Origin of the sequence: Parvibaculum sp. (assembly GCF_039973015.1) — a bacterium.
In the GTDB taxonomy this organism is placed as follows: Bacteria; Pseudomonadota; Alphaproteobacteria; order Parvibaculales; family Parvibaculaceae; genus Parvibaculum.
In genome coordinates, this window is sequence record NZ_JBDWLT010000005.1 from 113,993 (window position 1) to 154,506 (window position 40,514).

The 40,514-nt window shown below is 60.0% G+C and carries 36 protein-coding genes (1 of these 36 cut by a window edge); 14 read left to right on the forward strand and 22 right to left on the reverse strand.

The genetic code is table 11. From position 1 onward, the window contains the following. On the forward strand, positions 1–346 hold the 3' portion of the coding sequence (locus ABJO61_RS04035) for a DUF4168 domain-containing protein (RefSeq protein WP_348325716.1). It extends 59 nt beyond the left edge of the window; only the last 346 of its 405 coding nucleotides appear in the window; its start codon lies off the left edge, out of view; its stop codon occupies positions 344–346. Between the two features lie 96 nt (positions 347–442). On the opposite strand, the gene ABJO61_RS04040 is transcribed toward ABJO61_RS04035, so the two are convergent. Further along, positions 443–976: a PAS domain-containing protein gene (locus tag ABJO61_RS04040; protein WP_348325718.1), complete on the reverse strand. Its 534-nt coding sequence runs from the start codon at positions 974–976 to the stop codon at positions 443–445. Positions 977–1,011: 35 nt separating this feature from the next. Then, complete coding sequence (gene tpiA / locus ABJO61_RS04045; RefSeq protein WP_348325719.1) at positions 1,012–1,770, reverse strand: triose-phosphate isomerase; 759 nt, start codon at positions 1,768–1,770, stop codon at positions 1,012–1,014. Positions 1,771–2,411: 641 nt separating this feature from the next. On the opposite strand from tpiA, the gene ABJO61_RS04050 reads away from it, so the two are divergent. The 3 genes from ABJO61_RS04050 (at position 2,412) to trpE (ending at position 6,338) form a co-directional block, all read left to right on the forward strand. Further along, complete coding sequence (locus ABJO61_RS04050) at positions 2,412–2,753, forward strand: hypothetical protein (protein ID WP_348325721.1); 342 nt, start codon at positions 2,412–2,414, stop codon at positions 2,751–2,753. A 178-nt stretch (positions 2,754–2,931) separates the two neighbouring features. Further along, positions 2,932–4,830, forward strand: coding sequence for a SurA N-terminal domain-containing protein (locus tag ABJO61_RS04055; RefSeq protein WP_348325723.1), 1,899 nt, complete (start codon positions 2,932–2,934; stop codon positions 4,828–4,830). Next, the gene (trpE, locus tag ABJO61_RS04060) at positions 4,827–6,338 is read left to right on the forward strand and encodes an anthranilate synthase component I (RefSeq protein WP_348325725.1); all 1,512 of its coding nucleotides are present in this window, start codon (positions 4,827–4,829) and stop codon (positions 6,336–6,338) included. The genes ABJO61_RS04055 and trpE overlap by 4 nt, the downstream gene beginning before the upstream one ends. A gap of 6 nt (positions 6,339–6,344) precedes the next feature. Here the strand turns inward: trpE and ABJO61_RS04065 are convergent, their stop codons facing one another. Continuing rightward, positions 6,345–8,585, reverse strand: coding sequence for a S8 family peptidase (locus ABJO61_RS04065; RefSeq protein ID WP_348325727.1), 2,241 nt, complete (start codon positions 8,583–8,585; stop codon positions 6,345–6,347). Positions 8,586–8,929: 344 nt separating this feature from the next. On the opposite strand from ABJO61_RS04065, the gene ABJO61_RS04070 reads away from it, so the two are divergent. The 8 genes from ABJO61_RS04070 to lexA all read left to right on the forward strand — a co-directional run bounded on the left by ABJO61_RS04070 (position 8,930) and on the right by lexA (position 15,469). After that, positions 8,930–9,523: an aminodeoxychorismate/anthranilate synthase component II gene (locus ABJO61_RS04070; protein WP_348325729.1), complete on the forward strand. Its 594-nt coding sequence runs from the start codon at positions 8,930–8,932 to the stop codon at positions 9,521–9,523. A 17-nt stretch (positions 9,524–9,540) separates the two neighbouring features. Continuing rightward, complete coding sequence (gene trpD, locus ABJO61_RS04075; RefSeq protein ID WP_348325731.1) at positions 9,541–10,566, forward strand: anthranilate phosphoribosyltransferase; 1,026 nt, start codon at positions 9,541–9,543, stop codon at positions 10,564–10,566. Then, the gene (trpC, locus tag ABJO61_RS04080; RefSeq protein ID WP_348325733.1) at positions 10,559–11,356 is read left to right on the forward strand and encodes an indole-3-glycerol phosphate synthase TrpC; all 798 of its coding nucleotides are present in this window, start codon (positions 10,559–10,561) and stop codon (positions 11,354–11,356) included. The genes trpD and trpC overlap by 8 nt, the downstream gene beginning before the upstream one ends. A gap of 156 nt (positions 11,357–11,512) precedes the next feature. Beyond that, entirely contained in the window at positions 11,513–12,022 is a 510-nt protein-coding gene (locus tag ABJO61_RS04085) for a GNAT family N-acetyltransferase (protein WP_348325735.1), read from the forward strand. Between the two features lie 36 nt (positions 12,023–12,058). Further along, positions 12,059–12,907, forward strand: coding sequence for a 3-deoxy-8-phosphooctulonate synthase (gene kdsA, locus ABJO61_RS04090; RefSeq protein ID WP_348325737.1), 849 nt, complete (start codon positions 12,059–12,061; stop codon positions 12,905–12,907). A 34-nt stretch (positions 12,908–12,941) separates the two neighbouring features. Beyond that, positions 12,942–13,424, forward strand: a complete 483-nt coding sequence (moaC, locus tag ABJO61_RS04095; protein ID WP_348325739.1) for a cyclic pyranopterin monophosphate synthase MoaC — start codon at positions 12,942–12,944, stop codon at positions 13,422–13,424. 2 nt (positions 13,425–13,426) lie between these two features. Beyond that, entirely contained in the window at positions 13,427–14,638 is a 1,212-nt protein-coding gene (glp, locus tag ABJO61_RS04100; protein WP_348325741.1) for a gephyrin-like molybdotransferase Glp, read from the forward strand. A gap of 114 nt (positions 14,639–14,752) precedes the next feature. Beyond that, positions 14,753–15,469, forward strand: coding sequence for a transcriptional repressor LexA (gene lexA / locus ABJO61_RS04105; protein WP_348325743.1), 717 nt, complete (start codon positions 14,753–14,755; stop codon positions 15,467–15,469). On the opposite strand, the gene ABJO61_RS04110 is transcribed toward lexA, so the two are convergent. Continuing rightward, positions 15,463–17,682 (reverse strand): ComEC/Rec2 family competence protein, encoded by a 2,220-nt coding sequence (locus tag ABJO61_RS04110; RefSeq protein ID WP_348325784.1) that lies wholly within the window; start codon positions 17,680–17,682, stop codon positions 15,463–15,465. The two genes, lexA and ABJO61_RS04110, sit on opposite strands and share 7 nt — an antisense overlap. 189 nt (positions 17,683–17,871) lie before the next feature. On the opposite strand from ABJO61_RS04110, the gene gltX reads away from it, so the two are divergent. Next, on the forward strand, positions 17,872–19,284 hold the full coding sequence (gene gltX / locus ABJO61_RS04115; RefSeq protein ID WP_348325745.1) for a glutamate--tRNA ligase: 1,413 nt from the start codon (positions 17,872–17,874) through the stop codon (positions 19,282–19,284). A 105-nt stretch (positions 19,285–19,389) separates the two neighbouring features. After that, positions 19,390–20,706, forward strand: coding sequence for a citrate synthase (gene gltA / locus ABJO61_RS04120; RefSeq protein WP_348325747.1), 1,317 nt, complete (start codon positions 19,390–19,392; stop codon positions 20,704–20,706). A gap of 55 nt (positions 20,707–20,761) precedes the next feature. On the opposite strand, the gene lpxB is transcribed toward gltA, so the two are convergent. The 18 genes from lpxB to ABJO61_RS04210 all read right to left on the reverse strand — a co-directional run bounded on the left by lpxB (position 20,762) and on the right by ABJO61_RS04210 (position 40,243). Next, positions 20,762–21,928, reverse strand: coding sequence for a lipid-A-disaccharide synthase (gene lpxB / locus ABJO61_RS04125; protein WP_348325749.1), 1,167 nt, complete (start codon positions 21,926–21,928; stop codon positions 20,762–20,764). After that, positions 21,925–22,863, reverse strand: coding sequence for a UDP-2,3-diacylglucosamine diphosphatase LpxI (lpxI, locus tag ABJO61_RS04130; protein WP_348325751.1), 939 nt, complete (start codon positions 22,861–22,863; stop codon positions 21,925–21,927). Before lpxI ends, lpxB begins: the two co-directional genes overlap by 4 nt. Next, on the reverse strand, positions 22,811–23,611 hold the full coding sequence (lpxA, locus tag ABJO61_RS04135) for an acyl-ACP--UDP-N-acetylglucosamine O-acyltransferase (protein ID WP_348325753.1): 801 nt from the start codon (positions 23,609–23,611) through the stop codon (positions 22,811–22,813). Before lpxA ends, lpxI begins: the two co-directional genes overlap by 53 nt. Continuing rightward, on the reverse strand, positions 23,608–24,084 hold the full coding sequence (fabZ, locus tag ABJO61_RS04140; protein WP_348325755.1) for a 3-hydroxyacyl-ACP dehydratase FabZ: 477 nt from the start codon (positions 24,082–24,084) through the stop codon (positions 23,608–23,610). Before fabZ ends, lpxA begins: the two co-directional genes overlap by 4 nt. A 34-nt stretch (positions 24,085–24,118) precedes the next feature. Continuing rightward, the gene (gene lpxD / locus ABJO61_RS04145) at positions 24,119–25,180 is read right to left on the reverse strand and encodes a UDP-3-O-(3-hydroxymyristoyl)glucosamine N-acyltransferase (protein WP_348325757.1); all 1,062 of its coding nucleotides are present in this window, start codon (positions 25,178–25,180) and stop codon (positions 24,119–24,121) included. A 47-nt stretch (positions 25,181–25,227) separates the two neighbouring features. Continuing rightward, positions 25,228–25,830 carry an OmpH family outer membrane protein gene (locus ABJO61_RS04150; RefSeq protein WP_348325759.1) on the reverse strand — a complete coding sequence of 201 codons (603 nt, stop codon included), beginning with the start codon at positions 25,828–25,830 and terminating at the stop codon, positions 25,228–25,230. A gap of 52 nt (positions 25,831–25,882) precedes the next feature. Beyond that, positions 25,883–28,225, reverse strand: a complete 2,343-nt coding sequence (gene bamA / locus ABJO61_RS04155; RefSeq protein WP_348325761.1) for an outer membrane protein assembly factor BamA — start codon at positions 28,223–28,225, stop codon at positions 25,883–25,885. Between the two features lie 89 nt (positions 28,226–28,314). Next, a complete protein-coding gene (gene rseP / locus ABJO61_RS04160) occupies positions 28,315–29,484 on the reverse strand; it encodes an RIP metalloprotease RseP (protein WP_348325786.1) in 1,170 nt (389 codons plus the stop codon). Between the two features lie 128 nt (positions 29,485–29,612). Then, entirely contained in the window at positions 29,613–30,836 is a 1,224-nt protein-coding gene (locus tag ABJO61_RS04165) for a 1-deoxy-D-xylulose-5-phosphate reductoisomerase (RefSeq protein WP_348325763.1), read from the reverse strand. Beyond that, a complete protein-coding gene (locus ABJO61_RS04170) occupies positions 30,827–31,690 on the reverse strand; it encodes a phosphatidate cytidylyltransferase (protein WP_348325765.1) in 864 nt (287 codons plus the stop codon). Before ABJO61_RS04170 ends, ABJO61_RS04165 begins: the two co-directional genes overlap by 10 nt. Before the next feature lie 6 nt (positions 31,691–31,696). Then, positions 31,697–32,452: an isoprenyl transferase gene (locus ABJO61_RS04175; RefSeq protein WP_348325766.1), complete on the reverse strand. Its 756-nt coding sequence runs from the start codon at positions 32,450–32,452 to the stop codon at positions 31,697–31,699. Between the two features lie 53 nt (positions 32,453–32,505). Next, the gene (gene frr / locus ABJO61_RS04180) at positions 32,506–33,069 is read right to left on the reverse strand and encodes a ribosome recycling factor (RefSeq protein WP_348325768.1); all 564 of its coding nucleotides are present in this window, start codon (positions 33,067–33,069) and stop codon (positions 32,506–32,508) included. Between the two features lie 26 nt (positions 33,070–33,095). Next, positions 33,096–33,821 carry a UMP kinase gene (gene pyrH / locus ABJO61_RS04185; RefSeq protein ID WP_348325770.1) on the reverse strand — a complete coding sequence of 242 codons (726 nt, stop codon included), beginning with the start codon at positions 33,819–33,821 and terminating at the stop codon, positions 33,096–33,098. A 128-nt stretch (positions 33,822–33,949) separates the two neighbouring features. Continuing rightward, positions 33,950–34,873: a translation elongation factor Ts gene (gene tsf / locus ABJO61_RS04190; protein WP_348325772.1), complete on the reverse strand. Its 924-nt coding sequence runs from the start codon at positions 34,871–34,873 to the stop codon at positions 33,950–33,952. A 96-nt stretch (positions 34,874–34,969) separates the two neighbouring features. Continuing rightward, a complete protein-coding gene (gene rpsB, locus ABJO61_RS04195; RefSeq protein WP_348325776.1) occupies positions 34,970–35,737 on the reverse strand; it encodes a 30S ribosomal protein S2 in 768 nt (255 codons plus the stop codon). Between the two features lie 232 nt (positions 35,738–35,969). Next, a complete protein-coding gene (gene dnaE / locus ABJO61_RS04200) occupies positions 35,970–39,389 on the reverse strand; it encodes a DNA polymerase III subunit alpha (RefSeq protein WP_348325778.1) in 3,420 nt (1,139 codons plus the stop codon). A 106-nt stretch (positions 39,390–39,495) separates the two neighbouring features. After that, the gene (locus ABJO61_RS04205) at positions 39,496–39,630 is read right to left on the reverse strand and encodes a hypothetical protein (protein ID WP_293331077.1); all 135 of its coding nucleotides are present in this window, start codon (positions 39,628–39,630) and stop codon (positions 39,496–39,498) included. A gap of 157 nt (positions 39,631–39,787) precedes the next feature. Then, positions 39,788–40,243, reverse strand: coding sequence for a DUF411 domain-containing protein (locus ABJO61_RS04210; protein ID WP_348325780.1), 456 nt, complete (start codon positions 40,241–40,243; stop codon positions 39,788–39,790). Between the last annotated feature and the right edge of the window lie 271 nt (positions 40,244–40,514).

Genomic DNA, 40,514 nt, shown 5'->3' on the forward strand with positions numbered 1-40,514 from the left:
CTCGTTCGTCGCGGTGGCAGCGCCCGCCATGGCGGGCGATCGGGTCGCGCAGGCAGGGCAACCCGCAGGCAGCTTTTCCGATGAGCAGTTGCAGGCTTATGCGAACGCGGCCATCCAGGTGCAGCAGATCAACAGGGCCATGGAACAGGCATCGCAGAACAAGTCGGACCCGGACGAGATGCAGCGCATGCAGCAGCAGGCCTATGCTGACCTCGAGCGCGTGATCAAAAGCAATGGTCTGACCATCGAGGAATACAACGCCATCGGTCAGGCCGCGCGGACCGATGAGGAAGTGCGCAACAAGGTCACCGCCTACTTCGAGCAGATGCAGCAGCCTGCCCGGTAGGCCGTCATCGCGCTGACCATCAGTCACGAGAGGCGCCGTGTCTCCGTCCGGCGCTTGCGGCTCCCGGCATTCCCTCCGCCGGGGGCCGCATCACCATCAAGACGCCGGCAGACCCGCGCCGATATCGATCCAGCTGCCCTCGCCAATCTCGAGAATCTTGAATTCCTTTTCGCGGTGCATTCCGGCAGTGCGGTCCACGCTGATAAGCGCAAGCACGATCCATGTGCCCGCCTTTTCGTTCACCAGCGGCAGATCGAGCGCTTCGCATTTGAGCGTGTAGCCGGTCGCGGCTTGCACGGTGACCGGGAAAACCCCGCCACAGGGCACGGAGATCAGCGGTTCGCTTGCCGCGAGGAAGCCCGCCATCGCTCCCTTTTCCAGAAGGTCAAGGTATTCCTTCTTCGTGGGATCGAAACCGAGAATTTCGACAAGTTTGGAACCGGCATAGCGGAACGTCGCCGCTTCAAGGCTCTTATACTCGACCATCACCGTCATTGGCATGAGCTGCCGGATTGCAAGCGGATCAAAGTGCTTGCGATCCGGCACAAGTCCCTTTTCCCTCGGAAGGCTCTGCCAGTAATCGAAAAATTTGCGGCTGTCGTCGGTACGAAAAGCTGTGGCGGTGTTCATTATTGCCTGTTGCTTTCTGCCCCCCGGCCCGTCTGTTACGCGTAGGCGGAGATGATACCCCAGAAGTCGTCCGCCTTCAGGCTCGCGCCGCCGACCAGCGCGCCGTTCACATTCGGCACCGCCATCAGCTCGCTGGCGTTGGAGGGCTTCACCGAGCCGCCATAAAGAATACGCATCTTCGCGCCTTCCGCGCCGAAGCGGCTTTCCAGCGCCTTGCGGATCGCGGCATGGACCTTCGCTACATCGTCCGGCGTCGGGGTGCGGCCGGTGCCGATTGCCCAGACGGGCTCATAGGCGACCACTGTCGTCTTTGCAGTCGCGCCATCGGGCAGCGAGCCCTTGAGCTGTGTGCGAATGATCTTGAGCGTCTGGCCCGCATCGCGCTCGGCTTCCGTCTCGCCGACACAGACAATCGCTACGAGCCCGGCGCGGTGCGCGGCTTCCGCCTTGGCGCGCACGATCTTGTCCGTCTCGCCGTGATCGGCGCGGCGTTCGGAGTGACCCACAATCACATAGGCCGCACCCGCATCCTTCAGCATCTCCGCCGAGATGTCGCCCGTATGTGCGCCGCTCTCCTTCGCGTGGCAGTCCTGGCCGCCAATGGCAATCTTCTTGCCCTTGGCGGCTTCCTTCAGCGTCGTGACAAGCGTTGCGGGCGGGCAGATCAGCACGTCGCAGGCAGGCTTCGTCTTTCCGGCCAGTTTCCGCGCCAGCGCGGTCACTTCCTTCTTCGAGGCCCTCACCCCGTTCATCTTCCAGTTGCCTGCTACCAGCGCCTTTACGCGTGCCGCCATCTTCTTCTCGCTCCGCTCATGATCTGCTCCAACTGCGTCCGTTTAGCAGAACCCCCCGCCCCCGCCAACAAGGGCAGGACAATGGGTCAATTACACCTGAGTGAAATAGAACACAGTCAGTTCAAACTTTTTCATTTCAATGACTATTCCATTGGCAAGTATACGGTCCGGGTGTAGCTTGCGCGCCATGGCAAACCTTCGTCAGCAAACGGTCGAAAAGACCTTCGGTTGGAACTACTCGCCTTCGGGGCCGGGTCGCTTGCGCGCGTGCTGAATTAAGCCTGCCATCGACACTTGAGAGCCCCATCCACCAGATCGGGGCTCTTGTGTTTTAGGAACTCCGGTCACTGAGCCACCCTCGTGTTCCGGGAGTCCATCATGTTCATCGAATACTTTGCATTGCCGCCCGGCAGCGGCAATGGGCATTCTGCCCTTATCGCCGTCCCCGCATGGGAAATCCGCGGCCCGCCTGATTTCATGCCGCCGATCGCCTGACCGTCACCGACGCCCGCCTTCCGGCATGGCGCTCTTTCGCGAAATGTGAACGAGCGAACGGGAAAGTCATACCGCTCGCCGGTGATGTAAATACTCAATGAATACTTTGCCTTTCTCCGCCGCGCGGAGAGAGAAGGAGACCGCTCATGCTTGCCGCCGCCGCGTCCTGGACCGCCCGCAACGCCCGCTCCTCGGGTGTCGCCGCCGCTCTGGCCGTCTTCACCGTCACCGCGCTCCAGACCCAGGCGCCCGCTGACTTTCTCGATGTGCTGGCAATATTGCTGCCCGCACTTCAGGCCGCCCTGCCCGCCGCTCTCTTTGCCATTGTCCATGACGAAGAGCCGCACATGCTCGGCCCGGTCTTCGCCCTGCTCCTCTGGGGCGTCACGGCCTTTGCCGCCATGTGGTTCCTCGTCGCGATCACGCGTGCCGGGATCGACGCCTATGTCCGGTTTGGCGTTCCGCCCGTCTTTCAGGTCATGCCCTGAGGGCGGGCGGCCCGGCTCCGGGCCCTTGGACTGGCTTTTTCCAAGGGAAATCAAGCCGAAAGCCGCTCCGATCCGCTTGCGGGGGCAAGGGCGCGCACCTATCATGCCGCCCTCTCGCGGGAGGGGGTGAGCGGCATGCCGGACGCCCGACAACGCAATCCATGAAGAAAGACGCCCTATGCTCGATTCAATGCGCAGCGCCGCCTCTGGTATTCTCGGGAAGGTCATCATCGGCGTGCTGGTGATCGCCTTCGCGGTCTGGGGAATCGCCGACATTTTCACGGGCTTTGCGGGCGACACCGTCGCAACGGTCGGGGATGAGGAAATCGATTCGGCCACCTATGACCGTGAATTCCGCATCGAGATGGATCGCGTCACCCAGCGCCTCGGTACGCAGCTCACGCCGGAACAGGCTCGCGCCTTCGGCCTCGACCGTTCGGCGCTGTCCCGCCTTATCAGCATCGCCGCGCTTGATGGCGCCGCAAAAGATATGGGGCTCGCCGTCGGCGATGACGCGGTCGGGCTCGATATCATGACCGACCAGAACCTTCAGGGCGCCTTCGGCCGTTTCGACCGCGAGCTTTTCCGCCAGACGCTTCGCGCCAACGGCATCAGCGAGGAGCGTTTCGTCGAGCAACGCCGCAAGGGCATGGTGCGTGAGCAGCTTGTCGATGCCATTTCCGCTGGCGTCGCCGCGCCGGAGTCGATTGTCGGCGTCGTCGCGCGCTATCAGGAAGAGACGCGCACCGCCGGTTACATCATCCTGCCGCCCTCGCTTGCCGGCGAGATCGATGACCCGGATGAAGAGACGCTTCAGGCCTTCCATGAAGCAGGCGCCTCCGCCTTTACCCTGCCGGAGACCCGCGACATCAGCTTCATGGTGCTGGAGCCCGAAGACATCACGCAGACCATGACCATTTCCGACGAAGACCTGCGCGCGGCCTATGAACAGCGGCGCGGCGACTACGATGTGCCCGAGCGGCGCGACATCCAGCAGGTCACATTCGCTTCCGAGGAAGCCGCAAACGACGCGCTCGAAAAGCTGCGCGGCGGCACTGCCACGGAAGAGATCGTCGCCGAACTCGGCCTCACCATGAAAGACGTGGAACTCGGCATGATTTCCCGCGCGGAGCTTCTGTCGCCCGCCCTCGCCGATGCCGCCTTCTCCGCCGAAAGCGGCGCGTGGAGCGAGCCTGTCAGCGGCCCGCTCGGCTGGTCCATTTTTCATGTCGGCGAAATCTCGCCCGCCAAACCCAGCACCTATGAAAGTGTGAGGGCAGATCTGCGCCGCACGATGGAACTCGAACTGGCGCAGGAACAAATCTACGACATCCAGAACAATATCGAGGATGCCCGCGCGGGCGGCGAGTCGCTGGCCGATATCGCGGCCCGCTACAGCCTGACCCTGCGCGAGATCGATGGCGTCACCGATGACGGCAAGACGCGCAAGGGCGATCCGGTCGAATTGCCGGAAGAGCTGCCGGACCTGCTCGAAACCGCCTATGCCAGCGGCATCGGCGAACAGATCCCGCCGCTTGCGACCGCGGGCCAGGGTTATTACTGGGTCCAGGTCGATGCGATCACGCCCGCCGAGGTCCAGCCGCTCGAAGAGGTGCGCGAGCGCGTCCTCTCGATCTGGAAGGAGAGAAAGCGCACCGCCGAGCTTCAGGCGCTGGCAGACAAGCTGGTGGAGCGCGGCAATGCCGGCGAAAGCTTCGAGAAGATCGCAGGCGAATATGACCGCAGCGTTCTCACCATGCCGGGCATAGGCCGCAACGCACAAAACGACACCTTCTCGCGCACCGCCGTCGCCAGCCTCTTCGCGACGCCGGAAGGCGGCTTCACCTCCGGTCCGGTCGGGGTTGGCGACAGCCTGCTTCTGATGCAGGTAAAGGAAATTCGTGAGCCCGATCTCAAGCAAGGTTCGGAGAAATATGCAGAGATCGAAAAGAACGTCCGCGATTCGATCGAGGCCGACATGCTTCAGATTATCGTGACGGGCTATCAAAAGGAGCTGGGCGTCGAAGTGAATGCGGGCCTCCTGGCCCAGATCACCGGAGCGAGCACCACGCAATGATCCTGCCGGAGTTCGATTCCTTCGAGGCCGCCTACAACGCCGGCACGGCGCAGGTCGTCTATACGCGCCTCGTTGCCGACCTCGACACGCCTGTCTCCGCCATGCTCAAGATCGCGGAAGACAAGCCGAACAGCTTCCTTCTCGAATCCGTCGAGGGCGGCGACAGCCGCAATCGCTATTCGATCATTGGTCTCAAGCCGGACGCCATCTGGCGCACGACGGGCGATGCGGCGGAGATCAATCGCAAGGCGCGTTTCGACGATGGCGCTTTCGAGCCCTGTGCCGGTGGTGCGCTGAAAAGTCTGCGCGCCTTCATCGAGGAAAGCCGGATCGAGCTGCCGGAAGAACTGCCGCCGATGGCAGCCGGTGTCTTCGGCTATATGAGCTATGACATGGTGCGCCTCATGGAGCACCTCCCGGACCAGAACCCGGATGCACTCGGCCTGCCCGACGGCATCTTTCTCCGTCCCACCATCATCGCCGTCTTCGATTCCGTGAAGGACGAGGTAACGCTCGTCACGCCCGTGCGTCCCGAGCCCGGCGTCAGTGCCCGCGCGGCCTATGCGCGCGCCAGCGAGCGCCTGTCTGATGTGATTGCGGATTTCGACCGTGCCCTGCCGCATGGGCACCGTGAAGCAGACATCGCCGCGCTTGAAGAGCCGCGCTCCAATACGCCGCGCGACACCTATTACGGCATGGTCGAACGCGCGAAGGAATATATCGCAGCGGGCGATATATTTCAGGTCGTGCTCTCGCAGCGTTTCGAGACGCCATTCGAGTTGCCGCCCTTCTCGCTCTACCGCGCGCTCCGGCGGATCAACCCCTCGCCTTTCCTCTATTTCCTGAACTTCGACAATTTCTCCATTGTCGGATCGAGTCCTGAAATTCTCGTTCGTGTGCGGAACAATCGCGTCACGATCCGCCCCGTCGCCGGAACACGCCATCGCGGAAAAAACAAGGCCGAGGACGAGGCGATCTCCGAGGAGCTTCTCGCCGATCCGAAGGAACGCGCGGAGCATCTGATGTTGCTCGACCTCGGGCGCAACGATGTCGGCCGCGTCTCGAAGATCGGATCGGTCGAGGCAACGGAGCGTTTCGCGCTCCAGTTCACCTCGCATCTCATTCACATCGTATCGAATGTCGAGGGCGACCTCGATCCATCCTATGACGCCATATCCGCCCTTGTCGCAGGCTTCCCCGCGGGCACCGTTTCAGGCGCGCCCAAGGTCCGGGCGATGGAGATCATCGACGAGCTCGAACTTGAAAAGCGCGGCCCCTATGCCGGTTGCGTCGGTTATTTCTCCGCGGCTGGCGAGATGGACACCTGCATCGTGCTGCGCACGGCCATCGTGAAGGACGGCAAGATGTATGTGCAGGCCGGTGGCGGCGTCGTGGCGGATTCGAGCCCCCAGGGCGAGCATCAGGAAAGCATCAACAAGGCGAAAGCGCTTTTCCGCGCCGCCGAGGAAGCCGTCCGCTACGCCTCGCAGGCAGGCAAGCGGCAATAGGCTCCCCTAGAAAGCGAACGAGAAGCCCGCGCCGATGGACGCTCCCGTCTCGCCCGCGCCGTTCACATTCGTGTCGACGAGATCGAGCGTGATGCCGAACGTGCCGTAGCCGGTCTCCGCAAGATAGGTCACGCCTGCTTCGAGGGGCATTGCACTGCCATCGAAACTTGCACTCCGTTTCTCATAGTTCACGCTGCCGTCGAATTCGCGACCGACCGGCACACGCAGCGACATGGTGCCACTGGTGATCTGGAGCGGCTTCACCAGCGAAAAACGTAGCAGGCTGCTCTCGTGAAAGAGGTTCTCTGCATCGAGCATCAGCCCGTAATGGTCGCCGCCCCAATTATCCGCGGGCTCGAATAGAGAGCTTTCCGTGCCTGCGCTGTCGATTGTCGCTCGCGTATAAAAGGCGGCAAGCGACCAGGTGCCACCGAGCGCGCCTGTGAGGTTCACGCCCTGGAATTGCGTCAGCGCTTCCTCGCCGAGAGACAGCGCCCCGTCCGACACCATGCCCGCCACCGAGCCGCGCTCGCGCAGCACCGCATAGGAGCCCCCTGCCGTCCAGTTTTCGTTCAGGCGATAGGAAAGACCGACTGCGGCAAACGTCGCATCGCCCCGGCTTTCGGCGAGGGGATCGGTAATCGCAAGGCCGGAAAGGCCGGTATCGAATTCCTCTTGCGTCATCGCGAAGGCGTGACCGCTCAGGCGGTCGGTGAGTTTCGTGCCTGCGCCTATCGAAACGGCCTCACCGAAGAGGCCGCTCGCTTCGCCAAGCGAGGAGAACATGATTTGCGAAAAACGCTGCGGGGCCGCTGCCCTGTTCGCGGAAGGCACGTCCGACAAAAAGAGCGCCGGGGCGCCGATGCCGATGCTGATTTCGGTGCCGCCCGTCACCATGCGAAGCGCAGACGAGGTTTCGCCGTCGAGCCCGGTCGCGTTCCAGGCCAGCATCGCCGTGTCGCCATTGTCGAGATCGACTGTCTTTCGCTGGGAGACGAGCCCGAGAATATCGAGCCCGCGTTGGGAGAGAGCAGGCTCGTGCTCGGCCACAAAAGCAGCCGTATTCGCCTCGAAGGGCCTTCCATAAGCATCGAAGACAACAAGGCCGGAAAGGAGCGAGCGGCTGGAAACGCTCATGCTCGAATAGCCCCAGTCCCTGAAGACTGTCTCGCGCGTCGTTGTCTGGCCGGTCTTCGCCGTGACCGTATCCGACGTCAGGATAACCGTTCCGCCGACGGGACCAAGCGCCGCCGGCACATTCAGAAGTCCCCAGCCATAAACCGTATCGGCACCGGGCTTGCCGAGATCGATGGCGGATTCCTTGATGATCGAAGCCAGTTGCGTCGGGGTCAGCGGCGTATTCTTGTCCGCCGCGTTCTGGGCGACAAGCGCAACCGCGCCCGTAACATGCGGCGCGGCCATCGACGTACCGGAACCGTGGGCGAGACTCTGGCCAGGATAATCGGAAAGAATGCCGGCCCCCGGCGCGACGATGAAATAATTTCGGAGCTTGCTGTCGAACTCGCAATCATTCGACTTGCCGAAACAGGCATTGCCCGCCTGGTTCGAAAAACTGGAAATCTGGTTGTTCTCATCCACACTTCCGACGATCAGGATATGCCCGAGATTTTCGGGCGCCGCGTGGCGATAGCTCTCTCGCTTCAGGCGGACGCCGTCATTGCCTGCGGCGCGCACAATCACCGCCTCATCCGTATAATTGTCGAGAAAATAAACCTCCTTCGGCATGAAGACGTCGCCGGCGCGCTGCGGGCCATAGCTCATGTTGATGGCCACGATATTCGCGCCAAGCGCGTTCATCAGCCGCACATGTCCGAGCGCCTTGCGGCCGCCATCATCGGCAACCCAGTCGTCACCATCGAAAAAGGAGTAGCCATAGACACGGACACCCGGCGCGACACCCGCAATGCCCACACCATTGGCCGACGCACCTGCGATCCCCGCTACATGCGTACCGTGGGGATCGGGCTCCCAGTAGGCCCCCGGATAAGGATAGAAGGCCTTCGTCTTGGCGCTCAGGTCCACATGCTCGATATCGATTTCACCATCGAAAACCGCAATCGCGAAACCGCTGCCATCCAGCGTCTCATGCAGCGTTTCGGTGACACCGATCCGTTCGAGGTTGAACTGGTCATCGGACGAATATTCATATCCGGCGGCATGGCCCGGGGCAGCCGCAATGAGAGCAACCGTCACAGCCAGCGCAAACAATGGAGTATGCGTGTTCATCCAGGGCCCCTCCGCTCCTTCCCTGCCGGAATCGCCTTTGCGAGACAGTTGCCGTCTCCAACCGGGGTACTACCTGCATGGTTCTGGAAAGGTTAATGAACGCAGGTTTCAGCCAACCCCGATCACACACATTAACATTCCAGGAAGCAACCCCAATCATTATTCATAACGCTTTGATCTTGAAGGGTTTCCTTCCCCCGCCGTCTGTGCGCCGCGTCGCCCCGCGATCCCCTTGAAACCGCCGGGAAAGACCGTTCCGCCGAGCCTTGCCCCGGCATGGGCTGCGCGCCTATATAGAAGCCACACGGCAGCTTCACCGGCTGGCGTTCTTCAGGGTTCCGGTCATGCTGCTGCTCATCGATAACTACGACAGCTTCACCTACAATCTCGTCCATTTTCTGGGCGAGCTGGGGGCGGAGGCGCGCGTCCACCGGAACGACAAGATCACGGTCAACGAGGCACTCTCGACACGGCCTCGGGCAATCGTCCTTTCGCCGGGCCCCTGCGACCCGGACAAGGCCGGTATCTGCCTCGATCTCATAAAGGCCGCTGCCGCGCATCGCATTCCCCTTCTCGGCGTCTGCCTCGGCCATCAGGCCATCGGTCAGTCTTTCGGCGGCAAGGTGGTGCGGGCGCCCTCGCTGATGCACGGCAAGATGAGCGCCATCCATCATGGCGGCAAAGGCCTCTTCCAGTATCTGCCGAGCCCGATCGAGGCGACGCGCTACCACTCGCTCATCGTCGAGCGAGAAAGTCTGCCGGACTGCCTTGAAATCACAGCCTGGACCAATGACGGCATCATCATGGGCGCGCAGCACAAGGAGCTGCCGATCCACGGCGTTCAGTTTCATCCAGAAAGCATCGCCTCCGAGCACGGGCATGACATCTTGCGCAATTTCCTGCAGCTTGCGGGCATGAACACGCGCGAACTGGCTTGAGGGGACGAACGGGGGCAATGACTGACTTCAAGACCATCATCGCGCGGCTCGCCGAGGGCCAGCCGCTCGACGTAGCCACTGCGCGCGACGCCTTCGAGACGGTCATGTCCGGCGAGGCGACGCCTGCGCAGATTGCAGCCTTCCTGATGGGGCTTCGTGTGCGCGGTGAGACCGTTGAGGAAATCACCGCTGGCGCCACCGTCATGCGCGAGCGCGCGCTCCGTGTCACCGCACCTGCGGATGCCATCGACATTGTCGGCACAGGCGGCGACGGCATTGGCACCTGGAATATCTCGACCGCGACCGCCATCGTCGTCGCGGCGGCGGGTGTTCCGGTCGCAAAACACGGTAATCGCAAGGCCTCCTCTCTTTCGGGCACTGCAGATGCCTTGCAGGAACTCGGCGTCAATCTCGACATCGATCCAGCCACCATCGCAAAGTGCATCGAGAAGGCCGGCATCGGTTTCATGTTCGCGCAGGCGCATCACGCTGCCATGAAGCATGTCGCGCCGGTGCGCGGCGATCTCGGCATCAAGACCGTCTTCAACATGCTCGGACCGCTTTCCAACCCCGCTCTCGTGAAGCGGCAATTGCTCGGCGTCTTCGCCGCTTCCTGGGTCGAGCCCTTCGCCGAGGTGCTCCGCAATCTGGGCTCGACAAGTGCATGGGTCGTTCACGGCTCGGATGGCATGGACGAAATCACGACGACGGGTCCGACCGCCGTCGCCGAATTGAAGGATGGCAAGATCCGCATCTTCGAGGTAACGCCGGAAGAAGCAGGTCTCCGCCGTGTCTCCATCGATGAATTGAAAGGTGGCGACCCGGCCGAGAACGCAGCGGCCATCCGTCGCCTCTTCGATGGCGAACCGGGCGCATACCGCGATATCGTGCTGCTCAACACCGCCGCCGCTCTGATCGTCTCCGGCAAGGCGGCGAGCCTGAAGGAAGGCGTCGGAGCCGCGGCCAGGATCGTCGATAGCGGGGCCGCAAGGGAAACGCTTGCGAAACTCGTTGCCGCCTCGAACGGAAAGTCCGATGGCTGACATTCTCGAAAAGATTGGCGCCTACAAGCTCGACGAGATCGCCGAGGCAAAGCGTGCGCATCCGCTTTCTTCCGTGGAAGATGCAGCGCATTCCGCATCGCCCGTTCGCGGTTTTGCCTCTGCGCTCCGCGCTCGCACCGATGCGGGGGCTTACGCCCTCATTGCCGAGATCAAGAAGGCAAGCCCCTCAAAGGGCCTCATCCGGGCTGATTTCGATCCGCCTGCCCTCGCCCGCGCCTATGAAGCAGGTGGCGCCGCGTGTCTTTCCGTTTTGACGGACGGCCCTTCATTCCAGGGCGCGCCGGATTATCTTGCAACCGCTCGCGCCGCAACCGCGCTTCCCGTCATCCGCAAGGACTTCATGTACGATACCTATCAGGTGGCGGAAGCGCGCGCGATGGGAGCGGATGCCATTCTCATCATCATGGCGGCCGTTTCGGACGCGCAGGCGAAGGAACTCGAAGAAGCGGCGTTCGGCTGGAAGATGGATGTGCTGGTCGAAGTTCACAACGAGGAAGAGCTGACCCGTGCCCTCGCCCTCAAAAGCCCGCTCCTCGGCATCAACAACCGCAACCTCAAGACCTTCGAGACGACGCTCGCCACAACGGAGCGGCTTGCTCCTCTTGTTCCCGGCGACCGTCTCATCGTGGGTGAGAGCGGAATCTTCACGCATGACGATCTTGTTCGCCTTTCCAAAGTTGGTGTGCGGACATTCCTGGTGGGTGAGAGCTTGATGAGGAAGGAAAATGTGGAGGCAGCAACACGCATGTTGCTGGCGGGTTCCGCCTGAACGCAGGTGCATAACCGGCTGGCACCGGAAACCGGGGGTTAAATTCTCACGGAAGACGCTGCCCGCTCCACCCTTGTCCCCGCCTATGGGGACAAAGCCCCGGAATGTTACGTTTTGATGACGTTTCGATGACAGTCGGCCGTCAGGAAGCCCGAAATGACCTATGATATCCGCACCTCAAGGCCACAGGATTTTGCTCTTTTCGGCGAAATCGAGAATGCCGCCGGTGCCCTTTTTGCCGATGCCGGGATGCCTGAAATCGCCGCACACGAGCCCACCGACCTTGAATTCATAGAAGCCGCCGCACGCACCGGTGCCGTCCTTGTCGCGACCGCAGACGACACCCCTACCGGCTTCATTCTTTCGGCCCCGCTCGATCGGGCGATGCACATTTTTGAATTATCCGTACACCCCCTACATGGACGAAACGGTCTCGGCCGCAGGCTTGTCGAGGCTGTCTGCGCGCATGCCGCGAATGATGGCTTTCCTGCCGTTACACTTTCGACCTTTCGCGACCTCCCATGGAACGGACCATTCTACCGTTCCTGCGGATTCCGCGAGCTCGAACGCCATGAGTGGACGCCCGCCCTTCTTCTCGCCCATTATCGCGAGGAAGATCTTGGCTTGCCGCTCAACCGCCGATGCTTCATGCGCAAAGACCTGTAAGATACAGACCGCCAACAAGGAAAGTGACGTTAGATCATGACCGTTCTCAAGCTTCCCAAATGGAACATGGCAATCGGCGATGGCGAGCCGCTTCTCTGCATCGCTGGCCTCAATGTTCTTGAGGATCTCGATCTCACGGTCGCAACGGCGGAGCACCTGAAGGCGGTGCTCGACGAGTTGAAACTTCCGTTCATCTTCAAGGCAAGCTTCGACAAGGCAAACCGCTCCTCGATCAAAAGCTATCGCGGGCCGGGTCTGAAAGATGGCCTTGCGATGCTGGCTGAAGTGAAGCAGCGCTTCAACGTCCCGATTTGCACAGACATCCATGAAGTTGATCAGGCTGAGGCAATCGCCGAAGTTGCCGATCTCGTACAAATACCGGCTTTCCTTTGCCGCCAGACGGATCTGGTCGTGGCCGCAGCGCGTGCCACACACAAGGCGAGAGGCCTTCTTCATGTGAAGAAAGGCCAGTTCCTCGCACCCTGGGATTGCCGCAACATCGTCTCGAAAATCAAGGAAGCCTGCGGCGAAGACATCACGATCCTCTGCGAGCGCGGCAACTCCTTTGGCTATAATAACCTTGTTGTCGACATGCTGGCCTTCGATGAAATGAAGAAGCTTGGCGCGCCCGTGACTATCGATGCGACCCACGCCGTGCAACTTCCGGGCGCCGACCCGCGTACGCAAGGCGCTTCCACCGGCGGCCGCCGCGAAGGCGTTCCCGTCATCGCAAAAGCTGCTGTGGCGTCCGGTGCAAACGGGGTCTTCCTGGAGTTTCATCCGGACCCGGACAAGGCGCTTTGCGACGGCCCGAGCTGCCTCCCGCTCGACGGCGCGTCAAAACTCTTCGCGAGCCTCAAGGCCATTCACTCGGCAGCAAACTGACGGACGAAACGGCAGCCCACGAAAGGCTTTTCAATTGGCCGGAAAGAAACTGACGCATCTCGACGACAAGGGCGCGGCCCGCATGGTGGACGTGGCAGAGAAGCCCGTCACCTCGCGCAGTGCGACCGCGAAGGGCCGCATCACGATGAAGGCCGCAACGCTGAACCTCATTCTCGGCGACGGCCTGAAGAAAGGGAATGCCCTTGAGGTTGCAAGGCTCGCGGGCATCATGGCGGCAAAGAAAACATCCGATCTCATTCCGCTTTGCCACCCTCTCGCCATATCCAGGGTCGAGGTTGAACTTCGCCCTGACAAGAAGAGCAATTCCGTTGAAGTCGAGGCCACGGTGAAAGTTTCCGGGCAGACCGGTGTCGAAATGGAAGCGCTCACGGCCGTCAGCGTCACCTGTCTCACACTCTACGACATGGCAAAGGCAGTCGACCGCGGGATGAAAATCGGCGACATCAGGCTGACCCGGAAATCGGGAGGCAAGTCAGGCGACTACGAGGCGAGATAAAGATGGCAAAGCAGCCTCTCCTTCCCGTCGAGGATGCGCGGACGCGGATTCTGGCGGCACTGCATACAACACCTGTTGAGTCTGTTTCACTCGCAGAAGCCCTTGGGCGTGTGCTTGCTGAAGAAGCCATTGCACGGCGCACTCAGCCGCCCGCCGATCTTTCGGCAATGGACGGCTATGCCGTGCGCGTTGAAGATGTTGCTTCCGTTCCCGTCCAGCTCAAGGTCGTCGGCGAAGCGCCCGCAGGCAGCTCTTATCCCAAACATCTCGCCAAGGGTGAGGCCGTTCGTATCTTCACCGGTGCTGCATTGCCGCGCGGTGCCGACGCGATCGTCATTCAGGAAGATACAGAGCGTGACGGCAATACCGTCACCATCAGGGAGGCCGTGAAAGCCGGGCGGCATGTTCGGCCATGCGGTCTCGATTTTCGTACCGGCGATGCAGGCATGCCCGCAGGCCGCAGACTTTCACCTGCCGATATCGCATTCGCTGCCGCAATGAACCTCGCAACGCTGAATGTTCACAAGCGCCCCGTCATTGCTTTCTTTTCGACCGGTGACGAACTCGTGCCTCCGGGAACGGAGCCGGGAGCGAACCAGATTATTTCCGCAAATAATGACGGGCTGGCCGCTCTCATCATCGAAGCAGGCGGCATTCCGCTCGACCTCGGCATTGCACCCGATCGCGTCGGCGCCATTCGGGAAGCTGCAGAGCGCGCAGGCGCGGCCGACATGCTCGTCACTCTTGGTGGCGCCTCCGTCGGCGATCACGATCTCGTGCAGGAAGCGTTGAGCCCGCTCGGTCTCGATATCGACTTCTGGAAGATCGCAATGCGTCCTGGCAAGCCGCTCATGTATGGCTCGCTCGACGGCAAACCGATGCTCGGCCTGCCGGGCAATCCGGTTTCCGCTCTCGTCTGCGCGACACTTTTCCTGAAGCCTGCCATTCAGCGCATGCAAGGTGGCGACAGCGCCCTTCACACTGGCATCGCGCGGCTGGGGCGGGACATGCCCGCCAACGACGCTCGCGAGAATTATGTTCGCGCCGGGCTCGACCATGTTCATGACGAACTGCCCGTTGCCACACCATTCGAAGTGCAGGACAGCTCCATGCTTTCCATCCTGGCCGATGCGGGTTGCCTGATCGTTCGCGCACCTGGCGCAGAGGCAGCCAGGGCCGGCACCATCGTTTCGGTTTTGCCCCTCAGGATGTGACTTATCCACAAATGCGCTTGACACATACAGGAGAACTAAACTAGAACGGCTGCGAACGTTTTTGTTTTGTTCCGAGGGCCGACGGTCCCGAAACGAACGGAGGGGCAAGGACCAATGCTGACGCGCAAGCAACACGAACTGCTGATGTTTATCCATGAGCGGATCAAGGAAGGCGGCGTTTCCCCCAGCTTTGACGAGATGAAGGAGGCTTTGGACCTCCGCTCGAAATCCGGCATACACCGTCTCATTACAGCGCTTGAAGAGCGCGGATTCATCCGCCGCCTGCCGCACCGGGCCCGCGCCCTCGAAATTCTCAAGCTTCCCGAATCGGCCTCGCCAAGCCTCGCCATAGCACGCGGCGGAAAAGGCTTCTCACCGAGCGTTATCGAAGGCGGGGCACAGATGAAGCCCGCGAGCCGCGATCTCGCGCCTGCGCGCGAACCCAGCGACAGTATGACGCTCTCCGTCATGGGCCGCATCGCAGCAGGCACCCCCATTGAGGCGCTGCAGGAAGAAAGTCACCAGGTCAGTGTTCCGCTCAGCCTGCTCGGCTCGGGCGAACACTATGCGCTTGAGGTGAAGGGCGACTCGATGATCGAAGCCGGTATCCTCGATGGTGACACAGTGCTCATACAGCGTTGCGACACCGCGACCAGTGGTGAGATCGTTGTTGCGCTCGTCGATGGATATGAGGCGACACTGAAGCGGCTTCGCAAGAAGGGCGACTCGATTGCGCTCGAAGCCGCGAACCCCGCCTATGAGACTCGCATTTTCGGCCCGGATCGCGTCAGGGTACAGGGAAAGCTTGTCGGGCTTCTTCGGCGTTACTGATTCTTCAAGCTCCTCTGGACCCACGGCCGCACGCCGCGCACCTGTTTCGCAGTGACTGTCTGCAGCTGGCCTCCCTCGCCCAGAGTGATCGCAGTTGCGCCATTGCGCCAGAAAAAGAAATAATCAAGCAACAGCCGTGCGGCGCATTCCTTTCTTATTTGGCGAGGAACGGAAACCGCCGCGATAACAATCTCACTTCGCTCGCAATCTTCGACAACGGCTCCCAAAGTTTCTGGAAAGGCAACAGATGGGCGCTCCCGCTCGCTATAGGCGCATCCCCGCCCGTCGCATTTCATGAAGTCGGATCGCGCAGCTTCCCGCGCCGTTCTTGCGTCCCCCTCGTAACGCAACCATTGTCCTGCCGTGTAGGATGGACGGGATGCCGTAAACACGAGGTGTCCGTCAGCGCCACGAACCGCGAAGAGCGCCGCATCGCGGTCCACCAGAATATCCGGCTTCGGTCCGCTCCCCCAAAGCCCCAGTCCAACAACAATCGGCAAGATTCCCGCATAGCGCCAGCTTGCGCGCCAAAGCGTGAGCCACAATGCACCCAGCACCGTGATCACCAGCGCCGAGAGCGGTGCCGCGGGGACCATACGATCCGCGCCATTCCAGGCTGCAACTTCATGGGCGATCGCGAGCATACCATCGACGCCCTTTCCCATCGCCCATAGCGCAGGGCCATCCAACCCCAGCGGCATAAGTAAAAGCGAGACGAGTGCCATTGGCATAACCACAATGCCGACGAGCGGCATAGCGGCCATATTGCCGGCGAGGCCGTAAATCGCGATCCGGTTGAAATGAAAGGCGGCAATAACGCCGGTTGCAGTGCCTGCAACGATGCTCGTCAATGCAATGCCGAGTATGTAGGCAAAGGCCCGCGATATGAGCGCCTCGACACCTGCTGCGCGCGGCCTCGATGTCCATCGGCGTACCGGCTCACTTTCGTAAAAGGCAATCAGCGCGATCACCGCCGAGAAGGACATCTGGAAGCTTGCGCCGATAAGACTTTCCGGACGCCACAGCAGGATGACGGTAGCCGCAAGCATTACATTCCGCATACTGAGTGCAGGCCTGTCCAGCAGCACAGCGAGAAACATGAGACAGATCATGATCCAGGCGCGCTGCGTTGCCACCGCTGCTCCCGATATCACCAAGTAAAAGGTCGCCCCGAGAATGGCGACGGCCGCGGCCCATTTCTTGATCGGGTAGCGGAGTGCGAGCCCCGGAACAAGGACCAGGCACATCCGGACCGCCCAAAAGAGCGACCCTGCAAAGAGCACCATATGGAGCCCGGAAATCGAGAGCACATGGTAGATGCCTGCGGCCCGCAAATCGACCGAAACAGGATCAGGGATACTTGCTCGTTCTCCTGTAATGAGGGCGGCAGCAACCGCACCGCCGGTGCCACCGATTTTGGAACGGATACGGTCGCCGATACTCATGCGGAGAATGGTCAGGGACTCCCCCATGCCAGTGGGAGGCACCGTCTCCTCTGGTGCTGTGTAGGCAAACCCAACGGCGCCGAGTGAAGAGAACCAGGATTGCCTTGCGAAATCAAAACCATAGGGCAACACAGGCTCAGGCGGGGGCATGAGCCGGGCGCGCAGGTTCACTTCCGCGCCGGGCCTCAGAGTTGCATCGCGCAGCCTGATATTCACTTTCACCCGGGCCGGCAAATCCGCCGGCGACAGACGCCCGAACGCGGAAGGCGCAAGGATGGCCGACAAGGCGCCTGTTTCAGTTGTCTCGACGGACAAGACCTTCGCTGAGAGATTGCCTGCCATCGGTCGCTCGAGAACGGGGGCCGCAACGACATGACTTCGATAAGTCGTTGCCGCGAAGCCAATGACTACGCAAAGAACAGCCGCAGAGAAGGGAGCAAATATTGAGCTGTGCCGGGTCCGCCAAAGGGCCCAGGCCGCCGGCATCACAGGCATTAGCGCCAGCCAGAGAGGCGGCTCGGCAGGCAGGCCGAAATAGAGCGCCACCCCGATGCCAAGGAAGACCGGTATCCATAAAAAAAGACGGTCACTATCAGCAACATAAGCGTCGCTGAGCCAGACACCGCAGGCAGCCCCAGTTTCGCGTATGCGTTCCGTGAGCTTCCCTAGCGCTGGTCGCCGCCGTCCATCTGTCGCAATCGCCACAAAGGCCCCCCAAGCCAGATTTCCGAAGCTCCTCCATATCGTGAGGACTTCGCCTAACCCCATCACATCAAACGGCTTTTCGAGCGCTCGGCCCTTTGCATTTCGGGCTTACGCTGCGTTGCCGCAATGTGCTAGAAATCCCTGCCCCGCAGCTGACCCATAAAGCATCATTGCCATAATCCGGGTCAAAGCTTGCCAACATTTATTCGAGTTGCCTACCCGCGCGGCTGCGGCGCCGGATCGCAGGAGATCATGACGGAACACACGACAGTCATCACCCGTTTCGCGCCGTCACCGACGGGCTATCTCCATATCGGAGGAGCCCGGACGGCGCTGTTCAGCTGGCTGTTTGCCCGGCATCACGGCGGCCGCTTCTTGCTGCGTATCGAAGATACCGATCGCGAACGCTCAACCGAGAGCGCCATTGCGGCTATTTTCGAAGGGCTCAAATGGCTAGGCCTCGAATGGGACGAGGAGCCGGTCTATCAGGCTTCCAGGATGGCGCGTCATGTAGAGGTCGTTGAGCAGCTGCTTCGCGACGGTCATGCCTATCATTGTTACGCCAGCCAAGCCGAGCTTGAGGAGATGCGGGAGAAAGCGCGCGCCGAAGGCCGCCCGGTCCGCTACGATGGCCGGTGGCGCGACCGCGATCCCGCCGAAGCGCCTGCCGATGTGAAGCCGGTCGTGCGCTTCCGGTCCCCGAATGAAGGGGAAACGGTCGTCCGCGATCATGTCATGGGCGAGGTTCGTTTTCCAAACGAGCAGCTCGATGACCTGATCATCCTGCGCAGCGATGGTACACCGACTTATAATCTTTCAGTTGTCGTAGACGACCACGATATGGGCATCACCCATATCGTGCGGGGAGACGACCATTTGACCAATGCAGGGCGCCAGAGCCAGATCTACGCTGTGCTCGGCTGGGACATTCCGGAATTCGCCCACGTGCCTCTGATCCATGGACCTGACGGTGCCAAGCTCTCCAAGCGTCATGGCGCACTCGGGGCCGAGGTTTATCGCGACATGGGGTATCTGCCGGAAGCGATGCGCAACTATCTGGTGCGCCTCGGCTGGAGCCATGGCGACGATGAGATATTCTCTACCGCGCAGGCCATCGAATGGTTCAACCTCGATAGTATCGGGCGTTCTCCCGCTCGTTTCGATTTTTCGAAACTCGAAAGCCTGAACGGACACTACATCCGTGAAGCCGATGACGAACGGCTCGTCGACGACACGATTTCCCTGATGACACGACTTGAAGGCTGGGAGGCGGACGAGATTTTCCGCTCAAAACTGCTCGCGTTGATGCCGGCCCTGAAGGAACGTGCGAAGACCCTCGTCGAACTTGGTCGAGGCGCCGCTTTCCTCCTCGCCCGCCGGCCTCTCGTTTGCGACGACAAAGCCACCCAGCTCCTGACCGATGAGTCCCGCGCCCTCCTCTCACGGCTGGCTCTTCGCCTTGAAGCTCAAAACGACTGGACCCTGGAAGAGGTTGAAGCAGCTGTTCGTGCATTCGCGGAGGAAGAAAACCTGAAGCTCGGCAAGGTGGCCCAGCCGCTCCGCGCCGCAGTCACGGGAAGCACCGTTTCACCGCCCATTTTCGATGTGCTGGCTACTCTCGGCCGCGAAGAGTCTCTTGGCAGAATCAAGGATCAGGCTGCATGACAGGCCGTGTGCCCGTGCTGCTGCGAAACAGAATGATGTTTAACGAACTGCCCGGCTTTGTTGCTTTCGAGCGGCTGACCGGCCAAACAGGACAGGTAGGCAGGCATGACTAAATATGGAACCAAAGCCGGCGCGAAGTCGAACGCGACCCTCTCGGTGGACGGCAACAGCTACGAATTGCCAGTCTATAGCGGCTCTCTCGGCCCTAGTGTGGTCGACATCTCCGCGCTCTATGGCAAGAGCGGCGTGTTTACCTACGATCCAGGCTTCACCTCGACAGCCAGCTGTGAATCCGACATCACCTATATTGACGGTGAAGAAGGAACACTTCTCTATCGTGGCTATCCGATCGACCAACTCGCCGAGAACGGCAACTTCATCGAGAGCTGCTATCTTCTGCTGAATGGCGAATTGCCGACTTCCGAACAGTATCGCGAGTTCGAACGCGCTATCACCATGCACACGATGGTGCATGAACAGATGCAATTCTTCCTGCGTGGCTTCCGCCGCGATGCTCATCCCATGGCCATCATGTGCGGCATGGTCGGAGCGCTGTCAGCCTTCTATCATGACTCCACGGACATCAACGATCCGCTTCAGCGCATGATCGCAAGCCGTCGCCTGATTGCAAAAATTCCGACGATTGCGGCAATGGCCTACAAATACTCAGTCGGGCAGCCCGTCGTCTATCCGAAGAACAGCCTCGATTATGCCGAGAACTTCCTGCATATGTGCTTCTCGGTTCCAGCCGAAGAATACAAGGTCGATCCGATCCTTGCCCGCGCGATGGACCGGATTTTCATCCTTCACGCCGACCACGAGCAAAACGCTTCGACCTCCACAGTCCGCCTCGCCGGTTCATCTGGTGCAAATCCGTTCGCCTGTATCGCGGCCGGTATCGCCTGTCTCTGGGGTCCGGCGCATGGCGGTGCGAACGAAGCGGCTCTCAACATGCTGCAGGAAATAGGTACGGTCGACCGTATCCCGGAATTCATCAAGCGCGCCAAGGACAAGAACGATCCTTTCCGCCTGATGGGCTTTGGTCACCGCGTCTACAAGAACTACGATCCGCGTGCACGCGTGATGCAGCAGACCTGTCACGAGGTACTGAAAGTCCTGGGTATCAAGGACGATCCGCTGCTCGACGTAGCGCTTGAGCTTGAGAAAATTGCGCTCAACGATGAGTATTTTGTCGAGAAGAAGCTCTATCCGAATATCGACTTCTATTCGGGCATCACGCTAAAGGCGATGGGCTTCCCCACGACCATGTTCACGGTTCTCTTTGCTCTTGCCCGCACCGTTGGCTGGGTCGCCCAGTGGAACGAAATGATCGAAGATCCGGGTCAGCGTATCGGCCGACCGCGCCAGCTCTATACAGGCGCCGCGCGACGGGACTATGTCGATATCGGCAAGCGCAAATAATTTCACGCTATCCAATGTCAAGGGCGTCCCAATCGGGCGCCCTTTTCATTTCCATTCAAAGAAGTTCGAGTACCGCTTTCGCTGCTCTTCGGCTCGGCGGCTCACCTCCGATGCCCATGCGGACACGCATTTCGTCGAAATCCGCCAACGCACGGGTGCGCTCCGGCGTATCCGTCATGAGCGGCCTCAGCCCCTCAAGTAATTCTTTCGGGGTACACCGATTATGCAAATACTCTCGCACCGACGGGCGGTCCAGAATGAGGTTTACAAGAACCACCGAAGGAATCTTCAGCACGTTGAGGGCGAACCAACCGACCAGCGCCTCTGCGCGATAAGCAACCACCATTGGCACCCGTGCAAGACCAAGTTCCAGGGCGACAGTGCCAGACGCGGCAAGTGCCGCTGTTGCGGCATCGAAGGCAGCCCGTTTTTGTTGTTCGTCGCTCACGAGCAACACATCAGTGGGCCATGAATGAACGGCCTTTTCGACAACCTCGCGCAAGTGAGGAACGGTTGGCAGGACAATGCGCAGGTCGGGCATCTCCTTAGCCAACGTCTTCACCACGTCTCCGAAAATCTGAAGAAGATGCTTCACCTCGTTTACGCGGCTACCCGGAAGAACAAGCAGAAGAGGCTGATCAGCCCCAATTCCATGTTCCTCCCGAAACTGTTTTCCAGATCCAGATTCGGGAACGCGGTGTATTGCGGGATGTCCAACGTAGACGCAGTCCACACCAACCGAACGCAAGAACGCCGGTTCAAATGGCAACAAGGCCAGTACGCGGCGAATATATTTCTTCATCGCTCTGGCACGCCCCTGCCGCCAGGCCCAGACACTCGGCAACACATAGTCCACGATCGGAATATTGGGCGCGCGCCGCGCAATCCGCTTCGCAACCATGTGAGTGAATTCCGGGCTGTCGATGACGACTACTATATCCGGCTCGGCAGCGACCGCATGGTGAACAGTCTCCCTGATTCGGCGAAAAATGAGCGGCAGGCGCGGAATAATTTCGCGTGGCCCCATCACGGCGATGTCCGTCATGGGGAATATCGAGGTCAGTCCTTGCCTTTCCATTGCCTCACCGCCCACACCTGAAAACACCAGGGGCCAGGTGGAAATTTCCTTCATCGCCGCCATCAGTTCGCCGCCAAGCGTATCGCCCGATGTCTCGCCGGCGACGAGCATGACATGACGGCTTTGTTGTGCTGCGTCGTTCAAGTGTTTGTCTGCTCAAAGCGTTTGCGCGAAAGGCCTGTCACGAAAAGCCCCTTCGCATTAGCGGCGCGCGCCACCGATTCGATATCGGCAATCAAGGTGCCACCCGCCTCCACGGCAATACCGGCAAGCCCGGCGACAGCCGCTCGCTCCACGGTTTCAACACCTATGGTAGGCATATCTACGCGGCGCTCCTGTCCCGGCTTTGACAGCTTGACCAAAACACCCTGGCGCTTTGTTTCGCTGCCGCGAATGTTGTTCGGCAGACCGGCAACACGCGCCAGCATGGCATCCGTGCCCTCGACGGCTTCGAGCGCCAGCACAATCCCCCGACAGGCGATCGCTCCTTGTCCTATATCGAGAGCGCCGATTGCCAGTGCAGCGCGTGCAGCGATATCAATATCATTTTCATCCTGCGGTGAAGGTGAAACCGATGTGAGTATACCTTCGGGGGCGAGTAAGCTTGCCGCAATCTCATGTGCACCGACGAGTCTGAAGCCATGGTCCTTTTCAAGGAACTGCGAGAGTCCGCGCAGGAGCCCATCATCGCCTTCCTTCATCCAGCCCGCCAGTCTTGGCAGGATCTTCATGGCCGTCATATCAAGTCCGAGCTTGCTCAGGTCCGGGCGTTTGATGCCACCTATCAGAACAATGTCTTCGCAACCCTCACGTTTTAGCAGACGAAGAAACTCGCCTAACGCACCTATGCGTACCCAAGCATGAGGGAAGGCTTCGATATCCGCGCTGGCCGCGCCTTCAATTCCCACGATAAAGACTTCGCGGCCTTCATCTGTTGCCGCCTTCGCAATCGCGACGGGCAACGGGCCGCTGCCTGCGGCTATGCCAAGTTTACGGAAATTTGCGGCTTTGCCCATCAACCTGAGGTCAAGCCGCACGATCGGGCCGCGGCATGCAGATCGCCCGGTCTGCTTCTGCACGAATGAAGTCGACGATTTCCATGACTTCCGACTTGTCAGCGAATTTTTCTGCGGCCAATGCAACACGTTCGCGCAACGTACCTTCACTCGAGAACATAAGGTTGTAAGCCTCACGCATAGACAGCATCTGTTCGCGCGAAAAGCCCCGGCGCTTCAATCCCACCAGATTCAGCCCCATAAGATACGCACGGTTGCCGACAACCAATCCATAAGGGATGACATCATTCTCAACGGCGCTCATGCCGCCGACGAATGCGTGTTTGCCAACACGGCCAAACTGATGCAATGCAGCGCCCCCGCCAAAGATCACATAATCATCGATCTTGCAGTGTCCCGCCAACATGACATTGTTGGAAAATACGACATGGTCGCCAATGATCGAGTCATGACCGACATGTGACGCCGCAAGGAACGCGCAATGATTGCCCACACGCGTCACCATACCGCCACCTTCGGTGCCGGGATTCATTGTCACGTGCTCGCGGACGAGATTATCCGTGCCAATCTCCAGCGTGCTCGGCTCACCCTTGTACTTCAGGTCTTGAGGCTGATGCCCAATTGAAGCGAACGGGTAAATTTGTGTTCGCGCACCAATGCTGGTCCGCCCCTCCACAACGACATGTGAATGCAGAACCACATCTTCATGAATGACGACATGGGGTCCCACGACGCAAAAGGGACCGACTTTTACGCCGGGAGCCAATTGCGCCTTTGGATCGACAATCGCTGTCGGATGAACCCCTGTCATTTTTCGGAAGCGCCTGCGATCATTGCGCCGAGATCGCATTCCGCGACAACCTTTCCATCGACCCGCCCCTCGCCGTGATATTTCCAGACAGTGCCCCTGCTCTGAAGCTTGGTGACGTGCACATGAAGCACATCGCCCGGAACTACCGGCTTACGGAATCGCGCGCGGTCTACCGTCATGAAGTAGACGAGCTGATTGCTTCCCGACGTACCCAGATGATTGATAACAAGCGCTCCGGCTGTCTGCGCCATTGCCTCTACAATGAGGACGCCAGGCATGACCGGATGGCCCGGAAAATGGCCTTGGAAAAAAGGTTCGTTGTTGGTCACATTCTTGATGCCGGTTGCGGACTCATCGCCCTTCATGTCGATGATCCGATCTATCATCAGCATGGGATAACGATGGGGAAGGAGCTCCAGAACCCTGCCAATATCGGCCGTGCCGAGTGCTTCCGATACCTCAGCCTCGCTCATTCCATCTTCCTTCCAAGACTGCTTGACCCACCATTCATTCGTCAGGGCTCCCCGTCTGCTTTTTTCGGCGCCCCAGTTTGCGCACTTCAACCACCTCGCGACGCCATTCCGCGACGGGCCTGGCCGGAACACCACCATACTGCTGTCCAGCAGGAACATCATGCAGCACCGCGCCTCTTGCGGCGATCTGTGCACCGGAATTAATCGTCAGGTGACCAGCCACCCCTACCTGAGCCGCCAACACGACGAAATCACCAAGTTTAGCGCTCCCCGAAATGCCGGTCAGAGAAACCACAATGCACCCCCGGCCAATCTCGACGTTGTGGCCGATCTGAACCAGATTATCAATCTTGGTGCCCTCCCCGATCACCGTATCGGGCCCCGCCCCGCGATCAATGGTTGAGTTTGCGCCAATCTCGACATCGTCCTGGATGATGACACGCCCGAGTTGCGGCACCTTTTCATGTCGCGGCAAGCCCATCGCAAAACCGAACCCATCCTGTCCGACCCGAACACCGGGATGGAGTATTACACGGTCACCGACATGCGCATGGCTTATCGTCGTGTTGGGGCCGATAAAGCAGTTCTTGCCAATCGTGCACCCTTTCGAGACGGAGGCATTCGCACCAATAACCGTCGCTTGGCCGACCTCAACCCCCGCACCAATCACCGCGCCTGGCTCGACCGTAACTCCGTCCCCGAGCCTGGCTGTCGGATGCACCGTGGCGCCGGGATGTACACTCCCTTTTTCGCCGTAAGTATCGCTGCCGGTCGCTTCTTCTGGATAGAAAAGCTGCGCGGCAACCGCATAGGCGCGGTAGGGCTGCTCAGATAGCAAAAGAGCCACCCCCGGAGGCGCCCTCTCGGCAAACCGCGGGTGGACAATACACGCGCCCGCCTGCGTTGTTTCAAAGGCGTTCGCATATTTCGGATTATCCAGAAAGCTGAGATCGCGAGGTCCGGCTGCGTCGAGCGGAGCGACCCCGTCGAGGGTACGTTCTCCGTCCACGCCCTCGGCAAGGATAGCTCCTATACGCCGAGCAATCTCACCGAGCGACATGGCTTCTCTTGCCACAAAAAAGCGTTCGTCCGTCATGACCGTTGTATCTCGGTGGCGGTATGCACACTCGCCTTCCGGGGCGATTACTGGGCGGCCTTCTGCTCCGCTTGCAATTCAGCAGGTGTCACCGGCTTGACCTCAATAGTGGTCATTCGCTCATTCAACCGCTTAAGAACTTCCGCCGAGATATCGAGATCCGCACCGCCCGCAAGCACTACAGACTGGTCGAAAAGGATGGTGCCACCCTTTTCCTTGAGCACTTCGGCAAAAATCGGCCGCAGAGCGGCTTCTACTTTCGCATTCGCCCGCTGCAGGCCAAACTGAAGCGCTTGGCTCTTCTGCTGCATCGACTGCTGGAATTCAGCCTCACGCTTCTGCAGATCCTGCACCTTTCTCTTCAGGTCGTCTTGAGAAAGCAAGGCGCGCTCTTCGGTGAGTTTCTTCGCATCGGCCTGAAGGGCATCATCCGTCTTCTTGCCTTCGGCACGAAGCTTCTTGGCCTGTTCCTCAAACTGAACACGAATGTTCTGTCCAACTTTCGACTGAGCAAAGACAGCTTCCGTGTCGACTATGAGCACAACCGCAGGACCAACGGCCATGGCGGGCGCTGCCATCAGCGGCAGATAAGCACCTAACGTAAGCCCCAACACTACGGCAACGTGCCTGACAATCAACATAAACTTCATTTCCGAACGTCCCTCTGATCTTTTGTTTGAACCGCCATCCCCCGAACGGCGACTAGAACGATGTACCCGCGCTAAACCGGAAAGCCTCTTGTTCGTCATAAGGCTCATCCAGCAGAACCTGGGCAAAGTCGAGCCGGATCGGCCCGAAAGGCGATTGCCAGTAGAGGCTCAACCCAACGGATGCTCGCGGTGCAAAGCCGTCGACGACACCTGTGTATATGGTGTCGTCGTAGTCCGACAAACCGATATAGCCACCGTCGGCAAAGACCGAAGTCTTGATGCCGAGAGCTTCCGGCAATCCATTCGGGAATGAAAGTTCGGCCGTACCAAAGACATAGGCCAAAGCACCAACGGCATCCTCGTTGACGGATGAAAGGTCGCGTGGGCCGACGCCACCTCTCGCGAAACCACGGATTGTGTTGCCGCCCTTGAAAAAGTGGTCGTTCAGCGGGACGTCATCTCCAATTCCATGAACATACCCACCATCGAAACGCCAACTGGTCAGAAAATCATCTGACAGAGGATAGTAGTAGTGAGCAAGCAACTCGTTCGAGATGTAGCTTACCGTGCCACCCAAACCAGCAAAATTCTGCGTGACCAGTACGTCCCAGCCGCCCGTCGGATCGACTGGATCATTCCGATTGTCATAGTAATAATCGTAACCAATGATTGAACGATATTCTTGGCCTTCGGCGGCTTTGACCACGTTTGAGGCGAACGGGTGGACGTCAAAAATCTCATCAAACCTGAACTGATAACGAGTCAGCAGCCGACTTTTCTCGGAGAGCGGGAAGCCAAAACGCAAACCGAAACCCTGCGACCGGGAGTTGAAAGAAGACTCGTCCTGATAATCCGTTTCACTGCCAAAGAGATCGATACCGCCCACAAGATCACGATCCAGGAAGTATGGATCGGTATAGTGAAATTCGATCAACTGCCGCCGCTTCGAAATCGAAAGTGCGGTACTGAGCTGCAAGCCGCGTCCGAGGAAATTGCGTTCAGACAGCTGAATACCGGCCACGGCATTGTCGAGCGTCGAGAAGCCGGCGCTGAGCGAGAGAGAGCCGGTTGACTGCTCCTGAACATCGACCCCAATGACTGTCTTGTCGGGTGCCGAGCCGGGGCTCTGCGTGACGTCAACCTTGGTGAAATACTGGAGCGCGCGAATGTTCTTCTCGGATTTGTCGAGCAACACCTTGTTGAATGCGTCGCCTTCTGACATCCGCATCTGCCGGCGAATAACCTTATCCAGCGTCCGCGAATTGCCGGTAATGTTGATCCGCTCGACATATACCCGCGGCCCTTCCGTAATCTGGAAGGTGAGATCGATCACGCGCTCATCCTTGCGGCGCTTGATACGCGGACGCACTTCAGCAAACGCGTAGCCTTGCGTGCCTGCAGCGTAGGTCAGTTCATCGATCGTCTCGTCGATCAACCCCGCATTGTAAGTGTCGCCTTTTTCGGGCAACAGCAACGCTTCAAGTTCTTCCTGATTGAGCTTGTCGAGCTCGGTGACAACCCTGATATCTCCGAACTGGTAGATATCCCCTTCATCAACCGTAAAGGTGATGTGAAACGCTGAGTCATCGCGACTGAGATCGGCAACAGCAGATACAACGCGGAAGTCCGCGTAACCCCGCTGCAGATAATAGCGGCGCAGAAGTTCACGGTCATAAGTCAGCCGATCGGGATCGTAACTGTCGGAAGAGGAAAGGAATTTCCACCACGCGGACTCTCCCGTGGAAATGACCTCGCGCAGTGCGCTGTCGCTGAATTCCTTATTCCCGATAAAATTGATCGACGCGATCTTCGTCTTTGGTCCTTCGCTAATCTCGTAAACAAGATCCACGCGATTCTGCGGCAGCTGAATCACTTTCGGTTCGATCGTCGCGGAAAAGCGGCCACCCCGGCGATAAAGCTCGACCATTCTGCTGACGTCGGACTGAACCTTCGCACGCGTATAGATTACCCGAGGCTGCAGTTGCACCTCGTTCTGCAAATCCTCCTCCTTGATCGCGCTGTTTCCTTCGAAAGCCACACGATTAATGATCGGATTTTCAACCACCGAAACGACAAGCTTCGTCCCTTCGAGGCGCATAGTTATGTCGGCAAAAAGACCTGTGCCGAAAAGCTGTTTCAGCGACTGGTCGGCGAGTTCGGGGCTATAGAAACTCCCTGGCTTGATCAGCGTATAAGAGCGGACCGTTCCGGCTTCGATGCGCTGATTGCCCTTCACGGCAACTTCCGTCACGACAAGCTGATCCTGTGCCACAGCTTGCGATGCATAACCAGCCCCCGCGAAGGATGCCACGACAAGAGCCCAAGCGAGAGTGAGCGCCCGTGAGAAATCACAGACACGCGCCACAACGGTCATCCAAGCGGCTTGCTGCCCCATTCCGTCCCCTAATCTCTCACGTCGCGCGACGCCATTATTCAAACGCGCGAACTATTCCATGCCGATGCGAAACTCTCCGCAGCCGACGATTAACTGAACAAACCACTCAGGAACGAAAAGACCTGAAGGTGAACCAAGTCGTTCCAGGTGGCGAAAACCATCAACATCATGACCAGCGCCAGACCAATTCTGAAACCGTACTCCTGCGCCTGCTCGCCCATGGGCTTTCCGCGGACGGCCTCCACCGCATAATACAGCAAATGGCCTCCATCAAGCATCGGCACAGGGAAGAGGTTCAAAAGGCCGATACTGACTGAAAGCATCGCGACCATACCGACAAGGGCAGTGAAACCGATGGTCGCCACCTGACCGGAGACCTGCGCAATACGGAGCGGGCCGCCAAGCTGGTCGGCGTCTTCAGTGCCAGTGAAAATGCCGCCGATGTAACTCAGGGTGCGTTCGGTGACAAACCAGGTTTCCTTGGTTCCCAGCCACACCGCAGCTACCGGATTGCTGCGCACGATTTCGACATTCTCGCTGTCGATCTTCCGTACAATGCCGAGCATCGGGATGCGGTGAACATTGCCAAAGCGGTCGGTTATCTCTTGCACCTGAGGTGTCGCACGAAGCGTAACACGCTGGTCACCGCGCACCACTTCAAAGGCAAGCTCTTCTCCGCCGCTCGTAGAAACGACGCGCTGCATTTCTTCGAAGCTCGATATCGGGGACCCGTCAATTGCGGCAATACGGTCGCCCGATACGAAACCCGCTTCGGCCGCTGCGCTTCCCGGATTGACCTCATCGGCCACGGGAGTCGCGATGGTCCGGCCAACGAAAGTGAAAATTCCAGCAAAGATGACGATTGCAAGGATGAAGTTCGCCACCGGCCCTGCCGCCACAACGGCAGCCCGCTGCGGCAGTGGTTTAAAGTGAAAAAGACCGGTCCGCTCATCTTGGGGGATGTCAGCGAGGCGCTGCCTGTCCGGGACGCTGGCTGCGTTCTCGTCGCCCGCGAATTTCACGTACCCGCCAAGAGGTATCCAACTCAGTTTCCAGCGCGTGCCGTGCTTGTCGTTCCAGCCGAAAATTTCCCGTCCGAAGCCGATCGAGAAGACATCGACCTTCACACCGCACCATCGCGCCACCGTGAAGTGACCGAGCTCGTGAAAGAAGACCACGACCGTCAACACAAACAGAAAGGGAATGAGGTAACCCCAGAGCGATTCTCCGAAGCCACCGATACCCGTAAGCAAATCCATCGCGTTCAAGCTGTTATCCCACACATAAAGAGGCATCGCCGCTGCCTAGGCTTCGATACCCTTCCCCCATTGCCAAAGCGCTCCGGCGGGACCCCGGCTGCCCGAGCGCAGACGGGCCACAGCCTACGTCACCGAGAGCGATTTTGCACCCATTCCTCTGCGCGAATCCGCGCAATTCGGTCGATTTCATAGACCTCCTCGAGGTCTGCCGGGAGGTGGTTAGCCCCTTCCGCGTTTTCCAGCACCGCTTGCGAAGCCGCCGCGACGTCCAGAAAACCTATCTTTCCGGCAAGAAAGGCGGCAACAGCCACTTCGTTGGCAGCATTCAGCACCGTCGGTGCGGCGGCTCCCGCACAAAGAGCTTCACGAGCGAGGCCGAGAGCCGGAAATCTTTCTATATCAGGACTTTGGAAGGTTAACTGCGCAATTTGCGCGAGGTCCAGGCGTTCGGCTGGCGTCTTCATTCTTTCCGGCCATGCCAACGCATAAGAAATCGGGGTACGCATGTCGGGAGAGCCAAGCTGAGCGAGAACCGAGCCGTCTACATAGGCGACCATGCTGTGGATGATCGATTCCGGATGAATAATGACGTCTAGCCGCGGTTCGCCAACAGGAAACAGATAATGAGCCTCTATGAGTTCGAGACCCTTGTTCATCAATGTAGCGGAATCGACGGATATTTTTGCTCCCATCTCCCAACGGGGATGAGCCACCGCCTGTGCTGGTGTCGCGCTCGCCATTTCCTCCAGGGTCCATGTGCGGAACGGCCCACCGGAAGCGGTCAGAATGATCTTGTCGACGGCGCCCAGACGGTTCTGTTCCAGAACCTGAAAAATGGCATTGTGCTCGGAGTCTACTGGAAGCAGTGTCGCCCCGGCCTTTTCGACCTCAGCAAGAAATAGCGGACCGGCAGAGACGAGACACTCCTTGTTGGCAAGCGCCACGCATGCGCCGCGTCGCACCGCGGCCAAGGTTGGCGCCAAGCCGGCGGCGCCAACGATACCGGCCATTACCCAGTCCGCCGGACGCCGGGCTGCATCGATCACGGCCTCCGCGCCTGCTGCCACTTCTATACCACTGCCCGCCAGCCCAGCCTTCAAAGCCGCATAGTGGTTCTCGTCGGCGATAACGGCTACACGGGGCCTGAGCCGCATTGCCTGTTCGATCAGGCTCTGGACATTACGATGGGCGGTCAGGGCAACAAGATCGAAGCGATGACGGTCGCGCGCAATGAGGTCTAGCGTCGAACAGCCAATCGACCCGGTGGAGCCGAGTACCGTCACCGTTCTCACGCCATCCGAAGGAACGGCAATGCCGGTCTCGTCTTTCCGCACTTCCAGGGTCAGGGCCAAATCAGCACTCCAGCCGCTGGATGAGCAGCGTTGTGGACCAGGCTGAGCAGCGCAGCCCCAAGCACCACCGCGATTAACCCGTCGACGCGATCCAATATACCGCCATGCCCCGGGATCAGCGCCCCGGAATCCTTCACACCAGCCCTCCGCTTCATGGCCGATTCAGCGAAATCCCCCGCCTGTTCGATGATTGTCAGCCCCAAAGCCACAATTGCGAGAAGTATAGGCGTCCCTGTACCCAGCCAGAGTGAAAACCCCACAGACACAATGACTGCGCCGACCATACCGCCGATGAGCCCCGCCCATGTCTTTTTCGGCGATATACGAGGCGCCAGCTTTGGTCCTCCGATGAAACGGCCAGCGAAATAGGCAAAGATGTCCACGGCCCAAACCATAGTCAGCAGCCATAAAATGGCAGCGAGGCCATAAGCCTCATCACCGCGTAGCCAGATCAATGCAACGAGGGGTAAAATCACGTAAGGATAGGCAATGAACGCGGGCCACAAAGGCTCCGCCTTCCAGCTTCGGGCTGCCAGCGAAAAAGCCATGCCTGCCGCGGCCAATGCGACTGCAGCGGCAGGTAACCCCATGGTAGCAAGAACGATGGCGAGAAGAGCCATTGCCGCGAGCGGGGCAGCGGCAAGGGGACTGTCCGTGCCGAATAGCAGTCGCGCCGATTCCACTGACATCAGGACCGCTGCGATAGCCAGCAACAGCGCAAAAACCCAGCCACCAAACCAAACGGCGGCAAGGGCTACCGGCGCGAGCACAAGCGCGGAGACAACACGTGCACCAAGATCCCCCGCCCTCGGCCCAGAGCTTGCACTCGTATCGGCATCTCGCAACTCCGCCATATCTCCTCACTCTCCGGCTTCGGATCGGCCGCCGAAGCGGCGTTCGCGCCGATCATATTCGGCGACCGCTTCGCGCAGGCGCTCCGGCGTGAAATCGGGCCAGAGCGCTTCGGAAAAGACCAGTTCGGAATAGGCGCTTTGCCAGATCAGGAAATTGGACAATCGCTTTTCACCGCTCGTCCTGATGATGAGATCCGGGTCGGGTACACCGGCAGTGTCCAAAAAGCGGGCTATGGTCTGGGGGCTGATTTCGTCGGGATCTATCCGCCCCTCCTTCACCTCATTTGCGATCTTTCGAACGGCCGAGGTGATCTCATTATGCCCGCCATAGTTGAATGCGATGACAAGCTGAAGTTTCGTGTTGTTCCGGGTGAGCGTTTCAGCTTCTTCGATGAGCGCTATGATATCGGCCTCAAGATGCGCCCGATCCCCGATAATGCGAATACGCACCCCGTTTTGATGGAGCTCCGCCAGATCTCGCCGGATATAGAGGCGGAGCAACCCCATGAGGTCGTTGACCTCTTCGGCAGGCCGCTTCCAGTTTTCCGAACTGAAGCCATAGAGCGTCAAATACTCGATACCGAGCTCGCCCGCCGCCCGAACGATGACCCGCACCGCTTCGACGCCCTGACGATGGCCTGCTGCTCGCGGCAGATGCCGCCTTGCCGCCCAGCGTCCGTTGCCGTCCATGATAATGGCGACATGCCGTGGGGGGTGTCCCGGCACAGCATCGCTCATTGTCTGGCCGGAAGAGAGGGTCATCGTCTTTCGTAACTTTCCTGAAATGCAGTGAGCCGGAGTAGCGATCCGCCAGCTTACACCTGCATGATTTCCGCTTCCTTATGGGCTAGCGCTGCATCGATCTCACCGATGACCTTGTCAGTCAACTTTTGCACCTTCTCGGCCCATGCCTTGTGATCGTCTTGACTCATGTGTGAGTCTTTTTCGAGGCGCTTCAGTTCATCCATGGCGTCGCGGCGAACGTTGCGCACAGCGATCCTGGCCTGTTCAGTATATTTCGACGCAATCTTTGTCAGCTCCGTGCGGCGCTCCTGATTGAGCTCCGGGATCGGCAAGCGCAGCAGCGTACCATCAACATTCGGGTTGAGACCGAGGCCAGAGTTCCGAATGGCTTTCTCAACGGCGGAAACCATGCCCTTATCCCAGACTTGGACCGTCAGCATGCGCGGTTCGGGTACACCGACGGTGCCGACCTGGTTGAGCGGCATGGTCTGACCATAGGCTTCCACGACGATAGGATCGAGCAGGCTTGCCGAAGCACGCCCCGTGCGCAGGCCTCCGAATTCCTGTTTCAGCGATTGCAGCGCCCCACGCATCCGGCGTTCGGTATCGTCGATGTCGAAACTGTCGTCTGCCATTTCCTGTCCTTCTTTTCCTTATCGCCTCAGGCGACGTCCGATATGACCGTGCAGCGTCCGGCGCCGGTCAGAACATCGGCGAAGCCACCGGGTTCGTCGATCGAATAAACGATGATCGGAATGCCATTCTCGCGAGCGAGCGCGATAGCCGATGCATCCATCACCTTAAGGTCGCGTGACAACACATCCATGTAAGTGAGCTTTTCATAACGCTCGGCATCCGCGACCTTATGCGGATCAGCGGAATAGACGCCGTCCACCTGCGTTCCCTTGAGCAGGGCATCGCAGCTCATTTCAACGGCGCGAAGCGCTGCGGCGGTGTCCGTCGTGAAGAAGGGGTTGCCTGTGCCCGCCGCGAAAATCACCACGCGCCCCTTTTCCATATGGCGGACCGCGCGGCGGCGAATATAAGGCTCGCAAACCGTCATCATCGGGATCGCTGACTGTACGCGGGTCGGCACCCCGATCGCCTCAAGCGCTGTCTGCATGGCAAGCGCATTCATCACGGTTGCCAGCATGCCCATATAGTCGGCGCTGGCCCGCTCCATCCCCTTTGCCGCACCGGAGAGACCACGAAAGATATTCCCGCCGCCTATCACCAGGCAAACCTGCGCGCCGGCATCCATGGCCTGCTTTATGTCACGCGCAATGCGGTCGACGGTATCGATGTCGATCCCGTACTGGCCGGACCCCATCAGAGCTTCACCCGAGACCTTCAAAAGAACGCGGGCATAGAGCGGTTTTTTCGGCATGGCATTCGTTCCGTGGCAACAGCCAGTCATGGTAATCGAGCCGGGGCGAATCCCGGCATGTAATAGAGACAATAACGCCCCCGACACCATCTGGCGAAGGGGGCGTCAATTCAACAGAGGAGACCGCGTTAACCGCGCGCAGCCGCCACTTCAGCTGCGAAGTCGGACTCTTCTTTCTCGATGCCTTCGCCCAGCGCGAAGCGGACGAAGCCGACCACGGTGACCGGGGCGCCAATATCGGGTTCCGCAGCCTTCACGGCCTTCTCGACGGTATTGTCGGGGTCAACCACGAAAGCCTGCGACAGGAGGACGACCTCCTCATAAAACTTGCGGATACGGCCTTCGACCATCTTCTCGATGATGTTGTCCGGGCGCCCGGATTCCTTCGCCTCGGCGATGAGGACATTGCGCTCGCGATCGACCACGGACTGGTCCATCTCCTCCTTGCGGGTGGCAAGGGGGTTGGTCGCGGCAATATGCATGGCGATCTGACGGCCCAGCTCGGCAAGCTTCGTCTTGTCGCCGCTCGACTCGAGGCCGACAAGCACGCCGATCTTGCCGAGGCCCGGCACGACCTGGTTGTGCACATAGGCGGAAACGACGCCTTCTGAAACCGAGATATAGCCAGCACGGCGGACGTTCATGTTCTCGCCGATGGTGCCGACCATTTCCGTCACATGGTCCTGCACGGACTTCGAGGTGCCCGGAAACTCGGCAGCCACGAGCTTGTCGAAATCGCCGTCATTCGCCAGGGCGATGGCCGCGATGTCGCTCACCATCTTCTGGAACTGTTCATTGCGGGCGACGAAGTCGGTTTCGGAGTTCACTTCCACCACCGCGCCGGCAGTGCCGTTCGCAATCACGCCGATAAGGCCTTCAGCCGCTACGCGACCCGCCTTCTTGGCGGCTTTGGCGAGACCCTTGGTGCGCAGCCAGTCGATCGCCGCTTCCATGTCGCCGCCGGATTCATTGAGCGCGGACTTGCAGTCCATCATGCCTGCGCCGGTCTTGTCGCGCAGTTCCTTCACCATGCTCGCGGTGATGTCAGCCATTGTGTCCTCGATTGTCTGTCGCCCCGGCACGCGATGCCAGGGACTTGAAGGCCTGTAAGGGCCCGGCCGGAGCCGGGCCCAATCCGAAAAGGCGTATTACTGGGCTTCCGCCGCCGCCGGAACTTCTTCCGCGACGGGCTCGGCTGCAGCGCCGACATCGACGCCGGAGCCGATCTGGCTCTGCGAAATGCCATCGATCACAGCGCGAGAAACCAAGTCGCAATAAAGGCTTATGGCGCGGGCCGCATCGTCGTTACCCGGAATCGGATAGGCGATGCCATCCGGGTTCGAGTTGGAGTCGAGAATGGCGACGACGGGAATGCCGAGCTTGCGGGCTTCCTGGATCGCGATCTCTTCCTTGTTGGTGTCGATCACGAAGATGAGATCGGGAAGGCCACCCATGTCCTTGATACCGCCGATGGCGCGCTCAAGCTTGTCGCGCTCGCGGGTCAGGTTCAGAATTTCCTTCTTGGTCAAGCCCTTAGCTTCACCGGCGAGCATTTCATCGAGCTGACGGAGGCGACGGATCGAGTTCGAAATCGTCTTCCAGTTGGTCAGCATGCCACCGAGCCAGCGGTGGTTGATGTAGTACTGCGCGCACTGGCGGGCGGCTGCCGCGACGGGCTCGGAAGCCTGGCGCTTGGTGCCAACGAAAAGCACACGGCCACCACCGGCGACGGCGTCGCGGACGGTGACGAGAGCTTGATGCAGAAGCGGAACAGTCTGCGCCAAGTCTATGATATGAATATTGTTTCGGTCGCCAAAGAGGAACGATTCCATCTTCGGATTCCAGCGGTGAGTCTGGTGACCGAAGTGGACGCCTGCTTCCAGCAGCTGACGCATAGAGAATTCGGGAAGTGCCATCGCACTTTGCTCCTTTTTCCGGTTGAACCTCCGCGGGGAGTGAACGACAGATGTCGCACCGGACCGACTAACCCTATGTTTTTCCTACAGAAAGGAAGATGGGAGAGCCGAACCCCGCGTGTGGAATGGCGTCTCTATAGGCTCAAAACCGCAATAACGCAAGCAAAACAGGCTGTTAGATGCCGAACCGGGGACAAACCGGGCCGACTGTCATCATAACGTCATCAAACCGTCAAATATCGCGAACCTCGACCACGCCGGGAACCGATTTGATGGCGCCGCGGATCTGCGGCGTGACCTTGTAGCGGTCCTTGAGAAGGAGCTCGACCTCCCTGCCCCCGTCGCACATGAGGACAAGCGAGACGAGTCCCTTGCCCTTCTCCGAGAGACGAGATTTCACCGCTTCGAGACTGTTCGTCTCCTCCAGGAAGACCTTGAGGCCCGCGCCGGTATTCTTGACCACATCGTCGACGCTGCGGACAGACTGGGCACGGAGCTTCACCTCGTCGCCGGTACGCTCGATCTCGACGCCAAGAACCACGGCATTGCCCGGCTCCATGAGCTGACGGGCGCTGTTCAGTATCTCGGAAAAGACCACGAGTTCGAACTGGCCCGTCGGATCGGAAAGGCCGAGGAAGGCGAAGGGATTGCCCTTCTTCGATTTGCGCTCCTGACGCGCGGTGACGGTGCCCGCGATCAGCTCCGCCTTGTTGCCGCGCGCGAGCAGCTCGGCATAGGTGACGACGCCCGCGCGCTGGAGGTCCGTACGGTAGTCATCCAGCGGATGACCCGAAAGATAGAAGCCGACGGCGTTGAACTCTTCCGTCAGACGCTGCATCGGATACCAGGCATCGACATTGGGAAGCGCGGGCTGCGCGGCCACGACGCCGCTGTCACCGCCGAAGAGGCTGTCCTGCTGGCTCTCGCGCTCCTGCGCGGCGGCATTGGCGGTACCGAGCAGAAGATCGGCGGAGGCAAGCACCTGCGCCCGGTTCGGGTTCAGCGCATCGAAGGCCCCTGCCCGCGCCAGATTTTCAAAGGTGCGCTTGTTGACAAGGCGCGGACTGATACGGCTCGCAAAGTCAAAAAGGTCGCGGAACGGGCCATTTGCACGGCGTTCCTCAACCAGATGCTCCATCGCCTGACGGCCGACATTCTTGATGGCGGAGAGCGCATAGAGGATCTCGCCATTGTCGACGCCGAAAAGCGCCTCGGAGCGATTGACGCAAGGCGGCGACACCTTGATGCCGAGGCGCTCGGCTTCCTGCTTGAAGATGCCGAGCTTGTCGGTATTGCCGAGGTCGAGGCTCATGGAGGCGGCCAGGAACTCGACCGGGTGGTTGGCCTTCAGCCATGCCGTCTGATAGGCGACGAGCGCATAGGCGGCGGCGTGCGACTTGTTGAAACCATAGCCCGCGAACTTGTCGACCAGCTCGAAGATGTTGGCGGCATGGGTCTTGTCGATACCCTTGGCAACCGCGCCGGTGACGAAACGCTCTTTCTGCGCTTCCATTTCGGCCTTGATCTTCTTGCCCATCGCACGGCGCAGAAGGTCGGCTTCGCCGAGCGAATATCCCGAGAGGATCTGCGCGATCTGCATCACCTGCTCCTGATAGATGATGACGCCGTGCGTCTCCTTCAGGACGGGTTCGAGCAGCGGGTGCAGATAATCGGGCGCCTCCTGCCCGTGCTTGCGGCGGACATAGGAAGGGATGTTGTCCATCGGGCCCGGACGGTAGAGGGCGACGAGAGCGATAATGTCCTCGAAGCGGTCCGCCTCCAGCTTGCGCAGCACATCGCGCATGCCCGAACTTTCAAGCTGGAAGACGCCGACGGTTTCACCGCGCCCCAGCATCTCGAAGGTCTTCTCGTCCTGAAGCGGCAGATGCAGCAGGTCGATCTTTACATCGCGCCGGGCGATGAGCTTGACCGCGCGGTCGAGAACCGTGAGCGTCTTCAGGCCCAGAAAGTCGAACTTCACGAGCCCCGCAGGCTCGACCCATTTCATGTTGAACTGGGTGACGGGCATGTCGGAGCGCGGATCGCGATAGAGCGGCACCAGCTCGTCCAGCGGACGGTCGCCGATGACGACGCCCGCGGCATGGGTCGAGGCATGGCGGTAGAGCCCTTCAAGGCGGCCGCCGATTTCGAGAAGTTTCGCTACCGTCTCGTCGTTGCGCTGCTCTTCCTGCAGGCGCGGCTCGCCGTCGATGGCCTGACGCAGGGTGACGGGACTGGCCGGATTGTTCGGCACCATCTTGCAGAGACGGTCGACCTGTCCGTAAGGCATCTGGAGCACGCGGCCGACATCGCGCAGCACGGCGCGCGCCTGCAACTTGCCGAAGGTGATGATCTGCGCGACCTGCTCATAGCCATAGCGGTTCTGCACATAGCGGATCACCTCATCGCGGCGGTCCTGACAGAAGTCGATATCGAAGTCAGGCATCGACACGCGCTCGGGGTTCAGGAAGCGCTCGAACAGAAGGCCGAAGCGGAGCGGATCGAGGTCGGTGATGGTGAGCGACCACGCAACGACCGAGCCCGCACCCGAGCCACGGCCCGGCCCCACCGGAATATCCTGCGCCTTCGCCCATTTGATGAAGTCCGCAACGATGAGGAAGTAGCCCGGGAAGTCCATCTTGATGATGACGTCGAGCTCGAAGTCGAGGCGCTGACGGTATTCTTCCTCCGGGGCCACGCCCTCTTGTTCGGCGAGGCGCGCGGTCAGACCTTCATGGGCCTGACGGCGAAGCTCGTCCGCCTCGGAGGTGCCGGCGGCGAATTTCGGCAGGATGGGCTTGCGGGTGCGCGGACGATAGGCACAACGGCGCGCAATCTCGATCGTGTTCTCCGTCGCTTCCGGCAAGTCGGAAAAAAGCGCGAGCATTTCGGCCTGGGACTTGAAGCGGTGCTGCGGCGTGAGGCGGCGGCGGTCTCCCTGCACGACATAGGCGCCATCCGCGATGCAGATAAGCGCGTCATGCGCCTCATATTCGTCTTCCTTCGTAAAGAAGGGCTCGTTCGTCGCGACAAGCGGCAGGCCATGCTTGTAGGCGAACTCGATGAGGGGGCCCTCGGCGGCGCGCTCATCTTCCATGTCGTGACGCTGAAGCTCGACATAGAGGCGGTCGCCGAAGATGTCCCTGAGCTTCAGAAGGAGCGCTTCCGCCGCATCCTTCTGGCCCTGCACAAGGAGGCGATTGACGATGCCGTCCGGCCCGCCGGTGAGGCAGATGAGGCCCGCGCCATATTCCGCCACGCGCTCCAGCGGCACCTGAGCCGGTTCGCCCGCCTCCGGCTCCAGAAAAGCCTTGCTGGAAAGCTTCATCAGGTTTTCGTAACCCTGCTCGTCCTTCACCAGAAAGACGAGCGACCCCGAGGGCTCACGGCGCGCAGGGCCGCGCGAGGGCTCCTCCGGGGCATCGAGGCGGACGGGGATGGTGCAGCCGGTGATGGGCTGAACGCCCGCCCCTGCCATGACTTCCGAAAATTCGAGCGCCCCGAAGAGGTTTGCCTTGTCGGTCAGGGCAAGCGCCGGCATGCCCTCCGCCTTGCAGAGCTTGGGCAGATCCTTGATGCGGATCGCGCCCTCAAGCAGCGAGTAGGCGGAGTGGAGACGGAGATGAATGAACTGGGGCATCGAGTCGGCCATGACCCATTGTCGGGCGGCAGGGACGCGGAGTCATCCGCAGAGGCCGCCCCGCGGCCCTTCCGGGCCATCAAACTTGTGGAGAACTTTCAATCGCCCCCTAGCGCCGTCAGCCGACAAGGGCCTCGGCGATAGTGACCCAGGTGGCCGCGACATAGATGAAGGCACCGACGGAGAGAAGCGCCGCCACGTCCTGCAACCAGCCATCGCCCGAATTGCTTACCGTTTTCATCAGCCCGCGCATTTGCCTCTCCTTTGTTCACTAAATGTTCCGATAGCTAATGTTTCTCTTTTGTTCTCTTTTGTCAAGCGGGCTGGGGATAAGTTTTTGGTCTGCTGCCGGAGCGCGTCGCTCCTGGATCCCCGGGGTCAAACCCGGGGGTGACGTATCTGGGGTGCTTTCAGTAGCGGGAGAAGGCTTCGCTGCCTGCCGGGCCGAAGAGGACGACTTCGTAGGAGTCCCTTTCATCGCCCATTTCCATGCCGGGCGAGCCGACCGGCATTCCCGGCACGGCGAGGCCTGTGGCTTCCGGCCTCTCCTTCAGGAGACGCGCGACATCCGAGGCGGGCACATGGCCCTCCACGACATAGCCGCCGATGAGGGCCGTGTGGCAGGAAGCAAGCTCCGCCGAGACGCCGTGGCGGGCTTTGAGAGGGGTGAGGTCTTCCATCTCCGTGACGCGGACGGCGAAGCCTGCCTCGCGCATATGATCGACCCAGGCGGTGCAGCAGCCGCACCAGGGGGTCTTGTAGACCTCAAGGATCTCGGACGCGGCATATGCCGGGAGGCCCGTGACAACCAGCGCGGCGGCGGCAAAGGACGAGAGGACAAAAGAGCGGCGGGTGATGCGGGTCATGAAAGCCTCCTGTTTGAGCGGGAGGATAGACCTTCCAGTAGGGGGAGGCTCAAGGCCTGCCCCTCCTCCCCTGAAAATCCAGAGGGTTGTCCAGATGGAGAGCGGGCGCGACGCCACCTGCCGCACCGTCCATGGACCCCCTGAGTTCACAAACGAAGTGCAACACCAGCTTGGGCTTAAGGTGTTGCGATGGGGCACAAATACAAGCAGTTCACTCTGGAAGACCGGTGCGAGATTGCCCGCCTACGTGGCGAAGGGCGCTCGATCCGGC

What these genes read in the sequence shown, in the direction of transcription:
- ABJO61_RS04065 (WP_348325727.1), bottom strand. Translation starts at nt 8,585, where the DNA reads ATGAACACGCATACTCCATTGTTTGCGCTGGCTGTGACGGTTGCTCTC.
- rpsB (WP_348325776.1), bottom strand. Translation starts at nt 35,737, where the DNA reads ATGGCACTTCCCGAATTCTCTATGCGTCAGCTGCTGGAAGCAGGCGTC.
- lpxA (WP_348325753.1), bottom strand. Translation starts at nt 23,611, where the DNA reads ATGACAGGGGTTCATCCGACAGCGATTGTCGATCCAAAGGCGCAATTG.
- kdsA (WP_348325737.1), top strand. Translation starts at nt 12,059, where the DNA reads ATGACCGTTCTCAAGCTTCCCAAATGGAACATGGCAATCGGCGATGGC.
- lexA (WP_348325743.1), top strand. Translation starts at nt 14,753, where the DNA reads ATGCTGACGCGCAAGCAACACGAACTGCTGATGTTTATCCATGAGCGG.
- trpE (WP_348325725.1), top strand. Translation starts at nt 4,827, where the DNA reads ATGATCCTGCCGGAGTTCGATTCCTTCGAGGCCGCCTACAACGCCGGC.
- trpD (WP_348325731.1), top strand. Translation starts at nt 9,541, where the DNA reads ATGACTGACTTCAAGACCATCATCGCGCGGCTCGCCGAGGGCCAGCCG.
- bamA (WP_348325761.1), bottom strand. Translation starts at nt 28,225, where the DNA reads ATGGGGCAGCAAGCCGCTTGGATGACCGTTGTGGCGCGTGTCTGTGAT.
- ABJO61_RS04070 (WP_348325729.1), top strand. Translation starts at nt 8,930, where the DNA reads ATGCTGCTGCTCATCGATAACTACGACAGCTTCACCTACAATCTCGTC.
- frr (WP_348325768.1), bottom strand. Translation starts at nt 33,069, where the DNA reads ATGGCAGACGACAGTTTCGACATCGACGATACCGAACGCCGGATGCGT.
- ABJO61_RS04085 (WP_348325735.1), top strand. Translation starts at nt 11,513, where the DNA reads ATGACCTATGATATCCGCACCTCAAGGCCACAGGATTTTGCTCTTTTC.
- ABJO61_RS04150 (WP_348325759.1), bottom strand. Translation starts at nt 25,830, where the DNA reads ATGAAGTTTATGTTGATTGTCAGGCACGTTGCCGTAGTGTTGGGGCTT.
- ABJO61_RS04055 (WP_348325723.1), top strand. Translation starts at nt 2,932, where the DNA reads ATGCTCGATTCAATGCGCAGCGCCGCCTCTGGTATTCTCGGGAAGGTC.
- dnaE (WP_348325778.1), bottom strand. Translation starts at nt 39,389, where the DNA reads ATGGCCGACTCGATGCCCCAGTTCATTCATCTCCGTCTCCACTCCGCC.
- ABJO61_RS04210 (WP_348325780.1), bottom strand. Translation starts at nt 40,243, where the DNA reads ATGACCCGCATCACCCGCCGCTCTTTTGTCCTCTCGTCCTTTGCCGCC.
- trpC (WP_348325733.1), top strand. Translation starts at nt 10,559, where the DNA reads ATGGCTGACATTCTCGAAAAGATTGGCGCCTACAAGCTCGACGAGATC.
- gltX (WP_348325745.1), top strand. Translation starts at nt 17,872, where the DNA reads ATGACGGAACACACGACAGTCATCACCCGTTTCGCGCCGTCACCGACG.
- ABJO61_RS04050 (WP_348325721.1), top strand. Translation starts at nt 2,412, where the DNA reads ATGCTTGCCGCCGCCGCGTCCTGGACCGCCCGCAACGCCCGCTCCTCG.
- tpiA (WP_348325719.1), bottom strand. Translation starts at nt 1,770, where the DNA reads ATGGCGGCACGCGTAAAGGCGCTGGTAGCAGGCAACTGGAAGATGAAC.
- pyrH (WP_348325770.1), bottom strand. Translation starts at nt 33,821, where the DNA reads ATGCCGAAAAAACCGCTCTATGCCCGCGTTCTTTTGAAGGTCTCGGGT.
- ABJO61_RS04040 (WP_348325718.1), bottom strand. Translation starts at nt 976, where the DNA reads ATGAACACCGCCACAGCTTTTCGTACCGACGACAGCCGCAAATTTTTC.
- gltA (WP_348325747.1), top strand. Translation starts at nt 19,390, where the DNA reads ATGACTAAATATGGAACCAAAGCCGGCGCGAAGTCGAACGCGACCCTC.
- rseP (WP_348325786.1), bottom strand. Translation starts at nt 29,484, where the DNA reads ATGGATTTGCTTACGGGTATCGGTGGCTTCGGAGAATCGCTCTGGGGT.
- ABJO61_RS04205 (WP_293331077.1), bottom strand. Translation starts at nt 39,630, where the DNA reads ATGCGCGGGCTGATGAAAACGGTAAGCAATTCGGGCGATGGCTGGTTG.
- glp (WP_348325741.1), top strand. Translation starts at nt 13,427, where the DNA reads ATGGCAAAGCAGCCTCTCCTTCCCGTCGAGGATGCGCGGACGCGGATT.
- fabZ (WP_348325755.1), bottom strand. Translation starts at nt 24,084, where the DNA reads ATGAGCGAGGCTGAGGTATCGGAAGCACTCGGCACGGCCGATATTGGC.
- ABJO61_RS04175 (WP_348325766.1), bottom strand. Translation starts at nt 32,452, where the DNA reads ATGACCCTCTCTTCCGGCCAGACAATGAGCGATGCTGTGCCGGGACAC.
- tsf (WP_348325772.1), bottom strand. Translation starts at nt 34,873, where the DNA reads ATGGCTGACATCACCGCGAGCATGGTGAAGGAACTGCGCGACAAGACC.
- ABJO61_RS04110 (WP_348325784.1), bottom strand. Translation starts at nt 17,682, where the DNA reads ATGGGGTTAGGCGAAGTCCTCACGATATGGAGGAGCTTCGGAAATCTG.
- lpxD (WP_348325757.1), bottom strand. Translation starts at nt 25,180, where the DNA reads ATGACGGACGAACGCTTTTTTGTGGCAAGAGAAGCCATGTCGCTCGGT.
- ABJO61_RS04170 (WP_348325765.1), bottom strand. Translation starts at nt 31,690, where the DNA reads ATGGCGGAGTTGCGAGATGCCGATACGAGTGCAAGCTCTGGGCCGAGG.